Source organism: Micromonospora sp. NPDC000207 (genome assembly GCF_040300925.1).
Classification (GTDB): domain Bacteria; phylum Actinomycetota; class Actinomycetes; order Mycobacteriales; family Micromonosporaceae; genus Micromonospora.
Window position 1 is genome coordinate 1 of record NZ_JBEPEQ010000040.1, and the last position, 46,037, is coordinate 46,037.

At 72.3% G+C, this 46,037-nt stretch carries 35 protein-coding genes and 1 pseudogene; 22 read left to right on the plus strand and 14 right to left on the minus strand.

What is annotated here, in order from left to right; translation table 11 throughout:
• From ABT336_RS12490 to ABT336_RS12500, 3 genes are all read left to right on the plus strand, one after another.
• Positions 1–449: prephenate dehydrogenase dimerization domain-containing protein (locus ABT336_RS12490; protein WP_350896647.1), on the plus strand; the 449-nt coding region annotated here is incomplete at its 5' end.
• A gap of 9 nt (positions 450–458) precedes the next feature.
• Complete coding sequence (locus tag ABT336_RS12495) at positions 459–1,103, plus strand: SIMPL domain-containing protein (RefSeq protein WP_350896649.1); 645 nt, start codon at positions 459–461, stop codon at positions 1,101–1,103.
• On the plus strand, positions 1,100–1,750 hold the full coding sequence (locus ABT336_RS12500; protein WP_350896650.1) for a nucleoside/nucleotide kinase family protein: 651 nt from the start codon (positions 1,100–1,102) through the stop codon (positions 1,748–1,750). The genes ABT336_RS12495 and ABT336_RS12500 overlap by 4 nt, the downstream gene beginning before the upstream one ends.
• Here ABT336_RS12500 and ABT336_RS12505 read toward each other — a convergent pair.
• The gene (locus ABT336_RS12505) at positions 1,727–4,357 is read right to left on the minus strand and encodes a hypothetical protein (protein WP_350896651.1); all 2,631 of its coding nucleotides are present in this window, start codon (positions 4,355–4,357) and stop codon (positions 1,727–1,729) included. The two genes, ABT336_RS12500 and ABT336_RS12505, sit on opposite strands and share 24 nt — an antisense overlap.
• 358 nt (positions 4,358–4,715) lie before the next feature.
• Between ABT336_RS12505 and ABT336_RS12510 the strand changes: the two genes are divergently transcribed.
• Positions 4,716–8,000, plus strand: coding sequence for a S8 family serine peptidase (locus tag ABT336_RS12510; protein WP_350896652.1), 3,285 nt, complete (start codon positions 4,716–4,718; stop codon positions 7,998–8,000).
• Between the two features lie 55 nt (positions 8,001–8,055).
• Here ABT336_RS12510 and dapD read toward each other — a convergent pair whose 3' ends face one another.
• Positions 8,056–9,015: a 2,3,4,5-tetrahydropyridine-2,6-dicarboxylate N-succinyltransferase gene (dapD, locus tag ABT336_RS12515; RefSeq protein ID WP_350896653.1), complete on the minus strand. Its 960-nt coding sequence runs from the start codon at positions 9,013–9,015 to the stop codon at positions 8,056–8,058.
• A 146-nt stretch (positions 9,016–9,161) separates the two neighbouring features.
• On the opposite strand from dapD, the gene dapE reads away from it, so the two are divergent.
• A complete protein-coding gene (gene dapE / locus ABT336_RS12520; RefSeq protein WP_350896655.1) occupies positions 9,162–10,235 on the plus strand; it encodes a succinyl-diaminopimelate desuccinylase in 1,074 nt (357 codons plus the stop codon).
• A gap of 66 nt (positions 10,236–10,301) precedes the next feature.
• On the opposite strand, the gene ABT336_RS12525 is transcribed toward dapE, so the two are convergent.
• Positions 10,302–10,469, minus strand: coding sequence for a hypothetical protein (locus tag ABT336_RS12525; protein ID WP_350896656.1), 168 nt, complete (start codon positions 10,467–10,469; stop codon positions 10,302–10,304).
• 152 nt (positions 10,470–10,621) lie between these two features.
• Between ABT336_RS12525 and ABT336_RS12530 the strand changes: the two genes are divergently transcribed.
• The 6 genes from ABT336_RS12530 to ABT336_RS12555 all read left to right on the plus strand — a co-directional run bounded on the left by ABT336_RS12530 (position 10,622) and on the right by ABT336_RS12555 (position 21,544).
• Complete coding sequence (locus ABT336_RS12530) at positions 10,622–11,485, plus strand: LOG family protein (protein WP_350896657.1); 864 nt, start codon at positions 10,622–10,624, stop codon at positions 11,483–11,485.
• Positions 11,486–11,489: 4 nt separating this feature from the next.
• Positions 11,490–12,089 carry an LOG family protein gene (locus ABT336_RS12535; RefSeq protein ID WP_350896658.1) on the plus strand — a complete coding sequence of 200 codons (600 nt, stop codon included), beginning with the start codon at positions 11,490–11,492 and terminating at the stop codon, positions 12,087–12,089.
• Between the two features lie 202 nt (positions 12,090–12,291).
• Positions 12,292–15,975: an ATP-dependent helicase gene (locus tag ABT336_RS12540; RefSeq protein WP_350896659.1), complete on the plus strand. Its 3,684-nt coding sequence runs from the start codon at positions 12,292–12,294 to the stop codon at positions 15,973–15,975.
• A 37-nt stretch (positions 15,976–16,012) separates the two neighbouring features.
• Positions 16,013–19,603, plus strand: a complete 3,591-nt coding sequence (locus ABT336_RS12545; protein WP_350896661.1) for an ATP-dependent helicase — start codon at positions 16,013–16,015, stop codon at positions 19,601–19,603.
• Positions 19,604–19,814: 211 nt separating this feature from the next.
• A complete protein-coding gene (gene cspE / locus ABT336_RS12550; protein ID WP_101369720.1) occupies positions 19,815–20,018 on the plus strand; it encodes a transcription antiterminator/RNA stability regulator CspE in 204 nt (67 codons plus the stop codon).
• Positions 20,019–20,233: 215 nt separating this feature from the next.
• On the plus strand, positions 20,234–21,544 hold the full coding sequence (locus ABT336_RS12555; protein WP_350896662.1) for a DEAD/DEAH box helicase: 1,311 nt from the start codon (positions 20,234–20,236) through the stop codon (positions 21,542–21,544).
• A 74-nt stretch (positions 21,545–21,618) separates the two neighbouring features.
• On the opposite strand, the gene ABT336_RS12560 is transcribed toward ABT336_RS12555, so the two are convergent.
• Genes ABT336_RS12560 through ABT336_RS12575 form a run of 4 tightly spaced genes read right to left on the minus strand, consistent with a single transcriptional unit; the run spans position 21,619 to position 24,944 of the window.
• The gene (locus ABT336_RS12560) at positions 21,619–22,548 is read right to left on the minus strand and encodes an ABC transporter permease (RefSeq protein WP_350896663.1); all 930 of its coding nucleotides are present in this window, start codon (positions 22,546–22,548) and stop codon (positions 21,619–21,621) included.
• A complete protein-coding gene (locus ABT336_RS12565; RefSeq protein ID WP_502891163.1) occupies positions 22,538–23,332 on the minus strand; it encodes an ABC transporter ATP-binding protein in 795 nt (264 codons plus the stop codon). Before ABT336_RS12565 ends, ABT336_RS12560 begins: the two co-directional genes overlap by 11 nt.
• A complete protein-coding gene (locus ABT336_RS12570) occupies positions 23,329–24,417 on the minus strand; it encodes an ABC transporter substrate-binding protein (protein ID WP_350896664.1) in 1,089 nt (362 codons plus the stop codon). The genes ABT336_RS12565 and ABT336_RS12570 overlap by 4 nt, the downstream gene beginning before the upstream one ends.
• Positions 24,418–24,455: 38 nt before the next feature.
• On the minus strand, positions 24,456–24,944 hold the full coding sequence (locus ABT336_RS12575; protein WP_350896665.1) for an RrF2 family transcriptional regulator: 489 nt from the start codon (positions 24,942–24,944) through the stop codon (positions 24,456–24,458).
• A 239-nt stretch (positions 24,945–25,183) separates the two neighbouring features.
• Between ABT336_RS12575 and ABT336_RS12580 the strand changes: the two genes are divergently transcribed.
• Genes ABT336_RS12580 through nudC form a run of 3 tightly spaced genes read left to right on the plus strand, consistent with a single transcriptional unit; the run spans position 25,184 to position 28,829 of the window.
• Positions 25,184–26,536, plus strand: a complete 1,353-nt coding sequence (locus ABT336_RS12580) for a M16 family metallopeptidase (RefSeq protein WP_350896666.1) — start codon at positions 25,184–25,186, stop codon at positions 26,534–26,536.
• Positions 26,533–27,864, plus strand: a complete 1,332-nt coding sequence (locus ABT336_RS12585) for a M16 family metallopeptidase (protein WP_350896667.1) — start codon at positions 26,533–26,535, stop codon at positions 27,862–27,864. Before ABT336_RS12580 ends, ABT336_RS12585 begins: the two co-directional genes overlap by 4 nt.
• Positions 27,861–28,829, plus strand: coding sequence for an NAD(+) diphosphatase (gene nudC / locus ABT336_RS12590; RefSeq protein WP_350896668.1), 969 nt, complete (start codon positions 27,861–27,863; stop codon positions 28,827–28,829). The genes ABT336_RS12585 and nudC overlap by 4 nt, the downstream gene beginning before the upstream one ends.
• A gap of 98 nt (positions 28,830–28,927) precedes the next feature.
• Here the strand turns inward: nudC and ABT336_RS12595 are convergent, their stop codons facing one another.
• Positions 28,928–29,164 carry a DUF397 domain-containing protein gene (locus ABT336_RS12595; protein ID WP_350896669.1) on the minus strand — a complete coding sequence of 79 codons (237 nt, stop codon included), beginning with the start codon at positions 29,162–29,164 and terminating at the stop codon, positions 28,928–28,930.
• A 77-nt stretch (positions 29,165–29,241) separates the two neighbouring features.
• Positions 29,242–30,216 (minus strand): helix-turn-helix domain-containing protein, encoded by a 975-nt coding sequence (locus tag ABT336_RS12600; RefSeq protein WP_350896670.1) that lies wholly within the window; start codon positions 30,214–30,216, stop codon positions 29,242–29,244.
• Positions 30,217–30,411: 195 nt separating this feature from the next.
• On the opposite strand from ABT336_RS12600, the pseudogene ABT336_RS12605 reads away from it, so the two are divergent.
• Positions 30,412–31,650 (plus strand): annotated as a pseudogene (locus tag ABT336_RS12605) (MFS transporter); the annotation flags it as partial.
• A gap of 299 nt (positions 31,651–31,949) precedes the next feature.
• Here the strand turns inward: ABT336_RS12605 and ABT336_RS12610 are convergent.
• Positions 31,950–32,192, minus strand: a complete 243-nt coding sequence (locus tag ABT336_RS12610) for a mycoredoxin (RefSeq protein ID WP_350896671.1) — start codon at positions 32,190–32,192, stop codon at positions 31,950–31,952.
• Between the two features lie 90 nt (positions 32,193–32,282).
• Between ABT336_RS12610 and ABT336_RS12615 the strand changes: the two genes are divergently transcribed.
• The 3 genes from ABT336_RS12615 to ABT336_RS12625 all read left to right on the plus strand — a co-directional run bounded on the left by ABT336_RS12615 (position 32,283) and on the right by ABT336_RS12625 (position 35,333).
• Complete coding sequence (locus ABT336_RS12615) at positions 32,283–34,439, plus strand: ATP-dependent DNA helicase UvrD2 (RefSeq protein WP_350896672.1); 2,157 nt, start codon at positions 32,283–32,285, stop codon at positions 34,437–34,439.
• 138 nt (positions 34,440–34,577) lie between these two features.
• A complete protein-coding gene (locus tag ABT336_RS12620) occupies positions 34,578–34,832 on the plus strand; it encodes a hypothetical protein (protein ID WP_350896673.1) in 255 nt (84 codons plus the stop codon).
• 135 nt (positions 34,833–34,967) lie between these two features.
• Positions 34,968–35,333 carry a WhiB family transcriptional regulator gene (locus ABT336_RS12625; RefSeq protein WP_350896674.1) on the plus strand — a complete coding sequence of 122 codons (366 nt, stop codon included), beginning with the start codon at positions 34,968–34,970 and terminating at the stop codon, positions 35,331–35,333.
• 317 nt (positions 35,334–35,650) lie between these two features.
• Here the strand turns inward: ABT336_RS12625 and ABT336_RS12630 are convergent, their stop codons facing one another.
• From ABT336_RS12630 to ABT336_RS12640, 3 genes are all read right to left on the minus strand, one after another.
• Complete coding sequence (locus tag ABT336_RS12630; RefSeq protein WP_350896675.1) at positions 35,651–36,979, minus strand: ABC1 kinase family protein; 1,329 nt, start codon at positions 36,977–36,979, stop codon at positions 35,651–35,653.
• Between the two features lie 62 nt (positions 36,980–37,041).
• Positions 37,042–38,142, minus strand: coding sequence for a ThiF family adenylyltransferase (locus ABT336_RS12635; protein WP_350896676.1), 1,101 nt, complete (start codon positions 38,140–38,142; stop codon positions 37,042–37,044).
• A gap of 260 nt (positions 38,143–38,402) precedes the next feature.
• Positions 38,403–38,570 carry a DUF5679 domain-containing protein gene (locus ABT336_RS12640; RefSeq protein ID WP_012014940.1) on the minus strand — a complete coding sequence of 56 codons (168 nt, stop codon included), beginning with the start codon at positions 38,568–38,570 and terminating at the stop codon, positions 38,403–38,405.
• A 504-nt stretch (positions 38,571–39,074) separates the two neighbouring features.
• Here ABT336_RS12640 and ABT336_RS12645 point away from each other — a divergent pair.
• Both ABT336_RS12645 and ABT336_RS12650 read left to right on the plus strand, forming a co-directional pair.
• On the plus strand, positions 39,075–39,602 hold the full coding sequence (locus tag ABT336_RS12645; RefSeq protein ID WP_350896677.1) for a M48 metallopeptidase family protein: 528 nt from the start codon (positions 39,075–39,077) through the stop codon (positions 39,600–39,602).
• 40 nt (positions 39,603–39,642) lie between these two features.
• The gene (locus ABT336_RS12650; protein WP_350896678.1) at positions 39,643–40,251 is read left to right on the plus strand and encodes a hypothetical protein; all 609 of its coding nucleotides are present in this window, start codon (positions 39,643–39,645) and stop codon (positions 40,249–40,251) included.
• Positions 40,252–40,278: 27 nt separating this feature from the next.
• On the opposite strand, the gene ABT336_RS12655 is transcribed toward ABT336_RS12650, so the two are convergent.
• Entirely contained in the window at positions 40,279–41,520 is a 1,242-nt protein-coding gene (locus tag ABT336_RS12655; RefSeq protein WP_350896682.1) for a zinc-dependent metalloprotease, read from the minus strand.
• A 240-nt stretch (positions 41,521–41,760) separates the two neighbouring features.
• Here ABT336_RS12655 and ABT336_RS12660 point away from each other — a divergent pair, with 240 nt between their 5' ends.
• Together ABT336_RS12660 and ABT336_RS12665 are read left to right on the plus strand one after the other, a co-directional pair.
• Positions 41,761–42,774, plus strand: coding sequence for a YlbL family protein (locus ABT336_RS12660; protein WP_350896679.1), 1,014 nt, complete (start codon positions 41,761–41,763; stop codon positions 42,772–42,774).
• Positions 42,775–42,944: 170 nt separating this feature from the next.
• The gene (locus ABT336_RS12665; RefSeq protein ID WP_502891164.1) at positions 42,945–45,950 is read left to right on the plus strand and encodes a UPF0182 family membrane protein; all 3,006 of its coding nucleotides are present in this window, start codon (positions 42,945–42,947) and stop codon (positions 45,948–45,950) included.
• The last annotated feature ends 87 nt before the right edge of the window (positions 45,951–46,037 follow it).

A 46,037-nucleotide genomic window follows, 5' to 3' on the forward strand; every position in this document is an offset into this window, starting at 1 on the left:
ACCTCTGCGACGCGGTCCTCGGCCTGGCCGCCGGGAGTTTCCGCGACGGGACCAGGGTCGCCGGCAGTCCGCCCGCCCGGACGGCGAACATGCTGCTCGCCAACCGGGAGCAGGCGCTGCGCCAGTTGGGCGAGGTACGGGCCCACCTCGACCGGCTGGCCACCGCCCTGGACGCCGCCGATCCGACCCGCCTGGTCGGGCTCCTGCGGGGGGCCGAGTCCGCCCGTACCGCCCTGACCGGCCGGACCGTACGGGCCGAGGAGCGCCGGTTCCCCCTCACCGCCGCCGACGCCGAACTGGCGTACCTGCTGGGGCTCGGTGAGCGGGGCGGCCACCTGACCGGGTGCCTGGTCGTCGACGACGAGGTCCACTACACCTGCCGTCTTCCGGAAGGCTCCACCCCGGGAGCCGAGAGCATTTCGGGCTCGGGCATCGGCCCTTCCTTATAGGATGGTCCGATGGTGGATGGACCGGTGGTGTCTGTGCGCGGCGAGGCGTACCGCGAGGTGGAGCCCGAAGTCGCCCGTTTCCGGGTCACCGCGATGGCGCGGGACAAGGACCGGGAGGCGACGCTCACCCGGCTCGCCGAGCGGGCCGCGGCCATCCGGGTGCTGCTTGAGTCGTACGGCCCGGTGGTCGAGCGGCGGGAGACCGGTGACCTTCAGGTCCGCCCGGAGACGAAGCGCTCCGGTGAGCGGGTGGTTGCCTACCACGGAAGCGTGACCACCACCGTCACCGTCACCGACTTCACCGCCCTGGGCGAGGTGATGCTCCGCCTCGCCGACCAGGACCAGGTCGAGGTCGCCGGGCCCTGGTGGGCGCTGCGGCCGGACAGTCCGGCGCACCGGGAGGCGCGGCGGGCCGCCATCGCCGACGCGGTCGCCCGCGCCCGGGAGTACGCCGAGGCGCTCGGTGCCCAGGTGACCGCCCTGATCGAGCTGGCCGACACCGGGATGGGCACCCAGCCGATGATGAGGATGGCGTACGCCACCGGTGGGATGGCCCAGGAGGGGCGGCCGGAGCTGGATCTCGACCCCCAGGCGCAGTCGGTGCAGGCCAGCGTCGAGGCACGGTTCACGATCAGTGATCCGGTTCTCGCGTGACGACTGTCGTCCGACACTTCACCCTCGACGGGTTGGTGGCCCGGGCGAAGCGGCTCGCCGAGACCGGGCCCCGTCAACTGCTCGGCATCGCCGGGCCCCCCGGGGCGGGTAAGTCCACCCTGGGGGAGCGGCTGGTGGTCGAGGTCGGGCCGACCGCCCGACTGGTGCCGCTGGACGGGTTCCACCTGGCCCAGGCCGAGCTGGTCCGGCTGGGGCGGGCCGACCGCAAGGGTGCGCCGGACACCTTCGACGCCAACGGCTTCGTCTCGCTGCTGCGCCGGGTGCGTCGGCTGGAACCCACCTCCGTCTATAGCCCGGAGTTCCGGCGGGACCTGGAGGAGCCGATCGCCGGGGCGATCGAGGTGCCACCCTCGGTCCGGCTGGTGGTGGTCGAGGGCAACTACCTGTTGTTGCCGGACCCGCCCTGGGACGAGGTACGCACCCTGCTGCACGAGGCGTGGTTCCTCGACGTCGACGCGGAGCTGCGGATGCGTCGACTGATCGCCCGGCACGAGGCGTACGGCCGTACCCCGCAGGAGGCCCGGGGCCGGGCGACGGGCAGCGACGAGATCAACGCCCGGCGGATCGGCCAGACCGCCGACCGGGCCGATCTGGTGGTGCGGTTAGCCGATCCGCTGCCGGGGTGACGGGATGTCCCGGCGGAGCAGCCGGGCGACCCGGGCCCGTTCCACACCGAACTCCGGTGACTCGGGGTAGCCGCTGTGGCTGCGGATCGGGGGGTCCCGTACCTCCCCGTCGCTGGGGTACAACGCTTCCGGGTCGCGTACCGGCAGGTCCCGGCCACCGGCGGCGACGGCCCAGCCGAGGGGGTCGGTGGCCCGCCAGAAGTTGGTCCACCCGGCCGGTCGGCACAGCGGCTTGGTGAGCAGCGGCAACTGCTCGGGGCCGAAGTACGAGGGGAAGACCCGTCCGTAGAGCCGGGTGAACTGGCAGCCGTAGGAGAAGAACCAGATCCGGGCCCGGCAGCTGGCCGGGAGTTGCAGCAGGACGGCGGCGCAGATGACGGTGCCCTGGCTGTGCCCGGAGAGGATGATCCCGTCGATCCGACGCGGGTCGTGCTGGGGCAGGGCGAGCAGACCGGCCATCCGGGTCTGCAACTCGGGTACCGCCCGTTCGGCGTAGCAGGGCGGGGCGAGGGGGTGCGCGCCCCGGGGCCAGAAGGTGGCGACGTCCCAGATCACGCCGACGGTGCGGCGGACCGTCTCGTTGCGGTACACCAGCAGCCCGAGGGCGGCGGTGGCGGCGGGGAGCCAACCGAGGAGGGAGTCCCCGACGTCGGCGACCACCTTCACCGCGACGTGCCAGCCGGTCACCGTCATCGGGTGGGGACGCTCGTGGGACAGGGCGGCGGCGCAGGCGAGGACGGCGATCAGCGCGGACATCACCCCGTACCGGCCGATGAGCCCGAGCACCTCCTCCCCGACCAGCCGGTGCAGGGCCCGGTAGGTGCTGACGTCGCGGCTGCGCCGCAGCTCGTGGGCGGAGAGCCGGTTCCCGGGGGGAGCCAGGCGGGCGTACTCCCGGCGGCGGAGTCGAACGAAGATCACCAATGCGTTGGCGATGGTGACCAGCACCATCAACAGGGCCGTCATGAACGCCAGCCCGGCCCACATCACCGGGATGGGCGGGGTGATGGCGGACTCCCCGCTGGGGGTCGCGCCGTTGTTGAGTCGGTCGGTGGCCCAGTAGAGCGCCCCCGCGCAGTACGCGACGAGCAGCAGCCAGCCGAAGCCGGCGAGGACGGCGGGGCCGCGTCCGCCCCAGGAGACGTCCGAGTGGGCGGCGAGCGGCCGGGCCGGGGCAGCGGATCGGGTACGGGGCAGCACCAGGCCGACGCCGGCGAGCAGGCAGGCGGGGACGACGAGGGTCCAGACGGCCAACCCGGCGGGGGCCGGGGGGACCCCGGGCAGCCCACCGGCGATCCAGATCCCTGCGGCCGTGATCAGGAGCGTCGCCGCGACCGGCGGTACCAGCGCTCGGCGACCGGCCCGGGTGATAGCGCCGATGGCGATCAGGAGCAGCACCTGTCCGGTGCCGAACCAGGCGAGGATCCAGTCGTACCAGGGCAGCGAGCAGTCCCTCGCACACCCGGGCAGGCCGGGGTCGTCGGCGCAGCCGACCGGGGGGCGGAGCGTGGACAACTGGTCCCCGTCGGTTCCGCTCGGCAGGAGCAGGAACAGCACCGTACCGGCGAGTCCGAGACCGGTCAGCGCGAGGACCGCGAGGCTCCACCGGCCGAGCGGGGTGGCCCCGGCGCGGCGGCTCAGCCAGGGCCGACCGAGCGCCACCACGGCGATGACCAGGACGGCGACGAAGAACGTCACGGTGGTCCAGGCGACGAGGGCCCGTGCCGCTCGGGGCGGGTCCAGGGCCATCACCACGCCCAGCGGCACCGCGGCGGCGGCCACCGTTCCGACGCACAGGTGCAGCACCGCCGAGCGTCGCAGCTGTCCCTCACCACCCCAGAAGGTCCGGTCCTGCAACGGGCTCTCCGGTGGGCAGGCGGCGGAGCCGGCCGAGCCCACGCCGTCGTCGTCGAACCCGTCGGTGCGGGGGTCGAGGCCGTCGTCGGTCAGGTCGGTCGGGTCGGTCTCGGCCGGGTCGTCCGGGTCGGCGTCGGGACCCTGCGAGGCGGAGGTGGCGGGTCGAGCCGGCATCTCCGCCTCGTACTGGTAGGTGCGCCAGCTGAGCAGCCAGAGGAAGGCCATCAGGCCGAGCGGGACCAGCAGACCGACGGCGAGCGGTCGGGAACCCGACTGCCACCAGCCCTGCCCGAGGAACTCCCACGGCCCGGGGATCCGGCTCAGGCAGGCCTCGTCGACGCACTGCCAGCCGATCAGGTCGACGCCGACTCCGGTGGCGGCCAGGGAGAGGGCCGCGGTCATGCTCAGACAGAAGAGCCGGATCAGCCAGGCGGCGAGGCCCGAGCGGCTGCCCCAGCGTTCCCGGTCCGGGTCCGGGGGGATTCCGGGCCGGGCGTGCAGGGCCACGTTGGCCAGGGCAAAGGGGAGGAGCAGCGTCCACAGGGCCCGGTAGATGTCGCGCGCGGTCCGCGCTCCGGAGGTCAGCTGCCCCCAGCTGTACGCCTCGACTGTGAGCGGTGCCCCGTCCCGGAACGGGGTGGGCCGGTAGAAGCCGGTGGTCTCGCTTCCGGCGACCAGCCACGGTCGTGGCCCGTCACCGCCGGGCTCCGGACGCAGACCGAGGATCTGGTCCGGCGGAGTGTTTGACACTCCGTGGACGCGAAGTTCGAGAACTCGACCGGCCATCACACCCTCCAGTGAAGGAGTCACTACCCAGAGTGCTCTCATTTCCGGGGGTCTGCCACCCCCGATCGGGTGCTTTGTTGCAGCTCAGCGGGGTGGCGGGTGGCCCAGGGGGTGGAGCCCTCCGCTGTGGAGGTCACTGGGGATCGCGGACCGCCCGACTCCACTTTGTGCTGAGTTCGTCACGCTCCGGCCTTCTTTGTTGGCTGTCCGTCATGAAATTCTGACTCGTGTCGATGCGAGTTCCGTCAGTGACGATGCGTCAGGAGGGAAACCGTTGCACCGAGGTAGAAGAACATCAGCGTTCGGTCTCGTACTCGCTCTGGTGGTGGGGGTTCCGGCGGCGGCGTCAGCAGCTCCCGCGCGACTGACGGTCGGCCCGGCGGCGACCGTCGCCACCCCACCGGAGCAGCCCAACCAGCCCGGGGCGGCCACCGTCACCCTGATCACCGGGGACCGGATCACTGTGGACGCGACCGGCGGGCTCAGCGTCCGCCGGGGACAGGACCGGTCCGGGATACGGTTCCTGGTCCAGCGGGACAGGGGGAACGTGACGGTCCTGCCGTCCGACGCCCTGCCGCTGGTCAGGTCCGGGAAGGTGGACCGGCGACTGTTCGACGTCACCGGGCTGATCGAGGCCGGCCTCGACGACGCCCACCGGGGTGACCTGCCGTTGCTCGTCGGATACCGGTCGCAGGCCGGTCAGCGGCGTGGCGGCGTCGACCTCGGCGGGGCCCGGGTCACCCGGGACCTGCCTGTCATCGGGGGTGCCGCCGTCAGCGCACGCAAGGACCGGGCGCAGGCGGTCTGGACGGCCGTCACCACCGGCTCGGTCGCTGCCCGTACCGACACGGCGGGGGGTGTCGGTCGGATCTGGCTGGACGGTCGGCGGCAGCTCACCCTCGAACACAGCGTGCCGCAGATCGGGGCTCCCGCCGCTCACCGGGCCGGGTGGACCGGACGCGGCGTCACGGTGGCCGTCCTGGACACCGGGGTCGACGTCGAGCACCCCGACCTCGTCGGTCGGGTCGCCGACAGCCGCAACTTCACCGAGGTGTCCGAGCCGGGCGACGAGGTGGGGCACGGGACCCACGTCGCCTCTACCATCGCCGGCAGCGGGGCGGCCTCCGACGGGCGCAACCGGGGAGTTGCCCCGGACGCGACCCTGATCAGCGGCAAGGTCTGCGAGACCAACTCCTGCACCGAGTCGGCGATCCTGGCCGGGATGCAGTGGGCCGCGCAGGAGAAGCGCGCCACAGTGGTCAACCTGAGCCTCGGCGGCTGGGACACCCCGGAGATCGACCCGTTGGAGGAGGCGGTCGAGACCCTGACCGCGAGCACCGGGACGCTCTTCGTGATCGCTGCGGGCAACGACGGCAGCGACGGCTCGGTCGGCTCACCCGGATCGGCGGACTCGGCCCTCACCGTCGGCGCTGTGGACCGCGACGACGACCTCGCCGACTTCTCCAGCCGGGGCCCCCGGGTCGGCGACGACGCCCTCAAGCCGGACGTGACCGCCCCCGGGGTGGACATCGTCGCCGCCCGGGCGAGCGGCACCACGATGGGAGAGGTGGTCGGCGAGGGTTACGTGTCGGCCTCCGGAACCTCGATGGCCACCCCGCACGTGGCCGGTACTGTGGCGTTGCTCGCCCAGCGGCACCCCGACTGGCAGGCCGGTCAGCTCAAGGCGGCCGTCACCGCCTCGGCCGAGCCCAATCCGGAGCTGACCGCGTACCAGCAGGGGGCCGGTCGGGTCGACGCGGCGCGCGCCGTCGACCAGCTCCTCACCAGCGAGCCGGGCGGGGTGTCCTTCGGCCGGACGCAGTGGCCGCACGACGACGACGAGCCGATCGTCAAGACCGTGACCTGGCGCAACGGCGGCACCACTCCGCTCACCCTCGACCTGACGTTGACCGCCACCGACCCCGACGGGGAACCGGCTCCGGCCGGGGTGTTCACCCTCGGGGCGCAGCAGGTGACGGTACCGGCGGGCGGGGAGGCGTCGGCGTCAGTCACCGTCGACACCAGCGTCGACGGGCCGGACGGCTACTACACCGGGCGGATCGTCGCCACCTCCGGCGAGGTACGGGCGGTCACCCCGATCGCCGTGCACCGCGAGGTGGAGAGCTACCCGGTGACCTTCCGGTACCTGGACTCCACCGGGGCCGCGGCCGCCGAGGCGGTGGCCTACCTGGTCGGGCTGGACAACTGGAGCTTGACGGAGGCCGGCGAGGGTGTGTACCGGCTCCCGAAGGGCCGGTACGGGCTGGTCGCGTACGTCCTGGAGCGTGAGGGCGAGGAGGTGGAGAGGATCTCCGCCCTGGCGTGGCCGGAGGTGACTGTCACCAAGCCGACGACGGTGACCGCCGACGCCCGCAGTGCCCGGCCGGTCCACACCTCGGTCCCGGAGCCCTCGGCGGTGCCCGCCCTGATCGACCTCAGCGCCGAGTTCGCCGTCGACGAGGACGGTGGGTACGGCTTCAGCCTCTGGGCCGACGAGTTCGCCGGGCTGTACAGCGCCCAGGTGGGTCGGCGGGGCTCGGCCGAGCAGTTCGTCGGTTCGGTGAGCAGCCAGTGGATCAAACCCGGCGTGCCGAGCACCCCCTACCTGTACGCGGTTGCCGAGGCCCTACCCGGCCGGTTCCCGACCGGGTACGTCAAGGACTTCCGGCGGCAGGACCTGGCCAAGGCCGTCCACCAGTTCCGGGGTCCCACCCCGGGGCTGGAGTTCGAACGGACGGTCTTCCCCCGGTTCCCGAAGCACGACACCGGCTCGTCGGCGGCAGTGCTACCCACCGCGGTCCCCGGGCAGCGGGTCGAGTGGCACAACACGAAGAACGTCCACTGGCAGAGCTCGCTCTACTCCGGCAAGCGCACGGAGGAGGACTGGCTGGACTTCTACACCGCACTCGACGCCGACCCGAAGGCGTACCGGGCCGGTAAGACCTACCGGGACACCTGGAACGTCGCACCGTACGGGCCGTCGGTGAACGCGAGGTGGCCGATCGTCGGGCGGTTCGGGGACACCATTCTCGTCTCCGCGCCGCTCTACGACGACCAGGCCGGGCACTACGGGGCCTCGATCAGCGACCGGGGGCGGACCGCGCTCTACCGCGACGGGGAACTGGTCGGGGAGACCGACTACACGGGCTTCGGCGAGTTCGAGGTCCCGCCCGGCGGGGCGAAGTACCGGGTCGAGGTCACCGCCGAGCGGAGCTTCACCGACCTGGCCAGCCGGATCGAGGCGACCTGGACGTTCCGGTCCCGGCACGTCCCCGACACGGATTTCGTCCCGGTGCCGGCCATGGCGGTCCGGTTCACCCCGGAGCTACGCCCGGACAACAGCGCCCCGGCCGGGCAGCGGTTCCTGATCCCGTTCGACATCCAACGTCAGGGGAGCACCGCCGAGGTGAAGGCGGTGACGGTGGAGGTGTCGTACGACGAGGGGCAGACCTGGCGGCGGTCCCAGGTCCAGCAGGTCGGCGACCGGTGGGTGGCCGCCGCCCGGCACCCGGCCGGGAAGGGACACGCGTCGCTGCGGGCCACGGTCCGCGACGCCGCCGGCAACACCCTGACCCAGGAGACGATCGGGGCGTACCGCCTGCGGTGAGCCGTTGACGCACCGACGGACCCGGCGGTCGCCGCCGGGTCCGTCGGTCGGTACGTCAGTCGTTGGCGTGCAGCGCGGCGTTGAGCGCCACGCCCTGGCCGGTACGCGGCTTCGCCTCCAGCGCGCCAGTCACCGAGTTGCGCCAGAACAGCAGCCCGTCCACCCCGGAGAGCTGCTTGGCCTTGACGACCGCGCCGTCCGGGAGGGTGATCTTGGAGGGGGCGGTGATGTAGCACCCGGCCTCCACCACACAGTCGTCACCCAGGGAGATCCCCACCCCGGCGTTGGCGCCGATCAGGCTCCGCTCACCGATGCGGACCCGGTCGGTGCCGCCACCGGAGAGGGTCCCCATGATCGAGGCGCCGCCGCCGATGTCGGAGCCGTCCCCGACCACCACGCCCTGCGCGATGCGACCCTCGACCATCGAGGTGCCGAGCGTGCCGCCGTTGAAGTTGACGAAGCCCTCGTGCATGACGGTGGTGCCGGCGGACAGGTGCGCGCCGAGGCGGACCCGGTCGGCGTCGGCGATCCGTACGCCGGAGGGGACCACGTAGTCGGTCATCCGGGGGAACTTGTCCACCCCGTACACGGCCAGGTGGCGGCCGGCGGTCCGCTCGATCACCCGCAGCTCGTCAACCCGCTCCGGCGGGCACGGCCCGGCCGAGGTCCAGGCGACGTTCGCCAGCTTGCCGAAGATCCCGTCGAGGTTGATCTCGTTGGGCCGGACCAGGCGGTGGGAGAGCAGGTGCAACCGAAGGTACGCGTCGGAGGCGTCGGCGACCGGATCGGCCAGGGAGCCGATCACGGTGACCACCTCGACGGTACGCAGACCGGGCAGCGCCCGGTCGCCGATCGCGCCCGGCGGCAGGTCGAGGACGTCGGCCTGCTCCTCGCCGGGAACCAGTGGCAGGTCCCCCAGTCCCAGCTTGCCGGTCGGGTACCAGGTGTCGAGCACCTGCCCCTCGGCGGTGGTGGTGGCCAGACCGATACCCCAGGCGGGTTGTGCGGACGTCACTGCTTCACCTTTCTCCGTCACGGCTGCGGGACGCGTCGCCGCGATCACCGGGCGGCGTGCTGCCGCGCGTGATCTCCAACGCGGCGGAGCGCCTGCGGGCAGGCTCACCCCTCGCGTGTACCGGAACTGACGGTACCGTGCGAATCATGGAGAACCCGCTTACCCCCGAGGTCCTCGCCGATCCGGTGGCCCTCACCCGCGCGCTGGTCGACATCGAGTCCGTTTCGCTCAACGAGAAGGTGATCGCCGACTGCGTGGAGGAGGTGTTGCGGAAGGTGCCGCACCTGACCACCCACCGGTTCGGCAACACCGTGATGGCCCGGACCGACCTCGGTCGGGACTCCCGGGTCGTGCTCGCCGGGCACCTGGACACGGTGCCGCTGAACAACAACTTCCCGGCCACGATGCGTGGCGACCTGATGTACGGCTGCGGCACCTCGGACATGAAGTCCGGGGTGGCGTACGCGCTGCACCTGGCGGTCACCCTGCCCGAGCCGAGGTACGACGTGACGTACTTCTTCTACGAGGCGGAGGAGATCGAGCAGCGGTACAACGGGCTGTTCCTGGTCGCCGAGGCGCACCCGGAGTGGCTCACCGCCGACTTCGCGGTGCTGCTGGAGCCAACGTACGGGGTGGTCGAGGCGGGGTGCCAGGGCACCATGCGGGCGGTGGTGACCCTCACCGGCGTACGGGCCCACTCGGCGCGCTCCTGGCACGGGGTGAACGCCATCCACCGCGCCGGTGAGCTGCTGCGTCGGTTGGAGGAGTACCAGTCCCGACGGGTCACCATCGACGGATGTGACTACCGGGAGGGGTTGAACGCGGTCCGGATCAACGGCGGGGTGGCCGGGAACGTGGTCCCGGACCTGTGCGAGATCGAGGTGAACTTCCGGTTCGCGCCGGACCGGACCCCGGCCGAGGCGGAGGCGCACCTGCGGGAGCTGCTCTCCGGGTACGACCTGCGGATCACCGACTGCGCGGCCGGTGCCCGGCCGGGGTTGGGGGCCGCCGTGGCCAAGGAGTTCCTGGACGCGGTGGGGGAGGCACCGATCGGCAAGTTGGGCTGGACCGACGTGGCCCGGTTCGCCGCCATGGGGATTCCGGCGCTGAACTTCGGCCCGGGGGACCCGAACTTCGCCCACCACCCGGACGAGCACGTCGAGCTGTCGAAGATCCGTGACGGGGCCGCCACTCTGCATCGCTGGCTGGCTCAGCCCTGACCGGCCGTTCTCCTGTTCCACGGACCGCCCTGGCCGGTCCGGCCTGAGCCGGTCCGGCCAGGGTCGTCAGTGGGTGGGGGTCAGGCTGGCCGGATCGGTGGGGCGGTCGGCCGCCTCGCCCACCGGATCGGTGACCTCCTCGGCCAGGCGGGTCCGCCGACGTTCGGCCACCACGTCCTGGATCCGCCGTTGCATCTGTCGTCGAATCCGGATCATCTCGCTGTTACTGATCACGCTCTGCTCCTCCCCCGAAGCGCGCCCAGGCATACCCGGTATGTGAATAGTAAGACGTACGCGCGACCGAATTAGTTGCCCATGATCACGAAATTCCTACGGACGGGCTGGTCGGCGTACCCGAAAGGTGCCGCTCCATTACGGTTGCTCCCATGAGTCAGAGCCACGGCAGCGACACCCCACGGGCGCCAGGACGGGAACGACACCGGGGGGCCGTGACCCTGCGTCGCGGTGCCATCCCGGACAGCACCGCCGACCAGCGGCTGCTGGACTCGCGGGGACGCAGCGACTGGAAGACCCGGGACGCGTGGCGGGCGCTGCGCATCCTCTCCGAGTTCGTCGAGGGGTTCGACACCCTCGCCGACCTGCCGCCCGCGGTCAGCGTCTTCGGCTCCGCCCGGAGCAGCCCGGACAGCCCGGAGTGTCGGCTCGCCGAGGCGCTCGGTGCGGCCCTGGCCCGAGCCGGGTACGCGGTGATCACCGGCGGTGGGCCGGGCGTGATGGAGGCGGCGAACCGGGGAGCCAGCGAGGCGGGCGGGCTCTCCGTCGGCCTCGGCATCGAACTCCCCTTCGAACAGGGCATCAACGAGTGGGTCGACCTGGCCATCGACTTCCGCTACTTCTTCGCCCGCAAGACCATGTTCGTCAAGTACGCCCAGGCGTTCGTCGTCCTGCCCGGCGGCTTCGGCACCATGGACGAACTCTTCGAGGCGCTCACCCTGGTCCAGACCGGGAAGGTGACCCGGTTCCCGGTGGTCCTGATGGGCACCGAGTACTGGCGGGGTCTGCTCGACTGGCTGCGGGACACCATGGCGGTCGGCGGCAAGATCGGGCCGGTGGACCTGGACCTCATCTGCCTGACCGACGACGTCGACGCGGCGGTACGCCACATCGTGGAGGCCGAGGCCGCGCTCTCCGTCGAGCAGGAGGCGGTCCGGCAGGAGAGCGTCGCCCGTACCGCCGCCGACCAGCAGGCCGCCGCCCGGGGCGACGCCCCCGACGGGTCGGAGGGCTGACCGGGTGGCGGCGATCTGCGTGTTCTGCGCCTCCTCCCGTACTCTCGACCAGCGCTGGTTGGACCTCGCCGCCGAGACCGGCGCGGAGATCGCCCGTCGGGGACACACGCTGGTCAGCGGGGGTGGATCCGTCGGGATGATGGGTGCGCTGACCGAGGGCGCCCGGGCCGCCGGGGGTACGACGGTCGGGGTGATCCCGCAGTCCCTGGTGGACCTGGAGGTCGCCGACCTGGCCTCCGACGAACTGCTTGTCACCGACAGCATGGCCGCCCGCAAGATCCTCATGATCGAACGGTCGGACGCCTTCCTGACCCTTCCCGGCGGCCTCGGCACGCTGGACGAACTCTTCGAGGTCTGGACGACGGCGACCCTGGCCATGCACACCAAGCCGATGGTCCTGGTGGACACCGACGGCTTCTACGGTCCCCTGCTCGACTGGCTCGCCGCCCGCACCGCCGAGAACTTCCTCAAACCCGCCGGCCTGGACCTCCTGACCGTCGCCCCCACCCCGCAGAAAGCCCTGGACCTCCTCGCCCAATCCCCATCCATACGAACCAACCGCCCGGATTCCGGCGGCCGGATCGGCACCGACCCGACCCGGTGATCAAGGGGTTTGCGTCACCCCGGAGATCGAATCTGACCGAAACCCCTTGATCACGCCACCGGCCGGCGGGGGCCGGGCGGGGAGGGGGCGGGGAGGGGGCGGGGCGGGGGCCGTGCGGGGAGGGGGGCGGGGAGAGGGCGGGTGGGAGTTGGTGGGGGAGTGTCGGTGGGGGAGTGTCGGTGGGCAGTGGTGGGATGAGGGGATGCAGGTGTATCGGCTGGTGCGGCGCACCGGTGCCGCTGTTCGGGAAACGGTGCGTGGGCCGAGCCCGCTGTCGGCGGGTGCCGACGGGTCCGTCGAATCGGATGTGCCCACCGAGGTGGACCACTCGGCGGGCCCGGTCGGGTCCGAGGGTTGCGCGGACACACCGGGCCGGGACCGGTCGGTGGACGGGGGTCGGCGGGCCGACCCGGTGCAGGCCGAGGTCGTCGGGCACACCGACGGGCCGATGCTGGTGGTCGGCGGGCCGGGCACCGGCAAGACCAGCACCCTGATCGAGGCGGTCGCCGCCCGGGTGGCCGAGGGCGTCGACCCGGAACGTGTCCTGGTGCTCACCTTCAGTCGGCGACAGGCCACCGACCTGCGCCGACAGATCGAGGCCCGGATCGCCCTCGACGGACACCGGGTGATCCGGGAACCGCTGGTCCGCACCTTCGCGGCGTACGCCTTCGGGTTGTTGCGTCGGGCCGCCACCGACCGGGGTGAGCCGTCGCCCCGGCTCCTCACCGGCCCCGAGCAGGATCTGATCATCCGCGAGCTGCTCGACGTGGTGGGCGTGGAGGGCGAGGACGACCCGGTGGGGTGGCCGGAGGACCTCCGCCCGGCGCTGCGTACCCGGGCCTTCGCGGCCCAACTGCGCGACCTGCTGATGCGGGCCGCCGAGCGCGGGGTGGGCCCGGTCGAGCTGGCCCGCCTGGGTGAGCGACTCGGCCGCTCCGACTGGTCGGCCGCCGCCCGGTTCCTCCGGGAGTACGTCGCCGTGCTCGCCCTGCGAGACGTCGCCAACCGTGGTTCGGTCGGTTACGACCCGGCCGAACTGGTCCGGGCGGCCCGGGGACTACTGCTCGACGATCCGGACCTGCTCGCCGCCGAGCGCCGCCGCCTGGCGTACGTGTACGTCGACGAGTTGGCAGACACCGACCCCGCCCAGGTGGACCTGCTGGAGGTGATCGCCGGTGGAGGGAAGACACTCGTCGCCTTCGGCGACCCGGACTCCTCGACGTACGCGTTCCGGGGCGCGGATCCGCAGGTGGTGAACGCCTTCGGGCACCGGTTCCGGACCTGGTCGGGTGCCCCGGCGGCGAAGGTCGTGCTCGGCACGTCGTACCGGGCGGGGTCCCGGTTGTTGGCAGTCACCGGGCGACTGGGTCGTCGGCTTCGCGGCCCCTCCGCGCACCGTCACCTGACCCCGCTGCCGGACGCGGAGAGCGGGTCGGTGACGGTACGGACGTTCCGTTCCGCCACCAGCGAGGCGGCCTGGCTGGCCCACGCCCTACGGACGGCACACCTGATGGACGGGGTGCCCTGGTCCCGGATGGCGGTGCTGGTGCGTTCCACGGCCCGACAGCTTCCCCACCTGCAACGGGCACTGCACGCGGCCGGGGTGCCGGCAGTGGTCAACGGCGAGGACCTGCCGCTGCACCTGCAACCAGCCGTCGCACCCCTGCTGCTCCTGCTGCGCTGCGCGCTCGAACCGGACCGGCTCGACGAGGAGTCGGCGGTGGCGCTGCTGCACTCCCCGTTCGGCGGGGCCGATCCGCTGGCCGAGCGGCGGCTCCGGCAGGGGCTACGGGTCATCGCCCTGGCCCGGGGTGACCGCCGACCCTCCGGGGAGCTGATCGTCGAGGCGTTGCGCGACCCGGAGGAGATCGGTGAGATCGACCGCCGGTGGGCGGAGCCGGCGCAGGCGGTGGCCGGCCTGCTGGCTGTCGCCCGGGAGACCGCCGACCAGCCCGGCGCGACCGCCGAGGACGTGCTCTGGGCGGTGTGGGACGGCAGCGGCCTGGCCGAGCGGTGGGCCGGGGCGATCGTCAGGGGATGGGCGGCCACCGGGGAGCACGAGAGCGCGCAACGCTGGCGGGCGGAGGCCGCCGACCGGGACCTCGACGCGGTCCTGGTGCTCTTCGACGCCGCAGCCCGGTTCACCGACCGGCTGCCCGGTGCCCGGGCCGAGGTCTTCCTCGATCACGTCCTCGGGCAGGACCTTCCGGCGGACACCCTGGCCGCCAGCGCCGACCGGGGTGAGGCGGTCCGACTGCTCACCGCGCACGCCGCCAAGGGCGGGGAGTGGGACCTGGTCGCTGTCGCCGGGGTGCAGGAGGGGGTCTGGCCCGATCTTCGGTTGCGCGGCAGCCTGCTCGGCTCGGAGCGACTTGTCGACGTGCTCGCCGGTCGGGCCGAGGCCGGTGGTCGGGTCGCCGGCCTGGTCGGGCAGACCTCGGCCCTGCTCGACGAGGAGCGTCGGCTCTTCCACGTGGCTGTCACCCGGGCCCGCCGTCGGCTGCTGGTCAGCGCGGTCGCCTCGGCCTCGGTGGGTGGGGACGACCACGAGGAGCAACCCAGCCGGTTCCTGTACGAACTGGGCCCGACCGAATCGACCGAACCGACCGAGGCGACGGGCCCGACCGAGCCGACCGAGGTGACCGAGGCGACGGGCCCGACCGAGCCGACCGAGGTGACCGAGGCGACGGGCCCGACCGAGCCGACCGGGGTGACCGAGGCGACGGGGCCGACCGAGGCGGTCGAGTCGACCGAGGCGACCGGGCAGGTCGAGCCGACCGAGCCCGCCGAGTCGGGCGGGTCGGCGGGGTCGAGGACGGCGGCCGAGTCGAACCGGGCAGCCGGGGGGTCGGGTCGCGTCTCGGTGCTGCCTGTGGGACGGCCACCCCGGGCGTTGACCCTGTCGGCGCTGGTGGCCGAGTTGCGTACCGCGGTGACCGACCCCGATGCCGCGTCGGCCCGGCGGCGGGCGGCGGCGGGTGAACTGGCCCGGCTCGCCGCAGCCGGGGTGCCCGGCGCGCACCCCGACGACTGGTGGGGGCTGCGGGGGCTCTCCGACGACCGGCCCCTGGTCGCCGACGGCGACCCGGTGCGGGTGACCCCGTCGGGCATGGAGAGTGCGCTGCGGTGCAGCCTGCGATGGCTCCTGGAACGGCACGGGGGCAGCTCGTCGCCGAGCGCGGCGCAGGGCGTCGGGAACCTGGTGCACGCCGCCGCGATGCTCGCCGAGGACGCCAGCGTCGACAGGTCGGCCCTGCTGGAGTACGTCACCGCCCGGTTCGACGCCATCGAGCTGGCCGCCCGGTGGATGGCCGGGCCGGAACAGGACCGCGCCGAGGCCATGGTGGACAAACTGCTGCGGTGGCTGGCCGGGAACCCGCGTCGCCTGCTCGCCATCGAACACGAGTTCGCGGTCCGCCTGGACGATCCGCACCGCCCGGTGCAGCTGACCGGCCGGGTGGACCGGCTGGAGGTCGACGCCGACGGTCGCCTCGTCGTGATCGACCTGAAGACCGGACGCTCCACCGCCGTCAGCACCACTGACGTCGCCGAACACCCGCAGCTCGGCGCGTACCAGGCGGCGGTGGAGGCGGGGGCGTTCGCCGAGTACGGCGACACCTCCGGCGGGGCGGCGCTGGTGCAGCTGGGTACCGGTGGTCGGGAGGCCCGGGAGCAGGGCCAGGCCCCGGCCGGGGAGGGGCCGGCGGCGGGCTGGGCGACCGCCCTGGTCAGGCGGACCGCCGATACGATGGCGGCGGCCACCTTCGCCGCCGTGGCCAATTCCAAGTGCCGGGTCTGTCCGGTCCGCACCAGCTGCCCCGTCTCCGGTCAGGGTCGCCAGGTGGTGGAGCCGCCGGTCCCCCGTCGCCGTGACCGCGAGGAGTGACAGTGCCGACCTCGCCCCCGCGCCGGGAGGGGAGCCCGTGACGCAGCCCGCGCTCTTCGACTCCGGCACCGCCCCGGCCCCCCGACGGGCCGACTCCGGTCCCCGCTACACCCCTGTCGAGCTGGCGAAGCTGCTCCGGCTCCCGGCACCGACCCGGGAACAGGCGGAGATCATCTCCGCGCCGGTGGAGCCGGTCCTGGTGGTCGCCGGGGCCGGTTCGGGCAAGACCGAGACGATGGCCGCCCGGGTGGTCTGGCTGGTCGCCAACTCGTACGTCCGACCGGAGCAGATCCTCGGGCTCACCTTCACCCGCAAGGCCGCCGGTGAGCTGGCCCACCGGGTGCGTACCCGGTTGGACCAGCTGATCCGCCGGTTGGGCCGGCACGGGCGGAACCCGGCCGACGACCCGTTCGCCGGTGAGCCGACGATCTCGACGTACCACTCGTACGCCGCCCGGATCGTCACCGAGCACGGGCTGCGCGCCGGGTACGAACCGGCCACCCGGCTGCTCACCGAGGCGTCCCGTTGGCAGCTGGTGGACCTGCTGGTCCGCAACTACGACGGGGACATGTCCGAGGTGAACCGGATGCCCAGCACCATCACCGACGCGGTGTTGGCGCTCGCCGGGGAGCTGGACGAGCACCTGGTCTCCCCGGACACCCTCGCCGCCTGGACCGGTCGGTTCTTCGCCGAGGTGCAGTCCCGCCCCGGCCGGATCTACGCCGACGTCCGCCGGGCGCTCCAGCTCCAGCAGATCAGGTTGAAGCTGCTGCCGCTGGTGCGGGCGTACGGCCGCCGCAAGGCTGACTTCGAGGCGATGGACTTCGCCGACCAGTTGGCCCGGGCGGCCGGGGTGGCCCGGGACCACCCGGGGGTCGGGGCGGTCGAACGGGACCGGTTCCGGGTGGTCCTGCTCGACGAGTACCAGGACACCAGTCACGCGCAGGTGGTGCTGCTCAACGCGCTCTTCGGCGGTGGGCACCCGGTCACCGCGGTCGGCGACCCCTGCCAGTCGATCTACGGTTGGCGGGGGGCGAGCGCCGGCACCCTGGACCGGTTCCCCGTCGACTTCGCCCGCACCGACGGCACGTCGGCCCAGGTGCTCGGCCTCACCACCAGTTGGCGTAACCGCCCGGAGATCCTCGCGGTGGCCAACGCCCTGGCCACCCCGCTGCGGGCCGCCGGTGCCCGGGTGCCCGAACTGCGGGCCGCGTTCAGCGTGGCCGAGCCGATCCCGCACCGTACGCCGAGGGGCTACGCCGCCGCGACAGTGCACTGTGCCCTGCTCGACACGTACGCCGAGGAGGCCGACTGGATCGCCGACAGTGTGTTGGCGTCCTGGCGGGGGGCCGCCGGGACGCCGGGGGCGCTGCCGGAGCAGATCCCGGTGGACCGGCGTCCGACCACCGCCGTGCTGGTCCGGTTGCGCAGCCAGATCCCGGTCATCGAGTCGGCGCTGCGCGAGCGGGGCCTGCCGGTGGAGGTGGTCGGGTTGGGTGGGCTCCTGGACACCCCGGAGGTCCGGGACGTGGTGTGCACCCTGCGGGTCCTCGCCGATCCCACCGACGGTGCGGCGCTGCTGCGGTTGTTGACAGGTGCCCGGTGGCGGATCGGCCCCCGCGACCTGGTGGCCCTGCACCGCCGGGCCCGGGCGATCGCTGTGGCCCGTCGTGAGCTGGCCGGTAGACGCGCCCCGGAGCACCCCGGTGACACCCGAACGGACCGCCCCGGTGACGCTCACCCGGACCGTGCCGGTGGGGCCCGGGTGGACGCCGCCGCAGGGGAGGAGCCGGAGATCACCGTCGACGTCCTCGACGAGGCGACGCTCGTCGAGGCGTTGGCCGACCTCGGTCCGGCGCAGGCGTACTCGGCGGAGGGGTACGCGCGACTTCGCGCGTACGCCCAGGAGTTGGCGCTGCTGCGCTACCGACTGGACCAGACGATGCCGGAGCTGATCGCGGACGTGGAACGGACCATGGGCCTGGACGTGGAGGTTGCGGTCCGGGCGGGTCGGGAGGGCGCTGGCGACGCCGGTCTGGCCCGGGGGCACCTGGATGCCCTCGCCGACGTGGCGGCCCGGTTCAGCGGGGAGACCCCGGGGGCGACCCTCGCCGGGTTCCTCGCCTTCCTCGCCGCTGCCGAGGACTCCGAGCGGGGGCTGACCCCGGGCGAGGTGGAGGTGGTGGAGGGGGCGGTGCAGGTCCTCACCGCACACGCCGCCAAGGGCCTGGAGTGGGACGTGGTGGCGGTGGCCGGGCTGACCCGGGGTGGCTGGCCGGGGCCGTCCCGCAACTCCGACCACTGGCTGGGAGGGCTCGGTGTGCTGCCGTTCCCGCTGCGCGGGGACGCCGACGGCCTGCCCGACCTGGCCCTCGCCGACACCGTCGACCAGCGTGGGGTGGCCCGGGCGGTGGCCGACTTCGCCGATGCCTGGCGGGCGCACGACGAGCGGGAGGAACGTCGGCTGGCGTACGTCGGGGTGACCCGACCACGGCGGTTGCTGCTCTGCTCGGGGTACTGGTGGGGGGAGGGGACGAAGCGTCCCCGGGGGCCGTCGGTCCTGCTGCGCGAGGTGCACGACGCCTGCCTGGACGGCGGGGACGGGTACGTCGTCAACGAGTGGGCGCCGGAGCCGGGCGGTGACGCTGTCAACCCGACCACCGAGGTGGTGCTGCGCGCGGAGTGGCCGGCCGACCCGCTGGGTGCCCGCCGGCCGGCGTTGACCGAGGCCGCAGCCCTGGTGCGACGCCTGCTCACCGACGACCGGCGGGCGGTACCGGAGCCCGACGGCCCCGCCCCGACGGCAGGCCCGCCGACCGGTGCCGGGTCGGCCGACCCGAGTCTCGACCCGGGAAGGACCGCGTCGGGTGGCGACGCTGGAGGGGCCGGCCCGGGTGGCGACGCGGGGGTGGCCGATCCGGAGGCGGACCGGTGGCGACGGGAGGTGGATCTGCTCCTGGCCGAGCGGGCCGAACTGCTGCGCCGGGCCGACGCGGTGGAGGTGGCCCTGCCCGACCAGCTCTCGGTCACCCAACTGGTGGCGTTGCGTCGTGACCCGGCCGACCTGGCCAGGTCGTTGCGTCGCCCGATGCCCACCCGGCCGAACCCGTACGCCCGGCGGGGCACGACCTTCCACGCCTGGCTGGAGCAGCGGTTCGGGGCGGACCGGCTGCTCGACGTGGACGAGTTGCCAGGTGCCGCCGACGCCGAGGCCGCCCCCGACGAGGCCCTCGTCGAGTTGCAGGAGCGTTTCCTGGCCAGTGAGTGGGCCGACCGGGTGCCGACCGAGGTGGAGGTGCCGTTCGCCACGGTGCTCGGCGGGGTGGTGGTCCGGGGCCGGATGGACGCGGTGTTCAGCCGTCCCGGGGGGCGGTTCGACGTGGTGGACTGGAAGACCGGCCGACAACCGACCGGGGACGAGGCGCAGACGGTGGCGGTGCAGTTGGCGGTCTACCGGCTCGCCTGGGCGGAGCTGGCCGGGGTGCCTGTGGAGCGGGTCGGAGCGGCGTTCCACTACGTACGCTCCGGGGTGACAGTCCGGCCTGCGGACCTGCTCGACGCCGACGGGCTCACCGGGCTGATCACGGGGGTGCCGGAAAGTCCAGCCGATCCACCCCGCGCCGGTTGATCCCGTGGTACGTTGGCTGCGTTGCAGTTTTGGTTACCAGAGGCTCTGTGTGCGCCTGGCGGATTGTGGCCCCAGGCGCACTTTGTTGTGTCCGGAGTTCTCCGGGCGGGGCGACCAGCAGCGACACCGCGACTCGCGCGTCAAGCGTGGGCGCTCAGACTCGACCCGCAGCAGGTGCGGGTGAGACCGTTCCGTCAAGGAGACGAAACAAATGGCAATTGGCACCGTCAAGTGGTTCAACGCTGACAAGGGCTTCGGCTTCATCACCCCGGACGGCGGCGGCGCCGACGTCTTCGCCCACTTCTCGGCCATCCAGTCCTCGGGCTACCGGTCGCTGGACGAGAACCAGCGGGTCGAGTTCGAGGTGACCCAGGGCCAGAAGGGCCCGCAGGCGGAGAACATCCGCCCGATCTGACGCAGCGACACCGCGCAACATCCACCGTGTCCGTCCCGGACGCGGTGACGCGGTCGACCCGCCCCGCCGCGCCCCCGTACCTTCGGGCACGCGGCGGGGCGGTTCCCCGCACCCAACCTGGTTCGTGCTTGTGACCGCCGGTGGTCCGCCCCGGTGACCGCGCCGCTCTGGCGCGCGCCTCCTCGACACGTGCCGTTTCGAGGAAGGCTCCTGCCATGACCACGCACGCCATCACGTCGACCGAAGCGCCGACGTTCGCCGCCACCGGGCTCGCCCCGGCGCTGCTCGCCGCCCTGTCGGCCCAGGGGATCGACAGGCCGTTCCCGATCCAGGCGGCCACCCTGCCGGACGCCCTCGCCGGCCGTGACGTCCTCGGCCGGGGCCGTACCGGCTCCGGCAAGACCCTCGCCTTCGGGCTGGCGGTGCTGCACCGTACCGCCGGACGCCGGGCCCGCTCCGGTCGTCCCCTGGCCCTCGTCCTGGTGCCGACCCGGGAACTCGCCCAGCAGGTCACCACCGCGCTCGACCCGTACGCCCGGGCTGTCGGCCTGCGGACCGCGACGGTCGTCGGGGGGCTCTCCCTCAGCCGACAGGCGGAGGCACTGCGGGCCGGGGCCGAGGTGGTCGTGGCCACCCCAGGCCGGCTGCACGACCTGATCGACAGGGGCGACGTCCGCCTCGGCGAGGTCGGGATCACAGTGCTGGACGAGGCGGACCAGATGGCCGACATGGGCTTCCTGCCGCAGGTGACGAAGCTGCTGGAGCAGGTCGCCCCCCGTGGGCAGCGACTGCTCTTCTCCGCGACCCTCGACGGTGGGGTGGACCGACTGGTCCGCCGGTTCCTCGTCGCGCCGGTGTCGCACTCCGTCGACCCGGGCACCGCGACGGTGACCGCGATGGCCCACCACGTACTGCACGTCGAGACGGCCGACAAGCCGACCATGCTGGCCCGGATCGCGGCCCGGGACGGGCGGACGATCATGTTCATCGGGACCAAGCACCGCGCCGACCGGGTGGCCCGACAGCTGCTCACCCGAGGGGTCCGCGCCGCCGCACTGCACGGGGGCAAGTCCCAGCCGCAGCGCACCCGGATCCTGGAGCAGTTCCGCACCGGCCAGGTCACCGCGTTGGTCGCCACCGACGTGGCGGCCCGGGGGATCCACGTCGACGGGCTCGACCTGGTGGTCAACATCGACCCGCCCGCCGAGGCGAAGGACTACCTGCACCGGGGCGGCCGGACCGCTCGGGCCGGGGAGTCCGGCGCGGTGGTCACGCTGGTCCTGCCCGAGCAGCGCCGGGACGTCTCCCGGCTGTTCAACGCCGCCGGGATCCAGCCGCAGACGCTGTCGGCCCGTCCCGGCGACGACGCCGTGGCCCGGGTCACCGGTGCCCGGGAGCCCTCCGGCGTGCCGGTGACCATCAACGGTTCGTCGCCGGCCCGGCGCGGTGCCCCCGCCTCCGGGTCCGGTGGTGGTACGGGTGCCCCGCGTCGCCCCCGGCGGCCCCGCCGCCCGCGTACCGCCTGAGTCGTCGGTTCCGCCTGGAACGGCCGCAGCCCCCGTCTGACAGACGGGGGCTGCGGCCGTTCGGTGTCGTCGGGTCAGGACTGCTGGAGACCCCACCGTCGGCGCAGGGCGTTGTCGACGGCGTTGAACAGGATGTCCACCAGGATCCCGAGCAGCAGCACGATGATGATCCAGGAGAGCAGCCGGGGAGCGTTGTTGAACTCCCGGGCACCCTGCAACAGTGAGCCGATCGAGCCCTGACCGGCCACGATCACCAGCAGCTCACCGGCCATCAGGCTGCGCCAGGCGAACGCCCAGCCCTGCTTGAGACCGGAGATGAACGACGGCAACGAGGCCGGCAGGATCAGCAGCCGGTACAGCGACAGGCCGCGCATGCCGAGCACCTTGCCGACCCGCAGCCAGGTGGGTGGCACGTAGTCGATCCCGCTGATCAGACCGTTGGCCACCGAGGGGGCCGCCCCGAGGATCACCACGAACAGGATCGCCGTCTCGCTGATCTGGAACAGCAGGATCGCGAAGGGGAACCAGATGATCGACGGCATGGTCTGCAGACCGGTGATCAGCGACCCGATCGCCGCGCGGAGCGGCCGGAACCGGGCGACGGCAGCGCCGATCACCGTGCCGATGGCCACCGCCAGCAGGAAGCCGGTGACGGCCCGCTGCGCGGTGATCGCGATGGCGGAGGGGAACTCCGGGCTGACGACGAGGTCCGCGAGGTCCTCGAAGACTGTCAGCGGGGCGGGCAGGGCGAAGGGCGGCTTCCACTCGGCGAGGAAGACGATCTGCCAGACCACGATCACCAGGGCGATGGCGAGCAGCTTCGGCCAGGCGCTGCTCCACACCGCCCGACCGATGTCGGCGGCCCGTCCCTCGGTCCGCTTCGGGCCGAGTTCCAGCGCGTCGAGACCGGTCACCTCGTCGGCGCTGGTCGTCCGGGTGGGCGTGGGCGGGGAGTCCTCCGGATCGGCCAGGGCCGGACCGCCGGTGGGCTTCTCACTGGGCATGGCGGGACACCTCCGCACGGAGCCGGTCGGTGATGGTGGCGGCGAGCCCGGCGACCTCGGTGGAGTCGATCCGGCGGGGGCGGGGCTGGTCCACCCCGAACTCCTCGATGATCCGGCCCGGTCGGCTGCTGAGCAGGACCACCCGGTCGCCGAGGCGGACCGCCTCCCTGACGTTGTGGGTGACGAAGAGCACGGTCAGGGAGCGCTCTCGCCAGATGCGCTCCAGTTCGTCGTGCAGGATGTCCCGGGTCATCGCGTCCAGCGCGCCGAACGGCTCGTCCATCAGCAGCAGGTCGGCGTCGGCGGCCAGGGCCCGGGCCAGCGCCACCCGCTGGCGCATCCCACCGGAGAGTTCGTGCGGGCGCTTGTGCCCGAACCCGGAGAGTCGGACGGTCTCCAGCAGCGCGGCGGCCCGTTCCCGTCGCTCCTCACGCCGCACACCGCGCAGCCGCATCGCGATCTCCACGTTGCGGGAGACGGTCAGCCAGGGGAAGAGCGCCGGTTCCTGGAACATCATCGAGACCCGGTGACCGCCCAGCTCGATGGTGCCCGCGCTGGCCGGGTCGAGCCCGGCGACCAGGGAGAGCAGGGTGCTCTTGCCGCACCCGGAGGCTCCCAGGAGGCAGACGAACTCGCCGGGCCGCACGGTCAGCGACAGCCTGTCGAGTGCGAGCAGGGCCTTGTTGCCACGTCCGTACGCCTTGGACACGCCGTCGAGGCGAACCGGACCGGGACCCTTCCCGGAATCGGTCGCCCCGACGGCGTCGTGGTCGAGCAGACTCACGAGCTACCACCCTCACCGCTGACCTCGGGCTTGCCGGCCGCCTTGAGGAGTTCGTTGAGCGGGCCGAGGTGGTAGATGCCGTTCAGGTCGACCGGGTCGAGCAGGCCGACCTCCTCGGCGTGCTTGGCGCTGCCGTACAGCGACGGTGCGACGGGGTCGACGGTGAAGGTCAGGTTGGCGAAGGACGCCTTCAGGATGTCCTCCTTCAGGGTGTTGCCGCTGAGCGCCTGGAGCTGGTCGTTGGCGGCCTTGGCGGCCTCCTCCGGGTTGCTGTTGACGACGTCGACAGCGGCGATGTGCCCCTCCAGGAGCTTGCTGACCAGCCCCGGGTTCTTGTCGAGGAACTCCTTGCGGACGATCAGGTGGGTGGTGACGAACTCCCCACCGGGCCACTCGTCCTTCTCGTCGAGCAGCACCTTCGCGCCGTGTTCGAGGACCAGTCGGCTCAGGTGCGGCTCGGGCACCCAGGCGCCGTCCAGCGCGCCGCTGCCGAACGCGGTGATGATCTCCGAGTTCGGGGTGGGCAGGACGGAGACGTCGCCGCCGCCGTTGGTGTCGGTGTTCAGGCCGTTCTTCTTCAGCCAGTAGCGCAGCGCCACGTCCTGCGTGTTGCCCAGCTGGGGGGTGGCGATCTTCTTGCCCCGCAGGTCCTGGACGCCGTTGATGCCCGGCTTGACGACCAGGGCGGCACCACCGGAGGTGCTGCCGGCGATGACGTGCAGTGCCGTGCCCTTGGACTGGGCCCAGCCGTTGATCGCCGGGTTGGGGCCGATGTAGGTGGCGTCGATGGCGCCGTTGAAGAGCGCCTCGATCGCCGACGGTCCGGCGTTGAACGGGGTGGTGGTGAGGTTGATGCCGTCGCCCAGCTTCTCGGCGAAGATCCCGTTCTGCACACCGACCAGGGCGGGGGCGTGGGTGATGTTGGGGAACAGACCGAGGCGCAGTTCGGTGGCCTCGCCGCCACCGGCGCCGTCCCCGTCGCCGCCGCAGGCGGTGAGGGCACTGACCGCGAGCAGTGCCGCGGCGGTCGCCGCGAGGGCGCGGGTACCGCGTCCCCGGAGGGTGCGGAGGGTGCGCGAGTTCATTCGTTCTCCAGTCGTACCGGGTCGGCCCCGGGTCGGCGTCATGCGGATGTGGGAGGTGCCGGCTCGCGGACCGGTTCGGCGTCGTTGCCGTCAGGTTCGGCCCGCGATGAGGGTTGCGAGGAGGTGGCGTCCTGGGTGAGCAGGTCGGCGAGGCTGGTGCGGTCGACGACGTCGCCGATCGCCCGGTGCACGGCGAGCCACACCGTGCCCAGACCGGCGGCGGGACCGTGGTATCGGGTGGTCTCGGCGGGGAGGCCGCGAACCACTGTGAGGACACCGCTGACGGCGCGCAGGACGTCCCCGACGGAGATGTCGGCGGCGGGGCGGGCAAGGCCGTAGCCGCCCTCGACGCCCCGGTGGCTGTGCAGCAGGTCGGCCCGGCGCAGCTCCAGCAGGATGTCCTGGAGGAAGCTGGGTGGGATCTTCTGGTCGGTGGCGAGGGTGCCCGCCTTGACCAGCCCGCCGTGCGCGGCGGCGATGGTCAGCATCGCGCGTACCGCGTAGTCACCACGGGCCAGGACGTACATCGTCTGTCGGTTCCCATCGCTGTGCCGGTCGGCCGGGGGACCCCGCCGGGTACGGCAAAGTGGAGTTCTCCTACCTGATTGATAGGGATACTGGAACACGCGGTCCGCTCAGGTCAAGCACCGATCCGGATCGTGGAAGAGAAGGCAGATCACAGCGAGCGGGTCAAAGCGCCCGGACCAGTACGAACGTGCGGAGGGAGGGCGCCGCGCCAGGACACCGACGCGCTAGGGTCGTCATCGTGGCGGCGCGGAGATCGCAAGAGCGGACGGGACCGACGAGAAGCACCGATCAGCGGGCCGGGATCCCGCCGACGCGATATCCGGTCGAGCGGTTCACCCTCGACAACGGCCTGCGGGTGGTGCTCACCCCGGACCGCAGCGCGCCGGTCGTCGGGGTGGCCGTCCTCTACGACGTGGGCATCCGCTCCGAACCCGAGGGGCGCACCGGCTTCGCCCACCTCTTCGAACACCTGATGTTCCAGGGCTCGGAGAACCTGGAGAAGCTGGCCCACTTCCGACACGTCCAGGGCGCCGGGGGCAGCTTCAACGGCTCCACCCACCTGGACTACACCGACTACTACGAGACCCTGCCGAGCAACGCCCTGGAACGGGCGCTGTTCCTGGAGGCCGACCGGATGCGCGGCCCCCGCCTGACCGAGGAGAACCTGCGCAACCAGGTCGACGTGGTCAAGGAGGAGATCCGGGTCAACGTGCTGAACCGGCCGTACGGCGGGTTCCCCTGGCTGACCCTGCCGCCGGTCATGTTCGACACCTTCCCCAACGCGCACGACGGCTACGGCTCCTTCACCGACCTGGAGTCGGCCACCGTCGCCGACGCCACCGACTTCTTCCGCCGTTACTACGCCAGCGGCAACGCCGTCCTGGCGGTCAGCGGTGACCTCGACGTCGACGAGGCCGTCACGCTGGTGCAGCGGCACTTCGGCGACGTACCGCACCGCCCGGCACCGTCCCGTCCCGACTTCACCGAGCCGGACCTGACCGCCGAGCGCCGCGAGACGTACGCCGACCGGCTGGCCCCCCTGCCTGCGGTGGCCGCCGCCTGGCGGGTCCCCGACCCGATCGCCGACTTCGCCGCCTACCTGCCCTACGTGGTGCTGGCCGAGGTCCTCACCGACGGGGAGGCGTCCCGGCTGGTCGAGCGGCTGGTCCAGCGGGACCGGACGGCCACCGGGCTCAGCGGTTACCTCGGCTTCATGGGTGACCCGTTCGACGTCCGTGACCCCACCGCCCTGCTGCTGGAGGCGCACCTGCCGCCGGGCGGGGACGTCGACAAGGTGCTGCGCACCGTCGACGAGGAGGTGGACCGGTTGGCCACCGACGGGCTGCCCGCCGAGGAACTCGCCCGGACCCAGGCCCGGATGGCCACCCACCTGCTGCGCGACACCGACGCCGTGCTCGGTCGGGCACTGCGGATGGCCGTACTCGAACAGCAACGCGACGACCCGGGGCTGCTCAACGACCTGCCCAGGCTGGTCGGCGAGGTGACCGAGGAGCAGGTCCGGGCCGCCGCCGCCACACTGCGGCCGGAACGCCGCGCGTCGATCGAGGTCGTACCGGGAGGGGCCAAGTGACCGCCGAAACCGTCCGGACGCTGCCCCCGCTGGGTCCCAACCGCCCGCTCTCGGTGCCCCCGCAGGCCGAGCGGCGACTGACCAACGGGTTGACGGTGATCGCGGTACGCCGACCGGCGGTCCCGCTGGTGGAGCTGCGGCTCTGGATGCCCTTCGGCCGGGCGGACCTGGCCCGGGGGGCGCTGCTGTCGCAGACCCTGCTCTCCGGCACCGCCACCATGACCAGTGTGCAGATCGCCGCCGAGCTGCAGCGGGTCGGCGGCGGGTTCTCCGCCGGACTCGACCCGGACCGGCTGATGGTCTCCGGTGCCGGGCTGGTCACCGGCCTGGACCGGATGCTGGAACTGCTCGCCGAGGTGCTCACCGGGGCGACCTACCCGGACACGGAGGTGGCCACCGAGGCCGACCGGCTGGTCGACCGGGTGCAGGTGGCCCAGAGTCAACCCGCCCACCTGGCCCGGGCCGCCCTGCTCCGGCGGATCTACGGCCGACACCCGTACGCGGTGCAGACCCCGGAGGTCGAGCAGATCCGTTCGGTCACCGCGGCCTCCCTGCGCCGGCTGCACGCCGACCGGGTGCACCCCGCCGGGGCGGTGCTGGTGCTCGTCGGCGACGTCCACCCGGAGCGGGCCCTGGACACGGCCGAGCGGATGCTGGGCGGGTGGAAGGGGGACGGTCACCCGGTGGACCTGCCCGACGCCCCACCACTGCGACCGGGGTCGCTGCTGCTGGTGGACCGCCCGGACTCGGTGCAGTCGTCGCTGCGGGTCGCCCTGCCGGCGGTGGGGCGCACCCACCCCGACCATGCCGCCCTGCAACTGGCCAACCTGCTCTTCGGCGGCTACTTCTCCTCCCGATGGGTGGAGAACATCCGCGAGGACAAGGGCTACACCTACGGCCCCCACTCGGTGGTGGAGCACTCCGTCGCCGGGTCGGTGCTGGTCGCCGCCGCCGAGGTGGCCACCGAGGTGACCGGCCCGGCGCTGCTGGAGACGACGTACGAACTGGGTCGGCTGGCCTCGGTGCCCCCGAAGCCCGACGAGCTGGAGCAGGCCCGCCGGTACGCCCTGGGCAGCCTCCAGCTCGGCACCTCCACCCAGGCCGGACTGGCCTCGCTGACCAGCGCGTACGCCGGGAACGGGCTACGTCTGGACTACCTCGCCGAGTATTCGGCCCAGCTGACCAAGGTCACGGTCGAGGACGTGGCACAGGTGGCGGCCCGGTACCTGGCTCCCGCCCGTGGGGTCGTCGTGGTCCTCGGTGACGCCGCCCTGATCGCCGACCAGCTCGGCGTGCTCACCCCGGTCGAGACAGCAGAGTCGACATGACCGGCCTCGGTCCGGGGGAGGGGGCGACGAGCGGGCCACCGTTGGCGCGTACCACCCTGGACCGGGCGGCTCATCGCCGTACCGACCCTGAGTGGATCGCGCAAGCCTGGCTTCGGTCCCGGGTGGTGGTGCTCGACTCGACCGCCGACGGTCGGGCCCTGGTCCGCGGTGATCCACCGCACCTGGTCCTGGTGGCCCCGGACGACCTGCCCCACCCGCCGGACCGGCAGCCGGGACCGATCTTCCTGGGCGTCGAGCCGGACGGGGTGCCGGTCTTCGCGGTGGACGCCGCGTTGCCGACGGTGTCCGGCGCGCGGGCGGTCAACTTGCGGGACGTCGGCCACCTCCTCGACGACCGGGACGCGGACATCCTCACCACCGCCGTGGCCCTGACCAACTGGCACCTGCGGCACGGGTTCTCCTCGACCACCGGGGAGCCGACCGAGCCGGACGAGGCGGGGTGGTCCCGGGTGGATCCGGCGGGCGGTCGGGCCTGGCCCCGGACCGACCCGGCGATGATCGTGCTGGTCCACGACGGGGTCGCCGGGCCGCAGGGGCGGTGCCTGCTCGGCAACAACGCCGCCTGGCCGACGCAGCGCGGCCGGTTACGTTTCTCCTGCCTGGCCGGGTTCGTGGAGCCGGGGGAGTCGGCAGAGGCCGCAGTGGTCCGCGAGGTCCGCGAGGAGGTCGGCGTCGCCGTCGACGACATCAGGTACGCGGGCAGCCAGGCGTGGCCGTTCCCCGGCTCGCTGATGCTGGGGTTCCTGGCCCGGGCCGACCCCACCGAGCCGGTACGCGTCGACCCGACCGAGATCGCCGCCGCCCGGTGGTTCACCCGTACCGAGATCGCCGCCGCCCTGGCCGACGATCCTGTCGACGCGGGGGACGGTCGACGGGTGACGCTTCCGATGGCCAGCTCGATCGCCCACTTCCTGATCGAGCACTGGCTGACCCGACCCGTCTGATCCGTCGACGATGGTCGCCCCCGGGATGGGGGTGCGAGGCCGGTCGGTTCGGCGCACGGGGTCGTCGGCGACCGCTCCCGACCCCGTGCGCCCACGGTTCAGCGGGTGTCGAACCGGCCGCTGCGGGCGCCGGTGAGGAACCCGGCCCAGTCGGTCCGGCCGAAGAGCAGCACCGGACCACCCCGGTCCTTGCTGTCACGCAGGGCGACGGCGATCGGCCCGGGTGTGTTCAGGGGGGCCACCTCGACACAGTTGGAGGTCTGGCTACGGGAGCTGGTACGCCACGGGGCGTCCGCCAGCTGCCGGGCGAGGGCGGTGTCGTGGATGTGGTTCATGGGTCTGCTCCTGATGTGAACTGCTCCGATGGGACGAGTGGACCCTCGTACGCCCCACGGCACGGTCCTCGGATCGTTCACCGCTCCGTGAGGCGTCCGGAGTGTCGACGACGTTGTGCCGGCGCCGTTGCCGGCCCGCTGCCCACAGTGGATTCCGCCGTCGTCTCCGCCAGCCGTTCGCTCGCCTCGGCCAGCCAGGATCGGGTGTCCGTCGTGGAGAGCGCCGCTGCACGAAGCCACTCGAACACGACTTTATAGTTATTTAGGATGTTTGTATCGGTCGACACGAAGTCGGTGTAACCGCCCTCGATGGCGAGGGTCTCCGGGTCGAGCTGGTCGGCGAAGCGGTAGAGCGAGAACGCCGTCGGCGCGACGTAGCCGTTGTCGAGGCGGGTGTCCCGGGGCAGCACGTGCAACGAGATGTTCGGCAGGGTGGACAGCTCGTGGAGCTTGTCGAGCTGCTCCCGGAGCACCTCGGGAGGCCCGGCCCGGTGGCCGAACGCCGCCTCCTCCAGCACGGCGGTGTACCGGGGGGCGTCCAGCGACCTGGACAGCAACGCCTGACGCGCCTCCCGGGCCTGCACCTCCAGCTCCAGGTGGTCGGCCGTACGCCGCCCCTCACCGACCAGCCGGGCGGAGGTGATCCGGACCCGGGCGTACCCGGGCGTCTGGAGCAGACCCGGCACCAGGACCGGGTTGTACTCGCAGATCTCCACACACCCCGCCTCCAGCTGCGCCCACTCCCGCTGCTGCTCGGTCATCACCGGGTACGTCTTGCGCAGCCATTCGCGCATGTCACCGGCGGCCCGGGCGGTGGCCGACAACTCCCGGCGCACCTCCTCCTCCGCCCCGTAGAGGTCCAACAGGGCGGCGATGTCCTCGGGGTCGGGCCGGCTCCGACCGTTCTCCAACCGGGACAGCTTCGAGGCGGAAGCCCACTTGACCCGCTCGACGACCTGCTCCCCGGTGAAGCCGGCCAACTCGCGGAGGCGTCGTAGATGCTGGCCCAACCTGCGGCGCCGCATGATCGGGCTGACTGAGGCAGGAGGCACGTCGTCCTCTTCTCCGTCGACCGTCGCGCACGCGACGGTAACCGTATGAAATTCGCCCCCCACGGTCAGTATGGACGGCGTGGCCGCCGAAGGAGGCTCCGGCGGGGGCGTGTCTCGCAGAAATGCCAGCGAGGATGTCCGCAACGGAGGTGACTCCGTCGAGACCTCGCGCCACCCCGCCCGGAGGGACCACCCATGCGCTCCGTCCTGCGCCACCCCGACTTCCGCCTGCTCTTCGTGGCCCTGACGGCCGGCCGGGCCGCCGAGTCGACGCTGCTGCTCGCACTCGCCATCTGGGTCAAGGACCTGACCGGGTCCGACGGCCTGGCCGGGGCGACCCTGTTCGTCATCATCGCGCCGAAGGTGCTGGCCCCACTCGTCGGCTGGGTCGTCGACAGGTACCGCCGTCGACCCTTCCTCGTGGTCGCCAACCTGGCCGCCGCGACGGTGCTCCTGCCCCTGTTCGCCGTACGGGACGCCGACGACGTGTGGCTCGTCTACGTGGTGGCGGGGCTGTACAGCTTCTCGCAGGTCATCGTCAACGCCGCAGTCAACGGGTTGATCCGGGCGATGGTCCCGGCCGGTCAGCTGGCCGACGCCAACGCCGCCCTCCAGACCGTACGGCAGGGGTTGCGCCTGGTCGGGCCGCTGGCCGGGGCCGCGCTCTACGCCGCTGCCGGTGGGTGGTTGCTGACCTCGCTCAGCATGGTCGGATTCGGGATCGCCGCGCTCCTGACGGGCCTGCTCCGGGTGCCCGAACCACCCCCGTCGACCCGGGGACTGCCCTGGTCGGCCCAGCTCTGCTCCGGGCTGCGGCACCTGTCCGACCAGCCGGCGCTACGCCGGGCGTTCCTCGGCTTCGGGCTGGCCTGCCTGGTGATGGGCTTCACCGAGTCCCTGATCTTCGCCTACGTCGACCAGGGACTTGAGCGCAACGCTGCCTTCGTCAGCGTGCTGGTGACGGTGCAGGGGGTGGGTGGGCTCGTCGGAGGGCTGCTCTCCGCCCGGGTGGTACGCCGCATCGGCGAGGTCGGCACCCTCGCCGTCGGGGTCGGCCTCTTCGGGGCCGCGACCGGCGCGCTCGCGTACCCGGATCCGCGCCTGGGCTTCGCCGCGCTGCTGGTGACCGGAGCGGCCCTGCCACTGACAGTGGTGGGGATGAACACCCTGGTCCTGGCCGCCACCCCGCCGGGCCTGCTCGGCCGGGTCACCGCCGCCTCCGAGTCGGTGGTCGGCGGCCCGCAGGCGGCGTCGATCGGGGTCGGTGCGGTGCTCGTCGGGGTACTCGACTACCGGCTGCTGTTCCTGCTGGTGAGCGTGGTCACACTGGCCGCCGGGGTCTTCCTCTGGCGTGGCCGGTTCCTCTCCCCGCCGGTACCCGCCGGGACCCCGTCAGCGTCCACCGGGACCTCGTCGACACCCGCCGGGACCCCGTCAGCGTCCACCGGGACCTCGTCGACACCCGCCGGGACCCTGGTGGTTGCGTCCCCGTCGCCGGTCGTCGGGCCGCCCCCAGTGGTGGTGCCGATCGCCCCCGTCGTGTCGACCGGGGCGACGGCGACAGTGCTGCCGGCCCGCCGGATCCCGGCTCGACGGCGGGGACAAGCCCTGGTCCGGGTGGCCGGCAGCGACGGGGAGGCCACCATCTCCCGTGGGGTCACCGACCCCGGTCGAGGGCGATGAGACGGCCCCGGTACGCGTACCGCGCGCGCCGGGGCCGGGGGCCTGCCACCTCAGCCGGAGATGGCGGCCAGGTGCTGCTTGACCTGGTTGATCGAGGGGTTGGTCAGGGCCGAACCGTCGGCGAACCGGAGCGTGGGGACGGTCTGGTTCCCGCCGTTGACGCTCATCACGAAGTCGGCGGCCTTGGGGTCCTGTTCGATGTCGACCACCTGGTATCCGATGCCCTCCCGGTCCAGCTGCGACTTGAGCCGGTGGCAGTAGCCGCACCACGGGGTGGAGTACATGGTCAACATTGTCGCGTCCCTCCGACAGTCGGTCCGGTGGCTCGCTGTCGAGCCGTCCCGTCGCTGCAACGTCATCGGGGGCTGCGATGATTCCATGTCGTGACGGTTCAATCGGCGGTCGAGCAGGTGCTGGCCGGTCTGGACCCGGAGCAGCGCTCGGCGGTGACCGCGCCGGCCGGGCCGGTCTGCGTCCTGGCCGGTGCCGGCACGGGCAAGACCCGGGCGGTGACCTCCCGCGTCGCCCACCGGTCGCTGACCGGGGAGGTAACGGCCCGGCACGTGCTGGCGGTCACCTTCACCGCCCGGGCCGCCGCCGAGATGCGCCAGCGGCTCACCCTGCTCGGCGTCCCGGGGGTGCAGGCCCGCACGTTCCACGCCGCCGCGATGCGGCAGGTACGGTACTTCGCCCCCCGGCTGTTGCAGGGGCGGGCGATGCCCGAGCTGCTGGACAGCAAGGTGCGGCTGGTCACCCTCGCCGCCGCCCGGGTCGGCCTGCGTACCGACCGGGCCGCCGCCCGGGACCTGGCCGGTGAGATCGAGTGGGCCAAGTCCTCACTCGTCGAGCCGGGGGAGTACGAGGTCGCCGCCGCCAAGGCGCTGCGGGACACCCCGCACGAACCGGCGAAGGTGGCGGCGGTCTTCACCGCGTACGAGCAGATCAAACGCGGCAACGGTGTGATCGACTTCGAGGACCTGCTGCGCGCCATGGTGTGGGGGATCGAGGAGCACTCCGACGTCGCCGAGCAGGTCAGGGGGCAGTACCGGCACTTCGTCGTCGACGAGTACCAGGACGTCAACCCGTTGCAGCAGCGCCTGCTCGACGCCTGGCTCGGCGGACGGAACGACCTGACGGTCGTCGGGGACGCCAGTCAGACCATCTACTCCTTCACCGGAGCCACCTCGTCCTACCTTGTCGACTTCCCCCGCCGGTACCGCGACGCGGTGGTGGTCCGGCTGGTCCGCGACTACCGCTCCACCCCCCAGGTGGTCGGGTTGGCCAACGCGGTGATCTCCCAGGCCCGGGGCACCGAGGCCCGGCTCCGGCTGGAACTCGTCGGTCAGCGGCCCACCGGTCCCGAACCGGACGTCCGGATCTTCACCGACGAGCCGGCGGAGGCCACGGCGGTGGCGGTGCGCTGCCGGGCGATGATCGAGGCCGGTACCCCGGCCCGGGAGGTCGCCGTGCTGTTCCGGACCAATGCCCAGTCGGAGGCGTACGAGAAGGCGCTCACCGAGGCCGAGGTGCCGTACCAGGTCCAGGGGGCCGAGCGGTTCTTCGAACGGACCGAGGTCCGACAGGCGATGGTCGCCCTGAGGGCTGCCACCCGGTCGGTTCCCGGTGACCTTCCGCTCCCGACAGCAGTGGTGGAGGCGCTCGCGGCGGTCGGCTGGGCACCGGACGCCCCACCGACCGGCGGGGCGGCCCGGGAGCGTTGGGAGGCGCTCGCCGCCCTGGTCGGCCTCGCCGAGGAGTACGCCGCCACCCCCGAACTGGTGCCGTTGGGCGAGGCGGCGACAGTCCAGCGCCCGGTCACCCTCGCCGACTTCACCGACGAACTGCACCGGCGGGCCGCCCAACAGCACGTTCCCACCGTCGACGGGGTGACACTGGCCTCGCTGCACGCCGCCAAGGGGTTGGAGTGGGACGCGGTCTTCCTGGTCGGGTTGGCCGAGGGCACCCTGCCCACCACGTACGCCCGTACCGCCGAGCAGGTGGAGGAGGAACGGCGGCTGCTCTACGTCGGGATCACCCGGGCCCGGCAGTGGCTGTGGCTGTCGTACGCGGCGGCCCGTTCGCCGGGTGGACGGGCCCGGCGGCCGACCCGGTTCCTGCCCCGGTTGGAACGTTCCGGCGGCACCGAGCGGGCCGGTGCCCCGGCAGCCGCGGGTGGACGGCGGGCCGAGCGTCGTCGACCGCAGGTGGTCTCCTGCCGGATCTGCGGGGCCACCCTCCTGGCCGGTCCGGACCGGAAGTTGGGGCGCTGCCCCACCTGTCCCTCCGACATCGACACCGAGCTGTACGAGCGGCTGCACACCTGGCGGCAGCGGACCGCCGGTGCGCAGAAGGTCCCGGCGTACGTGGTCTTCACCGACGCCACCCTGACCGCGCTCGCCGAACGGCGGCCCGCCCGCCAGGAGGAACTGGTGGCGATCGCCGGCATCGGCCCCCGCAAGCTGGGCCTGTACGGGGAGGCCGTGCTGGCTCTGGTGCAGGGTGCGAGCGTCGACGAGATCTGCCCCGAGAAAAGTTTCTGAAACTCGCCGTAATTCGTTTGCCCTCGCCCGTGGGCGAGGAATAGCCTCAGGGCACACCACGGCGAGCGGGGTCATCTTCCCTGCTCACGGTGGTTAGGTCCGTTGCCGACACGAGGAAACGTCAGGGAGGTGGCACCAATGGTTACCTATGTCTTCGAGCGTCCGGCGGCGCTGCTCGCTGCCGTCGCCCCGCTGTCGGCCGTCCCGGCCGCGCTGACTGTCGCGCGGCCGTCGGCTCCCCAGGTGCACCAGGTCGAGGCTCACGTCGAGCTGCTGATCGCCGGTGCGCCGAAGGGAACCGAGGGGACCGATGGCTTCATGGGCAAGGGCACCGACGGCGCCACGAAGCGCCCGGAAAACCGCGGCGTTCCACCTCGAGGTAGACCGGTCTGACCGATCAGACCACCGGCTCACCTCGAGGCCGCGGAACCCGCTACCGGGATCCGCGGCCTCAGTTTTTTGCTCCACCCGAAGCAGTACGTCGCAATGCGATCCACAAGATCGACGTGAGAGAGAGGTGACCGGGCGATGAGTCTGGCGTTGGCCCCCGTCGACGTGAACGTCGACCTGGAGGCGAACCTGCCCTGCCGGAAGTTCGACCCCGACCTGTGGTTCTCCGACTCGCCCGCCGAGTTGGAGCTGGCCAAGTCGCTGTGCGGGGACTGCCCGCTGCGCGTCGAGTGCCTCGCCGGTGCGGTCGAGCGGGCCGAGCCCTGGGGCGTCTGGGGTGGCGAGATCTTCGAGCGTGGCGCGGTCGTCCCGCGTAAGCGGCCCCGGGGCCGTCCGCGCAAGGAGGACCTGGCCCGCGACGCAGCCCTCCAGGTCGAGGCCGAGGCGCGGCTGGCGGCCAGCGGGCTGCCCGCCAAGCGCAACACCGTCCGGCTGGCTGCCTGACATGTTCGGAACCCGTACCCGGGTCGGTGTCGTAGCCGAACCGGTGACCAGGAAGTTGAACCCCGTGTTGGCTGTCGAACCGAACGGAAACGGTGAGATGCATCTACTCCACGAAGCGTTGTCCCGGGCTCGAATGCGTGAGCCTCAGGCCGGTCGCACCACGACGAGCACTGAGGCAACCCGTTCCGCCCGTACCGTCGCGATGAGCGGCCGGCGTCAGTCGGCCCGCGAACTGGGCACCCTGTAGGTCACGAGACCGACGACGGCCCCCTGCCTGGTGCAGGGGGCCGTCGTCGCGTCGTACGGGGTGGTCGGGGTCAGGCGACGGGGGCGAACCCCGGCAGCCACCGTTCCAGGATGCCCCGGTACGGCGCCTTCGCCTCCAGCTGGCAGAGCACCCCGATCGAACCGAGCGTCACCCGGTGGATGAGCAGGTACGACGGCGGCAGGTTCAGGTGTCGGCTCAACTGGTAGGCCGGTGACTTCGGGCTGGCCAACCGGGTCGCCTCGCCCCGCAGCCAGGCCCTGGTGAACCGGAACTCCTCCTCGGCGACCGGGTCGAGCATCGGCCTGAGGAAGTTCAGCACCGCCTGGGCGTCGATCTCCTCGGTCCGGCTGACGAACCCCTCCTCGCGGAGCCCGGCCATGACGGCGTCGGCCTCGCCGCGCAGGGCCAACCCGGCGAGCCGACCGATCGGTTCGGGGGTGCCCTCCGGCATCCGGGCGACAGCCCCGAAGTCGATCACGCCGAGTCGCCCGTCGGGCAGCAGCCGGAAGTTGCCCGGGTGCGGGTCGGCGTGCAGCAGCCCGGCCCGGGGCGGGGCGGACAGGTGCAGGGTGGCCATCAGTCGCCCCGCCTCGTCGCGTTGCTCCTCGCTGCCGTCCCGGATGATCTCGGCCAGCGGTAGGCCCTCGACCCACTCGGTGACCAGCACCCGGGGCGCGGTGGAGAACACCTCGGGGATGAAGATCTCCGGGTCGTCGGCGTACGCGGTGCGGAAGGCCCGTTGCGACTCGGCCTCCAGCTCGTAGTCGAGTTCCTCGACGATCCGTTCCCGCAGTTCGACCAGGAGTGGCTTGACGTCCAGGCCCGGCTGGATGGCCCGGAACATGCCGCCGAGCCGGGAGAGCTGTTTGAGATCGGCGAGGAGGGCGTCACCCGCCCCCGGATACTGGATCTTGACGGCCACGTCCCTGGTCCCGCCGGAGGCGTCCCGCCACACCGCCCGGTGCACCTGCCCGATGCTGGCAGCGGCGGCGGGGGAGTCGTCGAACTCGGCGAAACGGGTCCGCCACTGCGGGCCGAGCTGCTCGGCGAGCACCTTGTGCACCGTCGCCACCGGCAGCGGGGGTGCCGCCTCCTGGAGCTTGGTGAGCGCCTGCCGGTACGGGGCGGCGACCTCCTCGGGCAGCGCCGCCTCGAAGACCGACAGGGCCTGACCGAACTTCATCGCACCGCCCTTGAGCTGGCCCAGGACGCTGAAGAGCTGCTCGGCGGTGCGCTGCTGGATCTCTGCGGAGATCACGTCGGAGGCCATGCCGGTGACCCGCTTCCCCATCCCCAGGACGGTCCGGCCGGCGAAGCCGAGCGGCAGGGCGGCGAGTTTGGCGGTTCGGGACACGGCCCGGCGCGGGATGTCGGTCACTCGGCCATTGTTACCGACTTCGCGGGTCCGCTGCTGCTCCGCAGCCTGCTTCACCCCGGAACTCAGGCGGTGGTGAGGGGACGACGGGCGTCCGGGGCGGTTCCCGGTCGACTTCGCCGGCCGGCGGAGCACCGGCACGAGGGGTGCGGCGGCCAGACCCGACGGCGGAGTCGGCCGACCCCACTGATCTCCACCGCACAGCCGAGGGTCTCCGGGGTCCCGCCGTCGAGCTGGGCCAACGCCTCGGCGACGGCGTACGCGACGGCGGTGAGCAGGGTGGTGAGGGTACAGAACTCCGTCCGCCCGTCCGGCGTGAGCTGAGCGGCCAGCGCCGGCCAGTCCGGATCACGGTCCGTCCGGTGCAGGTCGAGGCAGTTCAGGCAGGGGCCGACAGGGGGACGGACCAACGGCCCCACCACGGGTACTCCGCCGCGCAGGCCCAGCACCAGGTGCGCCTGCCGACGCTGGGCGTACGCGGTGGCCAGCAGCGCCGCCGGTCGGTCCGTACCGAGCTGGACGACGAGGTCGGCGCGGCCCCGCCGGATCGGTCGGGTCTCCGTGCCGGGGGTGAGCCGACCGATCGCGTCCCGGATCGCCGGGGTCATCGGTCGCCCCTGGTCGGCGCCGGTCAGACCGGTGCCGACCAGGTCGGTCGGCCCGACCAGTCCGGCCAGGTCGACGGCGACGTGACCGACCCCGGCCTGGGCCAGGGCCAGGGCGACCGGCCCGCCGAGTCGACCGGCACCGGTGACCACCACCCGGGAGTCCCGTCGGCGACGGACCAGCTGGGCGGGGGTGGCGGGGAGCGGGTCCGGGGTGAGGGCGAGCGCTCCCGCCTCGGCGGTCAGTCGGGGGCGGGCGGGGCCGGCGAGGTCCCGGGGGAGCAGGGTGTGCGCGGGTACGACCAGTCCGGCCCCGTGCAGGGCGTCGAGCAGCCCCCGAGCGTCCTCCGGCTCGACCTCGCTCGCCGGGGCGCGGCTCAGGACGCCGCGCACACTGTGGCTGCCGTCGAGCAGGTCGAGCAGGCGGGCCGCCCGGGGGTTGGCGATCTCCACCAGTACGGCCCGGCCGGGCTCGACGCCGAGTTGCAGGGTGTGCCGGTCGCGCCAGAGTCGAACGAGGCCGGGAAGCAGCACGGGCCGGGAGAGTGCGGGGCGGGTCATGCGGACAGATCGTGGTGGACCCGACGCCGGGGCGGTGGTCGTCGTCCACAGGTCGAGGTGGGCCGCGTCCTGCTGTCCACAGGGCCGGGCGAGTTTTCCACAGCCCGTCCCGGCGGCTGTCGCCCAGCCGACACCTGAGCGCGTACCGGCCGGCACCGCAGCGGCGGGCGGGCGGCAGCGGGTCCGCTCGTGAACCGCGACCCACTGACGAACGAAAGGGGGGCGGCCCGACCGGGCCGCCCCCCTTCGTCTTCGTACGATCAGACCTTTGCCTTGCCCAGGATGCGGTTCACTGTTGTCCCACAAACCGGACACTTGCCCTTTGCCATGTTCATACCGGTCTTCGAGACCTCGACGCGTCCCTCGAAGTCCCGCTTCTCCTTGCACTTGACGCAGTAACCGTTGTAGGTCTGGGCCTGGTCGGCCACGGTGCCCTCCTCGTCTCGTCCGCCGGTCGTGGCCCGGCGGTCTGCCCGGCGGCGGGCCACGTGGGCTCCGGCGCTGGGTCGTTCTCCGCGGTCGTTGCGACCGCTGGCTCGCGGACCCTACCCAGGTCTGGGCGGTTCCATGTCAGGTGTGCGTCGACACTGTGAGCAAGTCGACGTCGAGAGTGTGCATGCCGAATTAGGTCGGATAAGTCAGTTTGGCGGGGACACGCCGGGCGAATCCGGTCTACGGCCACTTTCACCCCTCTTCGGGCCACCTTCTCCGATGATCACTGTGCGTGGAGGAGGGGGTCGACCTCCGTCGCCGACCCGCAACGAAGGGTGAGGAAGATTGTTCATTCGGTTGGCCGCGATTATTTTTTCGGGACTCCTGACGACCAACCACCATTTTCCGGGCGCGTGTCGCGTGGTTGACCCTTGCGGATCCCTGGTCAGTACGCATTAGCTTTCCCTCGTGACAGGATTCCGAGGCTGCGCGGCCCACTGATGTCGGGGGCGCGGAAGCCGGTCGTCGAGGTACGGCGCAGCCAGCGCCGGCGACGCACGGTGTCCGCCTACCGCGAGGGGGAGCGGGTCGTCGTGCTCATCCCGGACCAGTTCTCCCGGGCCGAGGAGAGCGAGTGGGTCGACCGGATGCTCGCCCGGCTCGCCGCCCGGGAGGGCCGACTGGCCCGATCCGACGCGGAACTGTTGGAGCGGGCCGCCCGGCTGATCGACCTCTACCTCGCCGAGCACGGCACACAGGCGGTCCCGGCCAGCGTCAGGTGGGTGACCAACCAGAACGGCCGGTGGGGATCGTGCACCCCCGCCGACCGGACCATCCGCATCTCGCACCGGCTCCAGGACATGCCCGAATGGGTGCTGGACTACGTCCTGCTGCACGAGTTGGCACACCTCATCGTGCCCAGTCACAACGCGGAGTTCTGGACGCTGGTGGGGCGCTACCCCCGGACCGAGCGGGCCCGTGGCTACCTGGAGGGCGTGGCCGCCGTCGGCGGAACACCGAGCGACTGACGGGCCGCCGCCCGCGCGCCGGTCCCGCTAGGGTCGGGGCGTGGCGCGACGTGTGGTGGTGGCATTGCTCGCCCCGGTGACCTGGTCCCCTCCGGGGATCGATCCGGTGGCCTGGCGGACGGCGCTCGCTGAGGACGTGGTGGACCTGCTCGCCACTCTCCACGAGGTCGAGACAGCCGTCGCGGTGACCCCCGACGACAGGTGGCTGGCCGAGGCGGTGCTCTGGCCGGGCACCCCCGTGTACGAGGTGCCGACGGCCACCCCGAACGCCGTTCTCGCCGCCCTCGACGGCTACGACCAGGCGGCGGTGGTGGCCCCCGACGCACCGGACGTTCCCGGCCTGACCCTCGGCAAGCTGCTCCGACCGCTCACCAGCCGGCCCGTCGCCGTCGCTCCGGTGGAGGGGGACGAGGGCGGTCTGCTCGGGATCGCCGTCCGGCTGCCGGCCCCGGACTGGATCCCGGCCCTGGACCTGGACACCGCACTCCCGGCGACGGTCCGGGCGGCGGCACCGCAGCCCGGTGACCTCGCTGTCACACCCGGCTGGCACCGGATGCGTGGGCCGGCCGACCTGGCCCGGCTCGACCCGGCGGTGGTGGGGTGGGAGGCCACCCGGGCCCTCCTGTCCGGAGGGCACCGAGCCGGTTGACAGGGCCGGACGGCCCCCGACGAACCGTCAGGGACGCTCGTCGGGGCCGGGCTCGTCGGGCCGCCGGTCGGGCCCGCCCTGCGGCTGCTCACCGGGTGCCTGCTCGTGCGGGCCCCCCGGGGCCGTGAAGTCGAAGGTGTCCAGCTCACCGAGGTCGACCTGAGCCCGAGCGAAGGCCACCGGGTCGGCGAAGTCGTCGTCGGAGGGGAGCAGGTCCGGGTGACCCCACAGGGCGTCCCGGCCGGCGATGCCCCGGTGCTCGGTCAGCGCCGCCCAGAGCGCCGCCGCCTCCCGCAGCCGGCGGGGCCGCAGCTCCAGGCCGACGAGCGCGGCGAAGGTCTGCTCGGCCGGACCACCGGCCGCCCGTCGGCGACGGAACGCCTCGGCGAGGCTCACCACGCTGGGCAGCCGGTCGCCGGACGCGGTGTCCACCACGTGGCAGACCCACCCCTCGACAAGGGCGAGAGCGGTCTCCAACCGGGCCAGCGAGGCCTTCTGGGTCGGGGTGTCCTCCGGCGTGAAGATCCCCTCCAGGGCGATGGCCTGCATCGACTCCGGGTCGGTCGGGTCGACCCGACCCATCGCCTCCTCGACCGCCTCCCGGTTGACCCGGATGCCGACGGCGTACGTCTCCACCGCGCTGAGCACGTGTCCGCGCAGCCACGGCACGTGCTGGAAGAGTCGCTGGTGGGCCGCCTCGCGCAGGGCCACGTAGAGGCGTACCTGGTCCTCGGGGAGTTCCAGCCCCTCGCCGTACGCCCGGATGTTGGCCGGGATGAGCGCCGCGGTGCCGGCCGGACCGAGCGGCAACCCGATGTCGCCGGCGGAGAGGACCTCGGCGGCGAGCGAACCGAGCGCCTGGCCGAGCTGCCCGCCGAAGAGCGCGCCACCGAGGGCGGTGACCATCGACTGCATCGGGCCCAGCTGTGCCCGTGCCTCCGGGGGCACCAGGTCGCCCATCGCACCGACCATCCGGCTCGCCACCGGGTCACAGAGCTTGCGCCAGACGTCGAGCGTCTTGTAGATCCACTCGTTGCGGTTCCAGGCGACCGAGGTCTGGATGCCCGACGGCAGGTCCGACACGGGTTCGAGCCAGAGGTCGGCCAGGCGCAGGGCCTCCTCGACGGCGTGGCGCTCGGACGGGGTCACCGCCGGGTCGCCCGCCGCGGAGAGCTGACTGGCCGCCACCTGCCGGGCCAGGTCCCAGTTGACCGGCCCGCTGCCGGGCGTGGCGAACAGGTGCTGCAACTGCGCCATGAACTGCTGCATCTGCGCGGGGTCGTTGGGGTCTGGTGGTTGCCCACCCGGGAGCGCGAAACCGAACGGAATATCAGGCACGACGTCTACGGTACGCGTGCTGCGCCCCTGGTCGGTCCCGCCCGCGTTGCGCTGAGGGCGAAGTCGCACCCCCGCCGGGGCGGGGTCCCCGGACACCGTGGGTGGTCCGCGCCGGACCGGCCGTGGTCGGTGTCCGCCGCGTCGCCCGACCTGGTCGGTACGCTCTGGCGCATGAGACGTCGCGGCATGACCGTCCTGCTCGGTGCTCTGCTCACCGCCCTGCTCAGCGTCGGCGTGCTGGTGACCCCCATCCCGTACGTGGTGCTCGGCCCCGGACCGACGGTCGACACCCTCGGCTCCGACGACGGCACCGAGGTCATCGAGGTGGACGGCCAGCCGACCTCGACCTCCGAGGGGGAACTGCGGCTGACCACGGTGGGCGTCCAGCCCACGGTGAAGCTGCGGACCGCCATCGCCGGCTGGTTCTCCGCCGACAAGGCGGTGGTGCCCCGGGAACTGGTCTATCCGCCCGGCCGGACGCAGGAGGAGGTCAAGGAGCGCAACGAGGAGGACTTCCGGATCTCCCAGACCAGCGCCGAGACGGTGGCGCTCACCAAGCTCGGGTACCCGATCCGGGTGGTCGTCCGGACTGTCGCCCCGGACGGCCCCTCCGCCGGGGTGCTCCAGGTCGGTGACGTGGTGACCTCGGTCGACGGCACGGCGGTGACCACCGCCAGGAGCCTCACCGACCTGATCCGGGCGCAGCCGGCGGGCAGCGAGCTGGCCATCGGCTTCACCCGCTCCGGCACCGCCGGCACCGCCACCGTCACCAGCCGGGAGCAGGACGGCCGACCGCGTATCGGCGTCGACATCAACCAGGAGCAGCCGCATCCCTTCACCCTCAAGATCAACCTTGCGGACATCGGAGGACCCAGCGCCGGCCTGATGTTCGCCCTCGGCATCATCGACAAGTTGCAACCCGAGGACCTCACCGGCGGAAAGATCATCGCGGGCACCGGGACCATCGACGACCAGGGCGGGGTCGGGGCGATCGGCGGCATTCCGCAGAAGCTCGTCGGCGCGAAGGATGCCGGAGCGGACGCCTTCCTGGTGCCGGCGGACAACTGCGCGGAGGCGCTGCGCAACCCGCAGCCCGATCTGCCGTTGCTGCGGGTGGCGTCGCTGGACGAGGCCCTCACCGCGTTGGAGACGCTGCGCGCCGGGGGACGCCCCACCCTTTGCTGACGTCGGTCCGAACCGCCGTGACCAGGTGCGACACGATCGATGCCGGTGCGGCGGCCAGACCTTGACCGTACGCGTTCAGGAATACCCCGTACTCTGGGTGCCTGGTCGGAGCCGATCACATCGAGCGTGCGGAGCCAAGAGTGGTAATGCGTAGCAGCCCCCTGCCGAGGATGAGCCGACGCGGACGCGTCACGATCGGGGTGCTGGTCGGGGTGTTCCTGCTGTTCACCCTGCTCAGCTGGGGTGTGCAGGCGTGGACCGACTGGCTGTGGTTCAACGAGGTCGACTTCACCCAGGTCTTCACCGGAATGCTGTTCACCCGGCTCCTGCTCTTCGCCGTGATCGGCCTGGCGATGGGCGCGATCGTCGGCGGGAACCTCTGGCTTGCCTACCGGCTGCGGCCGAGCCTGCGCCCGCACTCGGCCGAACAGGCCACCCTGGAGCGGTACCGGATGCTGCTCGGCCGCCGGGTGGGGCTCTGGATCACCCTGGTCGCCGTGGTCGTCGGCGTCTTCGCCGGGCTCTCCGCACAGACCCGCTGGAGTCAGTGGCTGCTCTTCCGCAACGGCGGCGACTTCGGCGTCAACGACCCCGAGTTCGGCGTCGACATCGGGTTCTACGTCTTCCAGCTGCCGTTCTGGCGTTACCTGCTCGGCGTCGGGTTCACCACCGTGGTCCTGGCCCTGCTCGGCGCGCTGGCAGTGCACTACGTCTACGGCGGGATCCGCCTGCAGGGCGTCGGTGACCGGATCACCAACGCCGCCCGCGCCCACCTCACCTCACTGGTCGCGGCCTTCGTCCTGCTCAAGGCGGTCGCCTACGTCCTGGACCGGCGGGTGATGCTGCTGGAGTACAACGACGGCGTCAACCTCTACGGCGCCGGATACGCCGACGTCAACGCGTTGCTGCCGGCGAAGGAGATCCTGGCCTACATCTCCGTCGTGGTGGCCATCGCGATCATCGTGTTCAGCAACGCGGTGATGCGCAACCTGGTCTGGCCGGGGATCTCGCTGGCCCTGCTCGGGGTCTCCGCCGTCGCGATCGGCGGCATCTACCCGTGGGCGGTGCAGACCTTCGAGGTCCGGCCCAGCGAGAAGGACAAGGAAGCGCCGTACATCCAGCGCAGCATCGAGGCGACCCGGGCCTCGTTCGGGCTGGCCGACACCCAGCCGGTGCGGTACGCGGCGAACAACCTCACCCCGCCGGAGAGCCTGTCCACCGACACCAACGTGGTGCAGAACATCCGACTGCTCGACCCGCAACTGGTCTCCGAGACCTACACGCAGCGGCAGCAGGTCCGACAGTTCTACGACTTCGGCGAGAAGCTCGACGTCGACAGGTACACCGTCGACGGGCGCACCCAGGACTACGTGGTCGGCCTCCGGGAGATCAACTACCGGCAGCTCAGCGGCCAGCAGAACACCTGGATCAACAGGCACACCGTCTACACCCACGGGTACGGCCTCGTCGCCGCCCCCGGCAACCGGGTGGTCTGCGGTGGTCAGCCGTACTTCGTCTCCGGCTTCCTGGACGACGCCAACGACCAGCAGGAGGAGCAGAACGCCCAGGGCGAGCGCTGCACCTCCAGCGCCGACACCATCCCCACGGAGCAGCCCCGGGTCTACTACGGCGAGCGGATGGAGCCCGGTGACTACGCGATCGTCGGGCAGACCGACCCGGAGCGCAACGCCGAGTTCGACAGGCCCGTCGGGGACAGCGGCGACGGCGCGGGGCCGGGCGAGTTCTACACCTACACCGGTTCCGGCGGCGTCGACATCGGCTCCTTCCCCCGCCGCCTGCTCTACGCGGTCAAGGAGCAGGAGTCGAACTTCCTCCTCTCCGACCGGGTCAACGAGAACTCCAAGCTGCTCTACGTGCGTAACCCCCGGGACCGGGTGGAGAAGGTCGCGCCCTTCCTGACCGTCGACGGGGACCCGTACCCGGCGGTGGTGGACGGCCGGATCAAGTGGATCATCGACGGTTACACCACCTCGGTCAGCTACCCCTACGCCGAGCGGGTCAACCTCCAGCAGGAGACCGCCGACGAGCTGACCGGCCGGGGCACCTTCCAGCTGGCCCGGGAGAACGTCAACTACATCCGCAACTCGGTCAAGGCGACGGTCGACGCGTACGACGGCACCGTCACGCTGTACCAGTTCGACGAGAACGACCCGGTGCTCAAGGCCTGGAACAAGGCGTTCGGCGGCGAACTGGTCCGGCCGAAGTCGGAGATCCCTGCCGAGCTGTCCGAACACTTCCGGTACCCGGCCGACCTGTTCAAGGTGCAGCGCAACCTGCTCACCCGGTTCCACGTGACCGACCCGGGCGACTTCTACTCCGCCCAGGACTTCTGGCAGGTGCCGAGCGTCCCGGACAACCCGGACAGCGGGCAGCGGCAGCCTCCGTACTACCTCTACACCCAGTTCCCGGGCCAGGAGGAGCCGAGGTTCCAGCTCACCTCGGCGGTCACCCCGAACGGACGGCAGAACCTCGCCGCGTTGATCAGCGGGTCGTACGTGGACGGGGAGCCGAGGCTGGAGGTGCTGGACCTGCCGGACCAGACCCGGATCTCCGGACCGGTGCAGGTGCACCAGCAGATGACCAACAACGCCGACATCAGGCAGCAGTTGAACCTGCTCTCCTCCAACCAGGCCCAGGTGCAGTACGGCAACCTGCTCTCCCTGCCCTTCGCCAACGGCATGCTGTACGTCGAGCCGGTCTACGTGAAGACCAACCAGGAGAACGCGCCGCCGCTGCTTCAGCGGGTGCTGATGTCCTACGGTGACGGCGGCTCGTACGTGGTGCTGGCCAACAGCGTCTCCGAGGGAATCGAGGCGCTCGTCGAACAGGGCAAGCGGGCCGGCAACCAGGCACCTCCTCCTTCGCCTCCGCCTGCCGGGGACGGGGAGACCCCGCCGGAGACCCCGGCCACCCCACCGGCTCCGATGACCGGTGACATGGCCGCCGCAGCCAACGAGGTCCAGGCCGCGATCACCGAGCTCCGGGCTGCGCAGACCTCCGGTGACTTCGGCCGGTACGGGGAGGCGTTGAAGCGACTCGACGAGGCGATGGCCGCGTTCCAGCGCGCCCAGCAGGCGGCGGGCGGAGCGTCGGGGACCCCGGCACCGACCGGCAGCCCCGCCCCGGAGTCCCCGTCTCCCTCACCGGGAGGCTGACCGACTGATCGAACGAGCCGGGCACGAACGAGCCGGGCACGAACGAGCCGGGCACGAACGAGCCGGGCACCCCGACGATGTCGGGGT

Excerpts from the sequence above, each read along its gene's own strand:
- ABT336_RS12645 (WP_350896677.1), top strand. The coding sequence starts at position 39,075 with ATGTCGGGGGCGCGGAAGCCGGTCGTCGAGGTACGGCGCAGCCAGCGC.
- cspE (WP_101369720.1), top strand. The coding sequence starts at position 19,815 with ATGGCAATTGGCACCGTCAAGTGGTTCAACGCTGACAAGGGCTTCGGC.
- dapE (WP_350896655.1), top strand. The coding sequence starts at position 9,162 with ATGGAGAACCCGCTTACCCCCGAGGTCCTCGCCGATCCGGTGGCCCTC.
- ABT336_RS12620 (WP_350896673.1), top strand. The coding sequence starts at position 34,578 with ATGGTTACCTATGTCTTCGAGCGTCCGGCGGCGCTGCTCGCTGCCGTC.
- ABT336_RS12625 (WP_350896674.1), top strand. The coding sequence starts at position 34,968 with ATGAGTCTGGCGTTGGCCCCCGTCGACGTGAACGTCGACCTGGAGGCG.
- ABT336_RS12560 (WP_350896663.1), bottom strand. The coding sequence starts at position 22,548 with ATGCCCAGTGAGAAGCCCACCGGCGGTCCGGCCCTGGCCGATCCGGAG.
- nudC (WP_350896668.1), top strand. The coding sequence starts at position 27,861 with ATGACCGGCCTCGGTCCGGGGGAGGGGGCGACGAGCGGGCCACCGTTG.
- ABT336_RS12665 (WP_502891164.1), top strand. The coding sequence starts at position 42,945 with ATGAGCCGACGCGGACGCGTCACGATCGGGGTGCTGGTCGGGGTGTTC.
- ABT336_RS12660 (WP_350896679.1), top strand. The coding sequence starts at position 41,761 with ATGAGACGTCGCGGCATGACCGTCCTGCTCGGTGCTCTGCTCACCGCC.
- ABT336_RS12655 (WP_350896682.1), bottom strand. The coding sequence starts at position 41,520 with ATGCAGCAGTTCATGGCGCAGTTGCAGCACCTGTTCGCCACGCCCGGC.
- ABT336_RS12555 (WP_350896662.1), top strand. The coding sequence starts at position 20,234 with ATGACCACGCACGCCATCACGTCGACCGAAGCGCCGACGTTCGCCGCC.
- ABT336_RS12595 (WP_350896669.1), bottom strand. The coding sequence starts at position 29,164 with ATGAACCACATCCACGACACCGCCCTCGCCCGGCAGCTGGCGGACGCC.
- ABT336_RS12635 (WP_350896676.1), bottom strand. The coding sequence starts at position 38,142 with ATGACCCGCCCCGCACTCTCCCGGCCCGTGCTGCTTCCCGGCCTCGTT.
- ABT336_RS12530 (WP_350896657.1), top strand. The coding sequence starts at position 10,622 with ATGAGTCAGAGCCACGGCAGCGACACCCCACGGGCGCCAGGACGGGAA.
- ABT336_RS12575 (WP_350896665.1), bottom strand. The coding sequence starts at position 24,944 with ATGTACGTCCTGGCCCGTGGTGACTACGCGGTACGCGCGATGCTGACC.
- ABT336_RS12495 (WP_350896649.1), top strand. The coding sequence starts at position 459 with ATGGTGGATGGACCGGTGGTGTCTGTGCGCGGCGAGGCGTACCGCGAG.
- ABT336_RS12540 (WP_350896659.1), top strand. The coding sequence starts at position 12,292 with ATGCAGGTGTATCGGCTGGTGCGGCGCACCGGTGCCGCTGTTCGGGAA.
- ABT336_RS12610 (WP_350896671.1), bottom strand. The coding sequence starts at position 32,192 with ATGTTGACCATGTACTCCACCCCGTGGTGCGGCTACTGCCACCGGCTC.
- ABT336_RS12570 (WP_350896664.1), bottom strand. The coding sequence starts at position 24,417 with ATGAACTCGCGCACCCTCCGCACCCTCCGGGGACGCGGTACCCGCGCC.